Here is a 56175-nt window from a genome sequence, read left to right as displayed (position 1 = left end):
GTAGCGGCAAAGGCCGCAGAGGCAACGAAATGCTGAGCTTTGTCTTTCCCCGTCCAGCGATCATTGGCCATATGTGTGCAGCCACTAGTGAAAAACAGCACTGGAAGGAGGATAAGCAGACGGAGTGGGCGCATCATTTCATTACCTACAAAAAAGCCCAGCATTGCCGGGCTGAAGTTCATTATAACGGTGCTACAGTATACGGCTAATCAATCTATCAATACGGATACGGCGTAAGCGGCGGATCAGTTTGCGCACTTTCACCGGATATTGCTGGATGCTCTGCAGATCGAGATAATTATCGACCACTGTCGTATGAATACGGATCATCTCCAGCTCTTTGTGACGCTGTTCGCGCGTTTCCTGTTTAGGGTCGTGGATCAGGATCGCATTCTCTAAATCCAGTCGCCAGGCGCGCGGGTTAAGATTGTTACCGGTGATTAATTGCCACTCATCATCCACCCACATACCTTTCAGGTGATAACTGTTATCGCCGTCTTTCCACAGGCGCACGATAAGCTGGCCGGTATCGACATAACGCTGCAGGCGGCTCAGGAAACGGCGCAGGTTGATTTCGTACAGATAGGGTAATGCACCGATAATCTTGAACGGTTGATCTTCAGGAATGTAGAAATCATTAGCGGTTTTATCGCCCACGATAATTTCTACCTGCTTCCCTTGGCGCAGCAGATAAATGATATTGCGCACCAGCAGGGCTGGCAGGTTGAAGTAAGGCGTACACAGCGTCAGTTTCTGATCGGCGCTGGCCATCAGATGATGAATGGTTTTATTCAGGATGCTCTGTTTACCCAGCCCGACCAGCGGAGTTACCGCCAATTCATCATTGCCAGCATTACCGCGAAACTGATAACTGGCGCGACGCAGGGCAAAGCGGAACAGGCGGGTTTCGTTCTTGATTTCCGGGCTTTTTGGCCGATCGTCACGATCAAGGCGTTGCACGGCACCGGCGATCAGCAGGTGTTGCTTGATGTAATCGGTCAGAGTCTCAGCCAGTACCGCGTTAGTGATTAACTGGTAGCGATCGTAACGGTATTTCTCGTGCTGATGCAGATAGACATCATTAATACTGGCACCGCTGTAAATAACGGTATCGTCAATCACAAAGCCCTTTAAATGCAACACGCCCAAAGCTTCACGAGTATTAACCGGAACACCGTACACCGGAACCGAAATCTGTGGGTGCTGTGCTGCCATAGCACAATACCAATCCGCGTTGGTATTGGTTGCCGCCGCACCGATACGCCCGCGCTGAGCGCGATGCCAGTCGACCAGAACACAGATTTCCAGTTCTGGGCGCTGCTGCTTGGCCTGATAAAGTGCTTCAAGGATATCGCGGCCAGCATCGTCATGCTCCAGATAGAGCGCGACCAGATAGATACGCGTTGTAGCATTAGCGATCGATTCCAGCAGCGTGGTGCGGAAATCGGCAGGCGCATAAAGGGTACGGACATCAGCAACCGTCTGGGGGAGTTTGGGCAGTTGTGCAAGGTGTTGTTGATGTTTACTACGTTTAAATTTTGACAACATCACAGTGCGCTTCTTCTCTCATGTTTGGATGGCCGGAATGCCACTCGCATTAAAACCGTCATTCGAATAACCGGGGATAATACCACTACTTGCCCAATTGCGCGTATTTTTTGGTGTTAAGTGATGGATTCGTAGCGCATTGCGGCAGAGATCACGGCGTTACGGTGGTTTGTAGCGGCAGGGTTAAATTGACAATCCCTTCATCAATTTGGACGTCGATCGCAAAGCCAAGCTTTTGCGCCAGCGTCACCATACCCCGATTATTTGGCATCGTAATCCCGATCAGGCGAGTCAGACCACGTGCGCGGGCGTAGCCGATCAGTTTCACCATGAGCTGCCTGCCCAGGCCTAAGCCTTTCAGATCGGAGCGCACCAGCACGGCGAACTCGGCATCGGTATTATCCGGATCGGAAAGCGCCCGGGTGACGCCAATGATCTCTTCACCGTTACGCACGGCAACGAAAGCCATCTCTCGATCGTAGTCGATTTGCGTCATGTTGGCCAAATCGTCATGGCTAAACTCGTTGATCTCACTGAAATAGCGGTAGTAAAGATCTTCTTTGGTGACGTGATCGATAAAGTGCTTCAACGCCGGTTCGTCTTCCGGCAGGATCGGGCGGAACAGGCATTGCGAGCCGTCTTTTAAGGTAATAGTTTCTTCCAGTTCATGCGGATATGGGCGGATGGCCAGCCGTGTTTGCGGATCGCCGCTGAAAGGGGCGAGCTGCATGGATACATCCAATAGGGTAAATTCGCTGCCGGAAGCCAAGACCGGATGAATATCAAGACGTGAGATCTGCGGGCAATCCAGGATCAGGTTGGAAACCTGAACTAACAGGCGGCTTAACCCAGGAATATCGAGCGGGCGCAACGCACTGCGGCCACGGATTTTGCCCCCTTTCACCGCTTGCAATACCAGATAGCGCGCCAGTGCCATATTCAGCGGCGGCAGTGCGACTACCACCTGATTTTCCTGCCGCCATTCGACCCCGCCTTCACCCAGCATAATCAACGGGCCGAAGATGGCGTCTTGCTCCACGGCAATCCGCAGCTCCTGCGCCCCGGCACGGTTGGCCATACTTTGCACCAGCAATCCGTGAATGCGTGCCTGCGGATAAGTGCGTTTTACTCGATCGAGGATCGCTTCTGCCGCGCGCTGCACTTCGGTGGCGGTGCGCAGATAAAGCATCACGCCCTGTACTTCAGATTTGTGCGGAATATCAGGCGAACGCAGCTTCAGCGCCACCGGATAGCCAATCTGCTCGGCAATATGCACCGCTTCGGCGCTGTCTCCGGCAATCCAGGTAGGTAATGTACTGAGGCCGTAAGCTTGCAGGATCGGCTGTACTTCATGCGTGTCGAGCTGAGTCGCCCCCTCTGCCAGCGCCCGGTCGATCAAGCGGTGTGCATCGGCAGTATTGGCGGTGAGCCCGACGGGCAGCGCCGGGGTTTCTTTCAACTGTTTCTGGTTGCGGCGGTATTCCACCATATGCATAAAAGCGGTGACGGCGCCTTCTGGCGTGCGATAGGTGGGGATCCCGGCCTCGGTAAACTGACGGCGGGCTTCTTGTGAGGAATATTCCCCACACCAGTTGGTCATCAACGTGAGGCGTTTACCGCGCGGGTGCTGCCGTATGGCCTCGATCAGCCGTTCAGCGGTTTCAGTGCCCGGTGACGCGGCGCTAGGGGCATGAATCAGCAGCAGTGCATCGTAATCGTGGCTATCAAGCAGTGGTTGCAGTGCCGCCAGATAACGCTGTGGCGTGGCGTCATCACGCAAATCGATCGGGTTGCTGGCCTGGACAAATTCCGGCAGGGCTGCCTTGAGCTTTTCCTGCGTTTCTTCCGTCAGCACGGCCAGTTTGCCATTGCGCGCCAGCAGTTCATCCAGCGCCATGGCAGCGGGTGCCGCGCCATTGCTGATAATCATCAACCGCTCGCCGCGCAGTGGGTGCATATGGCTTAAGGTTTCTACGGCGGAAAACAGCTCGTGGGTATCCTGCACGCGCAGCAAACCGGCGCGCTGGATCGCGGCATCATAGGCGGCATCCAGCCCTTGCTGGCTGTTGAGCAGCAACTGCGCCTGTTGGCTGCGGCCACTTTTGATCACCAATATCGGTTTATTGCGTGAGGCACTGCGCGAGGCCGAAAGGAAACGCCGCGCATCGCTGATGTTTTCCAGGTACAACAGAATGGCGCTGGTTTTGCTGTCGCGCGCCAGGAAATCGAGCAGATCGTCAACGTCGATATCCAGGCTGTCGCCCAGCGCGATGAAATAGGAGAAGCCAACCTCACGCTGCTGTGCCCAGTCCAAAACGGTATTGGCCACGGCGGCCGACTGGGAAATGAACGCCAGTTTGCCTTTCTGAATGGGAACCGGTGAAAAGCTGGCATTGATGCCTTGCCATGGTGCCAGCAGGCCCAGGCTGTTTGGCCCGAGCAGCCGCATTGAATAACGCTGTGCAGTGGCTTTGAGTTCGGCAAATTGCTGATGCGGGGCGGAGAGCACGATCGCCGCTTTGCAACCGCGCTCGCCTAGCGCTTCAATCAGTTGCAGGTTACGTTGGGCGTTGACGCACAGCACGGCCAGATCGGGCGTCAGCGGCAGGCTGGTAACGTCTGGATAAGCCATAACACCGCACACGGCTTTGTAGCGTGGCGTCACCGGTAAAATCGGGCCAGTAAAACCACCGGCCAGCAGATTGCGCATCATCAGATAACCGGCGCGGTTGGGTTGTTGCGAAGCGCCGATAACGGCAATCGACTTAGGACGTAACAGTGCTTCTAACCCTCGCTGGCTCATATACGGCTCCTGATATCCCCTGGATCTTTGTGTGTATGTGACTTGTCGCTTGATGTTAGACGCTTTGTGGCCGGTTTGCTGTGACCGGTGCCTCTGGGCGGTGAGGTTTCCCCGCCAGATACTGCTCGCGGAAGTAATTGAAATGCTGAGCAAGGCCGATTGCGGCCTGCTCGTCCCCCGCCTGTTGCAATAACGCAGCGGCTACTTCGGCGGTGCAGTGCTGTTCGGTACGGCTGGCTTCACGCAGTTGATAACCGGAAGCGGCCAACACGTTCAGCGAAAAGACCGGAAACTGATTCAGATACGGGCTTTTGCGGAACATTTTGCGCGCTTCAGACCAGGTGCCATCAAGCATGATAAACAAAGGCGGCTTCCCGCCGCTGGGTAATTCACTGAATACCGGGCGATCGGGATCGGCATAGGAGGCCGGGAATACCACATAAGGTTGGCGAGTGGGATCGTTAATCGCCTCAATTAATCCTGGCTCGATTTCGGTACGCGACCAGAGAAATGCCTGAGTATCCGGCAGGATATCGGCGATCAGGCGGCCGGTATTGCTGGGCTTGAGCGGTTCGGCTCCGAACATGATCAGGCAGAAGCGACTGTTGGCCAACTGCGGTTTAATGGTGGCGCACAGGCAGTTTTGCTGTGGCAGCAGGCAATGTTGACAACGCACTGCGCGGCAGCCGCGAGCCAGAAACGGGCGGGTAGCATGGGCTAAACGGAATTGGCGTAGGCGAAGTACAGCGTTGTCGGTCATAACGATCCTGAGAAAAACCGCTATTGTAGCGCAGAAAAAAGCCCGGCGGGAGAACCCCTCGGGCTTTAACAGACGTGACAAACAAGGGGCGGCGCAGCCAGGTTTTTTGCGTTAAACTAAATCGTTGAGCCAGTTATCAAATGGCGTTTTCGGCATGGCACCGTTGAGCATATCGACCATTTTGCCTTCACGGAACATCATAATGGTAGGAATGCTGCGGATGTGGAAGCGGGCGCTCAGCTCGGGTTCAGCTTCGGTATTCACCTTCACGAAGCGCACCTTGCCAGCACGTTCTTCGGCCACATCTTCAAAGATAGGCGCGAAACTGCGGCAAGGGCCACACCACGGAGCCCAGAAATCGACCACCACCGGCAGATCATCCTGCAACAGATGGTCAAGCGTTGCGGCCGTGGCGTTAATCACTTCGCCGCTGAACAATTCATGGCCGCAGCGGCCACATTTAGCGCCATCGGCCAAGCGCTCTTCGGGGACGCGGTTGATGGCATTGCAGGCTGCACAAACTGTATTCATGGTTACCTCGGGTGCTGGCGCAGCAATATAGGCTGCGAATATGTATCCTCAATGTTACTTATTATCGGCAAAAGTGCCGCATTGAACAAAGTGATTTGTTCGATGAGTGTGATAGTTGCTGGCTTTTGCGCAAGTTGGTGGCTTAGCGTACCAACATCAGGTAATCTTCGCGCCCTGCGCGTTGGTGGAGAAGACAATGAACGATTCATTTAGTGGCAAGAACGGTAAGGTCAAAGTGATGTACGTCCGCAGTGACGATGACAGCGGCGACAACCGTAACAAGAATAAGCGTCCGGACGGCAAAGGCCGCCCGGCTGATAATGCACGCACAGGTGGCCGCACTGGCCAGGATAAGTCGCGTAGTCAAGACCGCCGTGGTGCTGATTCCCGCCGCAGTGAAAGCGATCGTCCTCGTCGCCCGGCGCGCACTGAAGATCGCGGTGGTTATGATTCGCCGTGGAAAACCGTGTCCCGAGGCCCGGAAGAAGAACCGGCGTTTGACCACGGTGGCATCAGCGGTAAAAGCTTTATCGATCCAGAGCAGTTGCGCCGCCAGCGTGCAGAAGAAACCCGCGTTTATGGTGAAAATGCCTGTCAGGCGCTGTTCGCCAGCCGCCCAGACGCTATCGTGCGTGCCTGGTTCGTGCAGTCCGTCACGCCGCGTTTTCGCGAAGCGCTGCGCTGGATGGCGGCTAACCGCAAGGCTTACCACGTGGTGGATGAAGAAGAACTGGCGAAAGCCTCCGGTACTGAACACCACGGCGGCGTGTGCTTCCTGATCAAAAAGCGTCAGGGTCTGGATGCGCAGACCTATCTGCAAAACGCCCCGGCAAAAGATTGTGTGCTGGCGCTGGAAGAAGTGGGCAACCCGCACAACCTGGGGGCGATCGTGCGATCGTGCGCGCACTTCGGTGTTAACGCGGTGCTGTTGCAGGATCCGGCTTTGCTGGAGTCGGGCGCAGCGGTGCGTACCGCAGAAGGCGGCGCGGAGCATATCAAAGCCATCAACGCCGATGATTTCCTGTCGGTATTGGATACCTTCCGCAAAGCGGGTTACACCATTGTAACCACCTCCAGCCATAAAGGGACCGCGTTGGCACAGGCCAAGCTGCCTGCCAAAATGGTGCTGGTATTGGGCCAGGAGCGTGATGGCTTGAGCGACAGCGCTTGGCAGCAGGGTGACATGAGCGTATCTATCGGTGGAACCGGCAAGGTGGAAAGCCTGAACGTTTCGGTAGCGACCGGTATTCTGCTGGCCGACTGGTGGCGTCAGAATCAGGCATAACGGATCCGCAGGATAAAAAAACGGGCACTCACCAGAGCGCCCGTTTTGCTTTTTGGCGATCAGTGAGCGCCGCCGCCACCGCCGCCGGAACTGAATGGCGGTTTGGCGAACCACACCAGTGCCAACAGGATCAGGAACACCCCGGCAGACAGCCAGAAAATCTCGTTGGCCGAGATAATCAGCCCCTGAGCGGTGATCTCATTGGCGATATACGCCGAAGCCTGCTGTTTGCTCATCCCGAGCTGTTCAAGTTTGGTATACATCTCTTGCGACTGTGGGTTGAACGGGGTCACAAACTCCGTCAGCTGCGCATGATGCATCGACTCACGCCGGGTCCACAAGGTAGTGGTGATCGAGGTACCGATAGAACCCGCCAGCGTACGGAGAAAGTTCGACAGGCTCGACGCGGCGGCAATGCGATCGGGCGGCAACCCTGACAGGGTAATGGTGGTCAGCGGCATAAAGAAGCAGGCGATGGCAAAGCCCTGCACAAACTGCGGCCAGGCCGAAGCGCCAAAATCCATCCCCGGTTCAAACGTATAGGCGCGCCAGTAGAAGCACACGGCATACATAATGAAGCTGAAGGTGACCAGGCGGCGCATATCCAGCCGGTTGCCGAATTTGCCGATGATGGGTGACAGCAGCACCGGGATCAGCCCCACCGGCGCGGACGCCAAGCCTGCCCAGGTGGCGGTATAGCCATACACCTCCTGTAGCAACTGCGGCAACAGCACAATCGCCCCGAAATACAGCATGTACGCCAGGCTGATACACAGGCAGCCGATGGTAAAGTTGCGCGATTTGAATAACGACAAATCCACCACCGGGTGATCGTCGGTCAACTCCCATACCACCAGGAACACCAGCGCCACCACGGCCACCACCGTCAGGACGATAATCTCCGTCGAGTTGAACCAGTCCAGCTCTTTGCCCTGATCGAGCATGATTTGCAGCGAACCGATACCCACCACCAGCAGAACCAGCCCAACGGTATCGATCGGTTTGATCTCGGTTCTGGTCTCCCGGCCTTTCAACGTCGACATTGCGGCCAGAATGACAAACAGCCCGATAGGGATATTGATAAAGAAGATCCAGCCCCAGTGATAGTTATCACTGATATACCCGCCCAGAATCGGCCCGAAAATCGGCGCAACGATCACGGTCATCGACCAGAGCGCCAGGGCCATTGCTCGCTTGGCGGGAGGGTAGTTGTTCAATAGCAAACTTTGCGACAGCGGGATCAGCGGCCCAGCCACTACCCCTTGGATCACGCGGAAGAAGATCAGCATGCCCAGGCTGTTGGAGATCCCACACAGCCAGGAGGCGAGAACGAACAGCGCCGTGGACCACAGGAACAGGCGCACTTCGCCGATACGCTTTGCCAACCAACCGGTGATCGGAATGGAGATGGCGTTCGCCACCCCAAACGAGGTGATCACCCAGGTGCCCTGCGAGGTGGAAGACCCGAGGTTACCGGCGATGGTTGGTATCGCAACGTTGGCAATGGTGGAATCCAGTACCTGCATAAAGGTCGCCATAGCCAGCGCGATCGTCATCCAGGCAAGCTGGGCACCTTCAAGCGGTTTTTGTGCCAAGGTAGCCTCCCGCGCGCTTAACCGGCGTTTGCATGGATCACATCGGCGATCATCTGATCAACGGGGGCCAGATCCAGCATCAGTGCGCTGGTTTCATAGCGCGGTTGTTCGCGCACCACGTTGGAGAGTATCTGGCCATCGCGATTGCTGGTGTCGATGGTGACCAAGGTCGAAAGGCCGATCCGCAGCGGATGTTCAGCAATCTGCTCGGGATCCAGCTCGATACGCACCGGTAAACGCTGTACGACTTTGATCCAGTTACCGGTGGCGTTTTGCGCTGGCAGTAGCGAGAAGGCGCTGCCGGTGCCCATATCAATACCCACCACTTTGCCCTTGAACACCACGTCACTGCCGTAAACGTCGCTGATCACGGTAGCCGGTTGGCCAATACGCATATTGGCGATCTGGGTTTCTTTAAAGTTGGCATCCACCCAGAGATGATCGGCCGGAACCACCGCCATCAGCGGCGTTCCTGGCGAGATCTGCGCGCCGACCTGCACGCTGCGGCGTGAGACAAAGCCGGTAATCGGGCTGATCACGCGGGTACGTTGCAGCGCCATCCAGGCATCACGCATCTGCGCGGCCGCTTGCAAAATGGCGGGCTGTTTTGCCAGCGGGGTATTCAGCACCATGGCCTGATTGGCGTTGTATTGCTGTACCGCCACTTCCAGCGTCGCTTTGGCGCTGTCTACCGCTTCGCGTGCGTGTTGCAATTCTTCGCGGCCAATCGCATCCACGCTGCCCAGTACCACACGGCGCTTGAGATCGTTTTCAGCCTTGCTCAGTTCAGATTTGCGCAGTGCAACATTGGCCTGATACTGTCTACTGTTGATCACCAATTGATGCGTTTGGCGCACGCTGTTGGCCAGCGCGGTTTTGGCGCGTTCAAACGCCTGTTCGGCATCGGTAGGGTCGAGCGTCAGCAGCACATCCCCTTTCCGCACGAAATCCGTGCTGTCGAACGTGACGCTGTTCACGCTACCGGACACCTGCGCCATGATTTGCACCTGATTACCGGCGACATAGGCGTTATCCGTTTCCTGATGATGACGCAGCACCAGGAACCAATACACTAAATAGGCCACCCCAATAACGATAAAAATAACCGTCAGCAGCAGCAGCCAAAATTTACGCTGCTTCTTTTTGCCCTTCGGTTGCTGCGAGGGTTGAATCTCCGCGCTTGCACTCATGGTGTTCTCCACGCTCTATATTTATAGGTATTTACTATGCTTTCGAATCCGTCGCCGCCGGGGCCTGATAACCACCCCCCAACGCTCGAACCAATCCTATCTTCGCCTGCATTAGGTTGCTGCTGGCACTCAGTTCCGCCTGTTGCTGCTGTAATAGCTGCGTCTGGCTGGTCAACAGTTCGTCGCGCCCGATAATCCCTGCCTGGTATCGGGCGTTAGCGGCTCGGTACACCTGTTGCATGGATTCGGCCGCCGCAGCCGCCTGTTGCAGTTGCTTGGCACGGCTTTGCTGAGCGGTAATGGCATCGGATGTTTCCTGTACCGCATTCAGGATAGTTTGGTTATAGGATTCCACCGCTTCATCATAGAGTGCAGATTCCTCACCCAGCTTGCTGCGCAACGCACCGGCGTGGAAGATCGGCAAAGAGATCGCTGGCATCACGCTCCAGGCCTGGCTCGCCGCTTCAAGCAGATTCGGGCTGGTACCACCGACATGGGTGGTATTCAAACCGGCAAAGGCTGAAATCGACAGGCTGGGGTAAAACTCTTTACGGGCTGCGCTGACGCGCTGATTGTATGACTCCACCAGTTGGCGCTGTGCCGCAATGTCTGGGCGTTTACCCAGTAAATCGGCGGTCAGTTCGCCTTGCGGGGCCAACAGGGCTTCAGCGGGTAGTGCAACCGGATGCAGAGACTGCATCGCGTTCGGGCCCTGGCCCGCTAATGCCGCCAGTTGGTGCTTAAGCTGTTCAATCTGTGACTGCAACTGGAGGATCTGCTGCTTGGCGCCGTCGGCCTGTGCCAGGGTCTGTTGCGGAATATCAACGCCGTAGATCCCGGCTTTGTACTGCTGTTGCCGCAGATCGGCCAGACGCTGATTGTTGTCCACTTCCTGTTGCAGCACTTTCTCCAGCGCATAATTGGCCTGCAACTGGTAATAAGCCGAGGCCACCGAGCTGGTCAACGTCAGTGCCGCCTGTGCCTGTTCGGCGCGTGCAGCATCGACTTGAGCTTTTGCCGCGCTCACCCGATCGCGATATTTGCCCCACCAGTCGAATTCGTAGGCCAGATTCAGGCCCAGTGAATTGCTGGTTTCATAAATCGGCGATGTCGGGTAACCGAAGCCCTGGTTGGTGTTTTGCGACACACGCAGGCGATCGCTGCTGGCGTTGAGATCCAGGTTCGGGCCGTTGGCGGCACTGGCTTCACCGACCACGCTCTGAGCCTCACGCACGCGGGCGGCCGCTTGTTTGAGCGACGGCGAGCTTTGCAGCGTTTGGGTCATCAGCGCATCAAGCTGTGGGTCATTCAGCGTGCGCCACCACTGTGGGCTAACCGCCAGTGAACTGACTTTAGTTTGTGCAAGTTGCAGGTGTTGCGGATCCATCAGTTTGGATTGTGGGGCGATATTATCGGTAGATGCACACCCCGCCAGCAGTAAAACAGCGCACAGCGGGGTGAATCTCCAGTTTAACGGGGATCGCATAAATAGATTACCTGAACAGAAATTAGGGTGATAACTGTTCTGAAACTTCCATCTGATCCAGGCGTGCCAAGAGTTTACGCGTCAGTTTTTCAAGCTGTTGCTGCTCTTCGTCATTCAGCGTGGACCAGAGGAAATGCAGACATTGGTGCTGCGGTGGCAGCAGTTGGCCGATAAACGCCTCTCCGGCAGGAGTCAGATGCAAATGCAGGCACCGGCGGTCATTGTCGCTTTCCCGGCGCTCAATCCAACCGCGTTTTTCCAGTTCATCAGCAATGCGGGTCGCATTCGTGCGTGAAGAACCCAAGGCTGAGCTTAGCTCAGAAGGCTGAATGCTGTGGCTTTCTTGCGCATCCAACGTAATGAGCGCCATAAACAAGGTTTCGTTGATTCCCTGTGCTTTCAGCATTTTATTGCGATTTTCCAGCAGCTTGCTTTGCATATGCATGCAAAGGCGAGTCAGCAGAATTTCCTGGTAAGGGAAGTTTGCCTGGCGCTTGGCGCGGAAATTAAGCATTTGTTCTATGGGCGTAAACGAACTTTCCATAATCTTTAGCCTCATTAATTTCGTTCGGTATAATAACGATAGTGATTAATAATGTAAATCTTCAACAAGGGGAATAATTTAGCAATTCGTGTCATTTGTAAGCCGTTTGTAAATGATTAACATCACAATCTGTATGGCTTTGTGAGTGAAGGCACACATCCAGCTTTCCCGTTGATTGAAATACATAAGATTTATTTACTGAATGCAGAAGAGTTCCGCGGCGTTCTGTATTGGCGGAGGGAGTAACAAGTGAACAGAAAGCTATGGCAACAGGGTTTTGCATGAGTATTCGGGTCACAGAATATCTATCCGTTATCCTTTAACCTGCGGTAGTGGGGCGCGTTTTAACCCCGTTTTACTGGGGAAGAAACTCCCTGAGATTGACTCAGCCACCACTGACCCGCATTTTGAAGACTATCGGGTATAGGGCACTAATAATACATCCCGATAACAATACCAGAGAGTTAGTGTGGTTTATACTCTCTGGTATTTAATAAATTACAAAAATAACTATATGTTTGCTAACTAAGAAATTACTGATCCCAGTGGATCATGGCGTTTCCCTCGCCACCAGGTCAGCAGGTTCAGCAGGCACAAAACCCCGCCAATGGCCGCGACGCCGTTCCAGCCCGCATGTTGATAAGCGGTGGCAGAAAGTACGGAACCCAGCGCCCCACCAATAAAATAACTGGTCATATAGCCTGCGGTCAGGCGGTTGCGGGCTTCTGGCATAATGCGGTAAATCACGCTCTGGTTAGTGACATGCACGCCCTGTACCGCCAGATCGAGCACCAGAATGCCGACAATCAAAGCCCACAGCGAGTGTTTCGCCAGTGCGATCGGGATCCAGGATAGCAGCAACAGTATCAGGCCAACGCTGGTGGTCAGCCCGGCTTTACCTTTATCCGCCAGGTGCCCGGCGCGTGATGCTGCCAGAGCGCCAGCAGCACCCACCAGGCCAAATAGCCCAATCACCCCTTCGGAATAATTAAACGGCGGGGCGGCCAACAGGAACGCCATTGAGGTCCACAAGATGCTGAAATTGGCGAATGACAGCGCGCCGATAATGGCGCGGGTGCGCAATAGCGGCGTGAAGCAGAACAGCGAGAAGATGGATTTCAGCAGCTGCGGGTAATTCAGGCCAGAATGCTGTTTATAGCGTGGCAAGGCGTGCCACAGGATCAGCGCCATCAGGATCATCAGCACGCTGGCAACCCAGTAAATGGTACGCCAGCCGCCGATGGCCGCCAGAGCCCCGGCAACGGTACGCGCCAGCAGGATCCCCAGCAGCAGACCACTCATAATAATGCCGACGGTTTTACCGCGTTTCTCCGGGCGGGCCAGCGTGGCGGCCAGCGGCACCAACAACTGAGCCACCACCGAGAACAACCCGGTGAGGGCGGTGCCCAGGATCATCATGGATAAGGTGCTGGAAGCGGCGGTGATTAACATGCCACCGGCGGCCAGCAGCGTCATAAATACGATCAACCCGCGGCGTTCAAACATATCGCCAAGCGGCACCAGAAACAGCAAGCCGACCGCATAGCCCAACTGTGCGGCAGTGACGATAAATCCGGCCTGATTGACCGACAGGTTAAAGTTTTGCGCAATGGTTTCCAGCAATGGCTGAGCATAGTAGTTACTGGCGACGGCCAGGCCGGTGGCCATGGCGATGATAAGGGTCAATGCCGGGCTCAGGCCCTGATTTTCGGTTTGCGAGTTCATCGGTGTTCAGTCAAAAGAATATTCAGTGGTGCAGAGTATCGGGCAAGGCAGGTTGTTAAAACAATGTTTAATTCTATCTGATTTGAAAGCTGCTGAACGGTTTTGGCGGTTTACCGAGAGGAATAAGGGCGCAGCGCTGCGCCCGTTCAATCATTACTGCTTTGCCGCTTCTGTGGCGGTTTTCACCCAGCCATCGAAGGTTGCCTGGTGGGCCTTGATCCAGCCATTAACGTGATTCTGAATGTCTGCTTGAGAGGCTTGGCCTTCATGCATCCGCAGGTTCTGCGCATTCACATCGGCAATCGGCAATTTCATGATGGAGAACAGCTTAGCGGCCGCCGGGTTGGCCTGCGCCCACGGCTTGTTGGCCGCAATCCGCATGGTATTGACCGGGAAGCCGTAGTTGGCACCGTTCGGCAGTTTGGTATCGATGTTTTTCTGCTCACCCGGCAGCGACGAGAAGGGGACTTGCAGCCAAACCACATCGCGGCCCGGCACCAGCACATCACTGACCCAGTAAGGCGTCCAGGCGTAGTACAGTATCGGTTTGCCTTCTTTGAAGCGGGTAATGGTATCGGCAATGATCGCGGCATAGTTGCCCTGATTATGTTCGACGGTATCACTCAGGCCGTAGGCTTTAATGTGATGGTTAATCATCGCCTCACAGCCCCAGCCTGGCGTACAGCCGGTCAGATCTGCCTTGCCATCACCGTTGGTATCAAACAGCTTGGCCATTTTCGGGTCTTTTAGCTGCTCGACGTTGGTGATGTGATACTGATCGGCGGTTTTCTTGTCGATCAGGTAACCCTGTGCCGCGCCGTTGACGTAAACCCCTTCACGATAGAACTTGTCATCGCCACCGGCGGAACGGTACTGATCGGCCTGAAGTGGATCCCAGTTCACGGCGATAAAAGTGGCATCGCCGGAAGCGATTGAGGTGTAGGCCACGTTGTAATCCACCTCGCGGGGCTCTTTCACGTCATAGCCGAGTTTTTCCAGCGCTTTGCTGACCAGCAACGTCTGGAAGGTTTCTTCAGAAATGGTGCTTTGTACCGGTTGTACTGTAATACCTTTTCCCGGCAAATCAGCAGCGGAGGCAACCTGTGAGCCAATCAGTGTGGTAAGGGCAATCGCCCAGATTCCTGTGGTGCGCATAGTTATTCCTCTATTTTGTGATAGCCCGCCGGGGCAAAGCACCACCGGCGGTAAAGACAGGCTACTGACAAAGCCCGTTATTAGGGAGAGCGTGCCGAAGGGGTCGTAGCGGCGTAAGCCGCCGGAGTGCCCCTCGGTGCGCTAGGCCCGGGTATCTCGGGCTAAAAGGTTACGTTGTCAGCAGCCTCGTTAGGCTTTTTTGATAAACGGACGCGTCATCAACCCGATGGGGCCGTGGGCGTACCAGCGGCCGAGCCCTTTGCTGCGGCGATCGCGGCCCAGCGATTGGGTAAGGCGATCGAGAATAATCGCCAGAATGACAATCCCGACCCCACCGACGGCGGCCAGCCCCATATCCAGGCGGCCAATCCCGCGCAGCACCATCTGGCCCAGACCACCGACGGCGATCATTGAGGCGATCACCACCATCGACAGCGCCAGCATCAGCGTCTGGTTAACGCCGGCCATAATGGTCGGCATGGCCAGCGGCAGTTGCACTTTAAACAGCAACTGACGCGGGCTGGCACCGAAAGATTCGGCGGCTTCGATCAGATCTTCCGGCACCTGATTGATGCCCAGAATGGTCAGGCGCACAATCGGCGGCAGCGCGAAGATAATGGTGACTACCACCCCCGGCACGTTACCGATACCGAACAGCATGACGATCGGCACCAGATAAACGAAGGCCGGTGTGGTTTGCATGGCATCGAGCAGCGGCCGTATCACTTTGGCGGCGCGCTTGCTGCGTGCCAGCCAAATGCCCAACGGTAGCCCGATAAGAATGCAGAAGAACAGCGCAGTGAGCACCAGCGCCAGCGTGACCATGGCCTGCGACCAGGCACCGATTGCGCCGATGGCCACCAGCGAAACCAGCGTTGCGGCACCCATACCCAGGCTGGTGATCTGCCAGGCGATCAGCGAGAACAGCACAATGGCGATCGGTGCTGGCATGCCCAACAGCAACTGCTGGAAACCGCTGAGGATGAAGTCTACCGGCACGCGAATGCCCTGAAACAGCGGGCGGAAATGCTGCACCACCCAGCCGATGCCTTCGGTGACCCAGGAGTCCAGCGGTATCCAGGTATTATGGAAAGGGTCGAGCAGGCTGAAACTCTCTGGCTGGGCCGGAGCGCTGTTCAGCCAGTCGGCTCCCTGTGCGGCCTGAGTGGTGGCATCGTGAGCAATGCCGTCTGCCGCGCCGGTTGACCAGGGATCGCTGCTGGTGGCTGCGCTGGTATCGTTAGCGGTTGTGGAAGCGGTCGCCCACGGATCCTGTTGATTACTCATTCGTTGGGCCCTCTTTGTCTAAAGCCTGCAACAGCATGGCCTTGGAAATAATTCCGATATAGTTGTTCTTTTCACCTACCACCGGCACGGCACAGGGTGCTTGCGCCACCAGCGAGATCAACTCACTCAGCGGCATATCCGCTGGCACGGGGAACGGGGTATCCAGCAGGGCATCGTCCAGCGTTTGCTTGGTCGCCAACGCCTGCTTGAGCGAATCTATCGACACCACACCGATAAATTTCTCAACGCGTTCAACCACATAACCATAATCCCGGTCTTCTTCGCGCAGCAGTTGCAGTGCCGAACGTGGGCCGAAACCGTGAGTTTTACGAATCAGGGTTACCGGGCGGCGCTGGGCAATATCTTTGGCACTGAAAACGTGGCTGACATCCACGCCGCGGAAGAAGGCACGAACGTAATCATTGGCCGGATTATTTAATATTTCGTCCGGTGTTCCCACCTGAATCACTTCGCCGCCTTGCATAATCGCAATGCGATCGCCAATACGCATGGCTTCATCCAGATCGTGGGAAATAAACACGATGGTGCGCTGATGTTTATCCTGTAATTTGACTAATTCATCCTGCATTTCAGCACGAATTAATGGATCGAGCGCAGAGAAGGCTTCATCCATTAACAATATATCCGGATTATTAGCCAACGCGCGGGCTAATCCTACCCGCTGGCGCATACCACCAGAAAGTTCATCGGGGTAAGCATGGGCATAATTCTCCAACCCAACCTGATGCAATGCATCCAACGCTTTTCCCTGACGTTCTTGTAACGGTATACCCGCTAATTCCATGCCGAAAGCGGTATTATTTAATACGCTCAGATGCGGCATTAAAGCGAATGATTGGAACACCATGCTGATCTTATTTCGCCGCACGGTACGTAACGCAGTATCGGATATTTGGGCGATATCTTCGCCGTCAATCAGTACCTGACCGCGCGTGGGTTCTATCAGACGATTGAGAAGGCGTACCAGGGTGGATTTACCGGAACCGGAAAGCCCCATGATGACAAATATCTCGCCTTCTTCAATGGCCAGAGAGGCGTTTTTTACGCCCAGTGATAATCCCGTTTTTTCCAGGATCTGATCTTTTGTCAGGCCACGTTTAAGCAGCTTAAATGCCCGCTCCGGGTTTTCACCAAATATCTTATATAAGTTCTTTACTTCGAGTTTAATTGCCATGCAAATATCTGCTTCCTATGGTGTATTATCAAACGATAAAAATGTCCTAATAGAAAATTAAAGTGCTATATACCCTAACATACTGACAATCTGAGACAACCCTTAATGTCGATATAATGGAATGTTCACGGCTTACAGCATGGGTTAATTGGGGCGTTTCAGGCTTATTGGTATGGCATTATTACCGCTCTTTTATATGGCTAATTAGTGACGCTAATGAGTGCAGAATGACCATAATATATACTGACGATATTGGCTTATATTACGGCGTTTTTTCAGCGACATATATCCGCTGTTTTTCAAGTTGTCACGTTGTTGCCAGCATGACGTAACCCATCCTTAGGCTGTCTCCTTCGAGTCACCACAGGTAGCTTCAAATTTGCTCTTAGCAGGTGTGTACTCCCCTGTTAGGAGGCATATCTGATCGTGACAAAATTCGGGGGGAAGTGAGTTGGTCGCCTGGCTGAAAATTGAAATTGAGAGGGCTATAAAAGTCGCTTGACCCATTAAATTAATGTGATTAAATTAACAACATTAATTTAAATGGCGAGTGATAAGCGCTAATCCTATACCCTGTTCAAGGAGGTTAACCGTGGCTCGTCCGCATAAGGCGCAGGCTCTGGACATTCCGCATCGTGCCATTGATGTCACTATTGAACTGCTTGCTGAGCAGGATGTTTCAACGATTACCCTCGCTGAGGTGGCAGCCAGGGTCGGGTGTCGCGCACCGGCACTTTATAACCATTTTCGTAATCGTAATGCCTTGCTGAGAGCAGTACACGACGAGGGTTTCTTACGGCTTTATGCGAGTAAGATGAATATGTTAGAGGGAATGAGTAGCGAGCCAATCGAGCGGCTGCATCGGGGTGGCTGCGCTTATTTGACATTTGCCTATAACAACCCGGCATTGTATCGCCTGATGTTTTTTCCCCCTCAAATAGATGAGATCGATACTCAACCTTTTGCCAGCGATCCCGCGCGTAAAGCCCTTGATTTTTTACGAACCAGCGTCTTGGAGTGCCAGCAGATTGGCTATTTATCAGGACAGGATCCTGACGAGGTTGCGTTCACTCTTTGGTCCACCGTCCACGGAGCCGCACTTTTGACAACCCAAGGGCGTTCACCGGTGACTGGACAGAATGCAAGGGAACTTGCCCTGGCTACCGTTAACACCATCATGGCCTTGATTGTGGAGGCCGCTCGGTTTAAGGAGTAAACAATTATGCGTAAAGGACGGTTAATTACAGCCGCCATTCTGCTGCCAATCATGGCATTAGGTGGTGTTATTGGTATCAGTTCGCTACTGACTGAACGTGAAATTGCGGTTTTCGCCGATCAGGTTCGCGACAGTGCTCGTGTTCATTCAGCCGCCATAGCCACTGATAGCACAGCACTTGCCGCATTGCCTGAGCCTGTACAGCGCTATTTTCAGTTTGTTTTTCGCGGTGCTCCCCAAAAATTCAGCTACGTTGAGCTGAAGATGGAAGGGGTGTTTAGGCGGCCTTTGCGGGAAAGCTTTGCGCCAATGACGGCCAGCCAAACGGCGGCCATTGCTTCACCTTCGTTACTCTTCGCTGGCACTACGCCGATTGTTCCCGGCGTCTGGGCGCGTGCTTACGATGCTTTTGCCGACGGCAAGATGACGATGAAAGCCAAGATTATGTCAACGCTCACGGTCGTTAATGAACGGGAGAATCCTGAGCTTAATCGAATCTCCCTACGGCGTTGGCTATTGGAAAGCCCAGTCTATCCAACAGCACTGTTACCCGGTGGACCGGTGCGCTGGGAGGCGATAGACGATCACCGGGCGCGAGCCATCGTCTCCACGCAGGGGATGAGCGCATCGTTGATTGCGACTTTCAGAAGCGATGGGAGCCTGGAACGTTTCGATGCAGAACAGGAGGGGGATCTGACAACCTCCTATCATGGCTCAGGGGAACAGGTGACCCGTAGCGATTATCGGCCAGTCAATGGCATGATGATCCCGTTTGGGTTTTCAATCGCTCGCGTTGCCAGCGGGAAGGTATATCCATTCTGGTCTGGCAGCATAGTGGGGATTACTTTTTATCCATAAGATGGCGTTCCTGTGAGGGCATGTCCTGTTGGTCATGAGGAGGACATACCCCGCAGCTTCTCGGGATCAGAGCGTAGGTTCTTCGCTGCCAGTAGGAATAACCACCAGTTCCACTTGCTGCTGCTGGAGTAACGATCCCAGTGCTGAAGGCGGTGGTGCGTCGCTAAAGAGCGCCGTGACCTGGCGGGTATTGCCAATTTCTACCGCCGCAGAGGCGTGGAATTTAGTGTGATCCGCCGCCAGCAGAATATGGCGTGAATGGGCCATCATCGCTTTCGCTACGCTGGACTCATTGACATCAAATTCCAGCAAATCACCATTCGCCTCGATCGCCCCCACGCTGGTGATCAGATAATCGGCGCGAAACCCTTCAACAAAAGTCACCGCGCTGGGGCCGATAATGCCGCCGTTATTTGGCCGCAACGTGCCGCCCGGCACCATCACTTCAAACTCACTATTTTTATACAGAATATGCGCCACCCGCAGGCTGTTGGTGATAATCCGCAGGTGGCTGTGGTTCATCAGCGCGCGGGCAATATGCTCAACCGTGGTGCCGATGGTGATAAACACCGTGGAGCGATCGGGAATGTAATCAGCGATCGCTTCCGCAATGGCAATTTTTTCTTCGGTGTAAGAGAGTTCGCGCTGCTCAAAAGCGGTGTTAACTACGCTGGAAGCGCGCCCGGCCCCACCGTGGTGGCGGGTAATCAACCCCTGTTCGCTCAGCTTGCGGATATCGCGCCGTACCGTCTGCGTTGACACCGCCAGCAACTGGGCCAGTTCGTCGATGTTCATATAGCCGCGCTTGGCGATCAACTGAATCAGCTGATCGTGGCGCGGGTTGCCGGTAAGTTCAGTCAGACTCATGTTCAGCTCTCTTCAATATTGTCATCTGTTGATCATTTTATACAAAACTGGCGAGGAAAGAGTCTGTTTGATCACAGTTGGGGATGCCTGCACGCCCGCCGGGGCGGGTACACTTCAGGGCCGCAACTGCATTGGCGTAGCGTACCGCCTGCGCGATATCCGGCTGTGAACCCAGCGCGACCGCCAGTGCGCCGTGGAAAACGTCGCCAGCGCCGGTAGTATCCACCACCTCAACCTTAAAGCCTGGCTGATGCTTTAGCTGGCCGTTTTCCAGCCAAAAACAGCCCTGTTTCCCTTGGGTGACATAAACCTGTCCGTTTTTGTCACTTTTGGCTAACCGTAGCCCTTTTTCAACCTCAGTTGCTCCGGTCATACGCACTAAACCCGGTTCGGAAAAGGCAGCATGATCGGCCAAGGCGACCAGCGGGCGGATGTCCTGCGGCGTCACATCGGCATCCAGCAGCGTAGTGACCCCGGCACGCCGTGCCTGCGTAAAGGCCGCCAGCGCCCCCTGATGCCAGCGTACATCCGCCAGCACCACGTCGTACTGGCTAAAGTCGATCTCGCTCAGCCAGCCAGCGTCCTCTGGCAGATCCGGGCTCGGGTGGTTGATGATGATCCGTTCACCCTGAGCATCCACCAGCACCGCCGACTGTGACGAGCGCGCCTGCGGGCAGCGGCGGGTGTAACCGGTATTCACGCCGAAGCTGGCTAACTCTGCCAGTAACACCTGCCCGGTGGCATCGTCGCCAACGCGGCCAATAAAATCGACCTTCGCACCCAGTCTGGCAGCGGCGACGGCGGCGGTTGCCGCTGGGCCACCGCCGATTTCACGGTAGTCGTTGGCGACATATTTCCCTCCCCCTTGCGGCAGCTTCTCCACGTAATACAAGCGGTCTTGCACCGTAATACCTACACAGGCAATGCGAGTCATGGTCTGGATCCTCTGTTGTTAGCAACACGGTTTTCGCCAAAAAGTGGCTACCGATCACGATGCCACCATTTTAATTCTCTCAAATGTTAAAAGAGTGACGCATGTCAATTTTTTGACTATAAATTACAAATACGATCAAAAACAGACAAAAACGGTCTGATTTGTGGCCGGTAAGTTGACACAAAGCGGACAACCGTAACGAACAGGAGAGAACCATGGCACAGATCGCATTTATCGGGCTAGGGCAAATGGGAGCACCGATGGCCAGCAACCTGATTAAACAGGGCCACAGGCTGAGCGTTTTTGATATCAGCCCGGCGGCGGTCAGCGCTTTGGTGGCGCAGGGGGCAACCAAGGCAGCCAGCCCGGCGCAGGCGGCGCTGGATGCCGAAGTGGTGATCACCATGCTGCCAAACGGCGATCTGGTGCGCGAGGTGCTGTTCGGTGCCGAAGGCGTATGCAGCACGCTGTCGCCTACTGCGCTGGTGATCGACATGTCCACCATTCATCCGCTGCAAACCGATCGACTGATTGCCGACATGCAGGCGCGTGGTTTCAGCCTGATGGATGCCCCGGTAGGGCGCACTTCCGATCACGCACAGGCGGGTACCTTGCTGATCCTGGCCGGTGGCACCGCCGAACAGGTACAACGTGCGACACCGGTGCTGATGGCGATGGGCTCCGAGCTGATCAACGCCGGTGGGCCGGGCATGGGCATCCGCGTGAAGCTGATCAACAACTACATGAGCATTGCGCTCAATGCGCTGTCGGCCGAAGCGGCGGTGCTATGCGAAGCCTTGGGGCTGTCGTTCGACGTGGCGCTGCAAGTGATGAGCGGCACCCCGGCAGGCAAGGGGCATTTCACCACCACCTGGCCGAACAAGGTGCTGAAGGGCGATCTCAGCCCGGCATTTATGATCGACTTAGCGCACAAAGATTTGGGGATTGCGCTGGATGTCGCCAACCAGTTGCACGTTGCTATGCCGTTGGGCGCGGCGGCGCGCGAAGTATACAGCCAGGCGCGCGCCAGCGGGCGCGGGCGTCAGGATTGGAGTGCCATTCTGGAGCAGGTTCGCGCGGCTTCCGGCTTGGCAGGCAAACATTAATTGATATCACAAGCGCCTGATATTCAGCGCGCACAGGGGAGAGAAAATGCCTTATTTATCCGGTTACACCATGGTTCAGCACGCGTGGAAAAACGGCTACGCCATCGGTGCCTTCAGTGCCCATAACGCTGAAACCATTCGCGCCATTTTACTGGCTGCCGAGCAGGAGCAAGCGCCGATCATGATTCAGGTGGGCCAGAAAGTGATCAGCGTGATGGGCCTGGAGCCGATGAAAGCGATGATCGATGCCTTTATGCAGGATATTACCGTGCCGGTGTGTATTCACCTGGATCACAGCCGCAGCTTTGCGCAAACCATGCAGGCGGTGCAGGCGGGGTTCCAGTCGGTGATGTTTGATGGCTCGCATCTGTCGTTCGACGAAAACGTGCGTATTACCCGCGCGGTGGCGGATGTGGCGCATGCGCTGAATATCGGGGTGGAAGGGGAGATCGGCAAGATCGGCGGCACTGAAGATGATATTTCGGTCGATGAAAAAGACGCTTTGATCACCACCAGCGACGAAGCGCTCAAGTTTTCTGAACTGACCACGGTGGACTATCTGGCGGTGTCGATCGGGACTGCCCACGGCCTGTACAAGCAGGAACCCAAGCTGGCGTTCGATCGCCTGCATGAGATCCGCGAGATTGTCCGCAAGCCCATTGTGCTGCACGGTGGCTCCGGTGTGCCGGATGAGCAGATCCGCAAGGCGGTGGCGCTTGGCGTGGCCAAGATCAACGTGGATACCGAACTGCGTCAGGCTTTCACTCAGGGCATGGCCGAAGTGCTGAATAACGATCCTGAAGAGTTTGTGCTGGCGGTTTCGCTCGGGCGCGGCCGTGATGTGATGCAGGAAAGAGTGGTCGAAAAAATCCGGCTATTCGGCAGCCACGGCAAAGCGGCACAGTTTTAAACCATTAGGGACAGACTATGACAACCATTCAACGCCAGCATTTTGGTGAACATCAAGGGCAGGCGGTTTCCCTGTTCACGCTGAGCAATGCTAACGGTATGCGGCTGTGTGTGACCGATTACGGCTGCATCATTACCCAACTGTGGGTGCCGGATCGGCACGGCCAGGCAGAAGACATCGTGATGGGCTTTGACGATCTGGCCTCTTACCAGGCCGGGCACCCGTTCTTTGGGGCGATTGCCGGGCGCTGTGCCAACCGCATCGCCGGTGGGCGCTTCAAGATTGACGGTCAGGAAACTGTGTTGGCCACCAACGAGCTAACCACCGGCCAACACCTGCACGGTGGTGCTCGCGGCTTTGACAAGTATGTCTGGCAGGCGCAGGAAGATGGCGACGGCATTATTTTTAGCCGAACCTCTGCCGACGGTGAGGAAGGTTATCCGGGCAACCTACAGGTGCGCCACCGCATCGGCCTGACCGAAGATAACGTGATGACGCTGAGCTTTGAGGCGCAAACGGATAAACCGACGCTGGTTAATCTGGTGAATCACAGCCATTACAACCTGCGCGGCCATACGCATCTGATCCACGATCAGCAACTCAAGATCGACGCGGATTTCATCACTCCGGTGGATGAAAGCACCATGCTGCCCACCGGCGAGATCCGCCGTGTGGCCGGTACGGAATTTGATTTCCGCAACGCCCGCCGCCTGGGGGATGCCATGCTGCACCGCCCGGCGCAGGACTTTGATATGAACTACGTGCTGAAACCCGGCGATGGCGCATTGCATCCGGCGGCCAGCCTGCTTTGCCCGCACAGCGGGCGCGTGATGGAAGTGCATACTTCGCTGCCCGGCGTGCAGTTCTATAACGCCTTCAAGCTGTCCAACAAAGTCTGGAACGGCAAGGCAGGGCATCGCTATCAGGCGTTTTCCGGCATCTGCCTGGAAACGCAGGCTTTCCCAGACAGCATCCACCACGCTCACTTCAGCAACGTGGTGCTACGCCCGGGCGAAAAATATAACAGCCGCACCGAGCACCGTTTCAGCACCCTGGCATAGCTCTTGATTAATTTCTCCGATTACTGGAAGCAACATAATGACAAATAAAGCAAAAGTCGGCGTGCTGGCGCTAGGCCGCAACACCTTTGACGTGCCGTACGCGCAGGAAATGCTGGCGCAGGCCTGGCAGGCGCTCAGCGGTATGGATATCGAACTGGTGGGGGAACCGATGCTGCAATTTGATGCTGCCTCGGCCCTGCAAGCGTTACCTGCGCTGAAACAGGCGGATCTCGATCTGCTGCTGATCCTGCAAGTGACCTTTACCGATGCCTCGTTGACCACCGAGGTAGCGCGTGATTTCCCGGTGCCAACGGCGCTGTGGTCATTCCCCGAGGCGCGTACCGGTGGCCGTTTACGCCTGAACTCGTTCTGCGGGGTGAATCTGGCCTGCCACGCGCTGAGCCGTGAAGCGATCAAGGTACAGACCCTGCACGGCCTGCCGAGCGATAGCCGCGTGATTAACGAATTACAGCAACTGGCGCAGGCGGCGGCGATCGTCAAGCGCTTCAAACAGGCCAAAGTGATGGTGATCGGCGAGCATCCACTGGGCTTTGACGCCTGTAACTACAACCAACAGCAGTTGAAGCAGCACTTTGGTGTGGAAGTGACGCGCCAGCCGGTGCTGGAGTTTATCGACGAAGTGAAAGCGCTGCCGGACAGCGTGGCCGATGCGCCTTATGCCCGCCGCGCCAAAGATTTCCCCAATCTGGCAGAAATGGATCAGTGCGCCACCCGCAAAACCCTCAAAGTCTATTCGGCGCTGCGTGAAAAGGCACAGCGCGAAGGCTACACCGGCATTGCCGTGCGCTGCTGGCCGGATTTCTTCACCGACTACGGCTGTGCCGCCTGCGGCGCGCTGGCGCTGATGAACGAAGACAAAGTGCCGTGCGGTTGCGAAGCCGACATGTTCGGTGTGCTGTCTTCGCTGATGGCGCAGTGGGCGTCCGGCAATGCGGCGTTCAATACCGATCTGGTGGATATCGATCCGCAGGACAACAGCGTGGTGTTCTGGCACTGCGGCCAGGCACCGATCGAAATGGCCGATCGCGATGGCCCGGTGCAGGCAACTATTCACTCCAACCGCAAGCTGCCGCTGCTGTCTGAATTTGCCCTCAAGCCGGGGCGCATCACGCTGTGCCGCATTACCCAGGGCGAAGGCAAGCTGCGCCTGATGCTGGCCGGTGGCGAGATGATCAAAGCCCCGCTGGCGTTTTCCGGCACTGCCGGTACTGCACGGCTGGATGTGGATGCCGACACCTATCGTCAGCGTTTGATCGCTGCCGGGATGGAGCATCACACCTCGCTGGTATACGGCGAACATCGCCCGCTGCTGCGCAAAGTGGCCGAACTGCTGGGGCTGGACGTGATTGAACTGACCTGAGTTTTAGGCAAATACCGTATTTAACCTTTTGGAGAACTGAACATGACTTCTCAGCAAGGCTTGGAACTGAAACAACACGCTGGTGGCTTCACCCTGACTTTTCAGCAGCGCGTGCTGCTGCGCCATACCCCGGATGCCCCCTGCCTGTGGATCGGGCGCGGCAAGGCAGACATCGATATGTTCCGCGGCAACTTCAGCATCAAAGACCAACTCAGCGAAAAACTGGCGCTGACCGATGTCAGCATCACCCCTCAGGGGCAGGGCTGGAACATCCGTTTCAGCCGTGGCGATGTGGCGCACAGCACGCTGCACATTACCACCGATGCGCAAGGGCGGCTGGAAATGCAGCTGCACAACAGCGACCAGACCAACAACCGCATGTGGCTGCGTCTGGCGGCTCAGCAGGCCGATCACGTTTACGGCTGCGGCGAGCAGTTTTCCTACTTTGATCTGCGCGGCAAGCCGTTCCCACTGTGGACCAGCGAGCAGGGCGTGGGCCGCAACAAGCAGAGCTACGTGACCTGGCAAGCGGACTGCAAAGAGAATGCCGGTGGCGACTATTACTGGACGTTCTTCCCACAGCCGACCTTTGTCAGCAGCCAGAAGTATTACTGCCATGTGGAAAACAGTTGCTACATGAACTTTGATTTTTCCGCCCCTGATTTCCACGAACTGGCGATCTGGCAGGATCAGGCAGTGCTGCGCTTTGACTGTGCCAACAGCTACATCGGTCTGCTGGAGAAACTCACCGCGCTGCTGGGCCGCCAGCCGGAGTTGCCGGACTGGGTGTACGACGGGGTGATCCTCGGTATTCAGGGCGGTACGGAAGTTTGCCAGCAGAAGCTGGATGTGATGCGTGAACACGGCGTCAAGGTCAGCGGCATTTGGGCGCAGGACTGGGAAGGCCGCCGCATCACCTCGTTCGGCAAACGCCTGATGTGGAACTGGCGCTGGGACAGCGAGCTGTATCCAGAACTGGATAAGCGTATTCCCCAGTGGAAAAAAGAGGGCGTGCGCTTCCTTGGTTACATCAACCCTTATGTGGCGATCGAGAAAGAGCTGTATGCCGAAGCCGCCGAGCAGGGCTATCTGACCAAGGATTACAGCGGTAACGACTATCAGGTGGAATTCGGTGAGTTCTATGCCGGGGTGGTGGATCTCACCAAGCCGGAGGCCTATGACTGGTTCAAAAACGTCATCAAAAAGAACCTGATTGAGTTTGGCCTCGACGGCTGGATGGCGGACTTTGGTGAATACCTGCCAACTGACACCGTAATGCACAATGGCGTAGATGCAGAAATCATGCATAACGCCTGGCCTGCGCTGTGGGCCAAGTGCAACTACGACGCGCTGGTGGAAAGCGGCAAGCTGGGGGAGATCCTGTTCTTTATGCGCGCAGGCTACACCGGCAGCCAGAAATATTCGGTGATGATGTGGGCGGGGGATCAGAACGTTGACTGGAGCCTGGACGACGGCTTGGCCTCGGTGATCCCGGCGGCGCTGTCGCTGGCCATGACCGGCCACGGCCTGCATCACAGCGATATCGGCGGTTACACCACCTTGTTCGAGATGAAGCGCAGCAAAGAACTGCTGATGCGCTGGTGTGAGTTCTGCGCCTTTACGCCGGTGATGCGCACCCACGAAGGCAACCGCCCGGACGATAACTGGCAGTTCGATCATGACGTAGAAACCATCCGCCAGTTTGCCCGTATGAGCCGGGTATTCAGCGCCATGAAGCCGTACATCAAGCAGGCGGTGGCGCTGAATGCGCAATCCGGCCTGCCGGTAATGCGCCCGCTGTTCCTGCATTACGAAGATGACGCGCACACTTACAGCCTGAAATACCAATACCTGTTTGGCCGTGACCTGCTGGTGGCACCGGTGCATGAAGAAGGGCGCAGCGATTGGACGCTCTATCTGCCGCAGGATAGCTGGATCAACCTGTGGACCGGTGAGCCGCACAGCGGCGGGTGCGAAGTGACGGTAGCCGCACCGATCGGCCAGCCGCCGGTGTTCTACCGCGCAGGCAGCGAGTGGGCCGATCTGTTTGCCTCATTACGCACGCTGTAATCATAAGAAACTGTCAGCCGCCATTGGCCCAACCGGCAATGGCGGTTACCTCGGGATGGGGTATTTTCCAAGGAGAATCACCATGAGTGAAGTGAACCAGGATCCGGTCAAACTGACGCTGCCATTGCGCGAGAAGTTTGCCTACGGCATGGGCGATGTCGGTTCTAACCTATTGTTGTGCGTGGGTACGCTGTACCTGCTGAAGTTTTATACCGATGTGTTGGGCATTCCGGCCGCGTGGGGCGGGCTGATCTTCCTGATCTCCCGCTTCTTTACCGCCTTTACCGATATCAGTACCGGTCTGATGCTGGATTCCCGGCGCAACATCGGCCCCAAAGGCAAGTTCCGGCCGTTTATTCTGTATGCCTCAATGCCGGTGGCGCTGCTGGTGGTGGCTAATTTTATCGGCGTTGGTATGTCGTTCGACGTGCTGGCGAAAACGGTGATTGCCACGCTGATCTTTATGGCGTTCGGGCTGTTCTTCAGCATGATGAACTGCTCTTACGGCGCGATGGTGCCCGCGATGACCAAAAACCCGCAGGAGCGTGCGCAACTGGCCGCCTGGCGGCAGGGCGGGGCGACAGTTGGCCTGCTGCTGTGCACCGTCGGGTTTGTGCCGATCCTGTCGCTGTTTGAAGGCCAGGCGCAGGTGGGTTACTTGGTGGCGGCGGCGATCTTCGCGTTTGCTGGCATGTTGTGCATGTGGTGGTGTTATTCCGGCGTTAAAGAGCGCTATGTCGAGCTGCCGAAACCGGGCGCGCCAAAGCCGGGCCTGCTGCAATCTTTTAGGGCGATCACCGGTAATAAACCGCTGTTTGTGCTGTGCGTTGCCAACCTGTGTACGCTGGCCGGGTTCAACATCAAGCTGGCGATCCAGATCTACTACACCCAATACGTGCTTAACGACATCACCCTGCTGTCTTACATGGGTTTCTTCAGCATGGGCTGTATTCTGCTCGGCGTGCTGCTGGTGCCGACGGTGGTGAAGCGCTTTGGCAAGAAAAACGTCTATCTGGGCGGCTTGTCGTTGTGGATCCTCGGCGATGCAATGAACTACCTGTGGGGCAACACTTCCACGCTGTTTGTACTGTTCTCCTGCCTGGCATTCTTTGGCACCGCCTTCGTTAACAGCCTGAACTGGGCGCTGGTGTCCGATACCGTGGAATACGGCGAATGGAAAACCGGCGTGCGTTCTGAAGGCACGGTTTATACCGGCTTTACCTTCTTCCGCAAGGTTTCCCAAGGGTTAGCCGGGTTCTTCCCCGGCGTGATGCTGGCCTATATCGGCTATGTGCCTAACGTGGAACAAGGGGCCAGCACGCTGGAAGGGCTGCGGCAACTGATCTTTATCTACCCCTGCGGGTTGGCAGTGCTGACGGCATTGACCATGGGGCTGTTCTACCACCTGACGGAGAAAAACTACCTCAAGATTGTGGATGAGCTGGAAACCCGAAAACGCAAGATGAGCCCGGCAGTGTAAACAGACATAACCTGATAACCCGTTTATGGCAGGCCATCGCAGCGATGGGTAAACGGGTTAAAAAATAATAAAAGCCTATTGAGATAGGCTACGAGGACCTGTGATATGGCCAACTCTCCACCCTACAACGATCCCGTCACGCTGCGGTTGCCGCTGCGTGAAAAGCTGGCCTACGGCATGGGGGACTTCGGTTCTAACCTGATGCTGTGTATTGGCACGCTGTATCTGCTGAAATTCTATACCGACATTCTGGGGTTGCCCGCGATCTACGGCGGGGTGATCTTCCTGATTGCCAAATTCTTTACCGCCTTCACCGATATGCTGACCGGCGTACTGTTGGATTCGCGGCGTAATATCGGGGCCAAAGGCAAGTTTCGGCCCTTTATCTTCTATGCCTCGCTGCCGGTGGCTTTGCTGGCGGTGGCCAACTTCCTCAATAGCGGTTTCAATCTGAATGCCAAAACCGTGCTGGCCACCGTGTTGTTTATGTTGTTCGGCCTGTTTTATAGCCTGATGAACTGCGCTTACGGGGCGATGGTGCCAGCAATCACCAAAAACCCGAATGAACGTGCGCAACTGGCCGCCTGGCGGCAGGGCGGGGCCACGCTCGGCCTGCTGCTGTGCACCGTCGGGTTTGTGCCGATCCAGGCGCTGTTTACCGCTCGCCCGGAGATTGGCTATCTGGCGGCGGCCACGGTGTTTGCCACCTGCGGTGTGTTTTGCATGTGGTGGTGCCATGCCGGGGTAAAGGAGCGCTATGTCGAGATTGTGCCGGAACACCATAAACCGGGGATCTTCAAATCCTTCTGCGGCATCTTCAACAACCCGCCGCTGCTGGTGCTGTGTATCGCCAACCTGTGTACGCTGGCGGCGTTTAACATCAAGCTGGCGATCCAGGTTTATTACACCCAATACGTGCTGCACGATATCCGTTTGCTGTCTTATATGGGTTTTTTCAGCATGGGCTGCATTCTGATTGGCGTGCTGATGGTGCCTGCGGCGGTGAAGCGCTTTGGCAAAAAGCGCGTCTACCTTGGCGGGTTGCTGCTGTGGTGCCTGGGCGACCTGCTTAACTACGGCTGGGGCGACAGCTCAGTCTCTTTTGTGGCGTTCTCCTGCATGGCCTTCTTTGGTACGGCGTTTGTGAACAGCCTCAATTGGGCGCTGGTGTCGGATACCGTCGATTATGGCGAATGGAAAACCGGCATCCGGGCGGAAGGTTCGGTCTACACCGGCTATACCTTTTCACGCAAGATTTCCGCCGCGCTGGCAGGACTGCTGCCGGGGATTATGCTGACGCAAATTGGCTACATCCCTAATATTGCGCAGTCGCCCGCGGTGTTGGAAGGCTTGCGTCAGTTGATCTTTATTTATCCCTGCCTATTGGCGATGGTGGCTGCAATTATGATGGGGGCTTTCTATAAATTAAATGAGCAACTGTTTATGCAGATAATAAATGAAATCAATATGCGCAAAGGCAACCACGGTAAGGAGATAACCTTTCAGCCAGTGGTTAACACGCAAGCCATCAAAGAAATTTAATTATTAAAAATAACACTCTGCCGCCATGCGCTATTGCATGGCGGCGGGTTGCCTACGCTCTTTTATCCAGACCATTTGGGGAATCAAGATGAATAAAGTTAAATTATTACTGTTGATTACGGCATTAATTACCTCGGCCAGCGCTCAGGCCGGGCGCGCTTATCTGGAAACTCGCGAAGCCTACAATACCGCCTCGGAATTGAATGAGGTGATCCTGCGCGCAGGGTATAACTTTGATGGCGGTGCCGGGGTAATGGCCACCAATGCCTATAACATCGGTAAGTTTGACCAGTTGAACCATAGCTATAACGAGCTGGAAGGCTGGTATCCGCTGTTCCGTCCAACGGAGCAATGGACCATTTCTTCCGGTGGGTTGGTTAATGCCAACAGTGCCGGTTCCGGCGGAGCGCTGTATCTGGATAACAACTATAAATTCCTGCCCATGTTTAACCTGACCGTGCGCTATCGTTATAACCGTAGCAACTATGACGCCATCGATTTTAACGGCCAACCGGCACGTAATGATACCCATGAGTTTGCCAGTTACTGGAATTTTAAACTCACTGATGCGCTTAATTATACCCTCGAACCGCATTACTTTATTCGGGTGAATGATTTCCACAGTAAAAATGGTAAAGGCCACCATTGGGAGATTACTAATAAGTTCAGCTATAAAATAGACACCCACTGGATGCCTTATTTGGAACTGCAATGGTTGGACCGCTGGCTGGATTATAATGCGGAGCAATACCGTATCCGCGTGGGGCTGCGTTATACCTTTTGAATAACAACGACAAAAAACCCGGCTTTGGTGGCCGGGTGAAAATAGACACACATCAATGTTAAACGGCACAACCTGATACCAAGGGGATATCGCCACGGCAGGATATCTCTGTAATATGACAGTTCAATGGCAATGGGTGCCTGTGCTCGACTAAACCTTACGGTACAACCGCCGTGGATGGCCGATATTGCCATATAGCATTTCGACGCGCACGAACTGGGTGGCAACGCAGTGCTCCAGGTAGCGGCGCGCGGTGGTTTTGCTGATGCCAATCTGCTCAACCAGGTCTTCTACCGCATGCGCGATATCCGGTTGGTTGATGAACAACGTTTTTACCAGTTCCAGCGTGTTGACCTCGATCCCTTTGGCATCGGTTTCTTTGTCAGCAAGAAGATTAGTATGCACCGAATCGATGTCGCCATCGTTTTCTGCTGCCAGAGCGGGCAGGGTGATGTGGCGATCATGACGGCGGGTATTACGGTGTTTGTGATAGCGCTACGCAACCTTAAGAGCAAAACTAAACGGCCCACGGTTTCCCGTGGGCCAGACGCACATCTATTTCATCTTTTTAGCTACAGGGGGTGTTTAACGCCGGGCGAGCAGGAGGCCGATGACGATGCCAACGGCGGCACCAATTCCGACACCCTGCCAGGGTTTGTCACGAACATAGCTATCGGCATGATCTGCCACGTCACGTGCATGTTGTGTCAGGCTGCTGGAATCGTTGAAACGTGCACGGGCATCGCGTAAAACGCCTTTTGCCTTGCGGTGCAACTCGCTCAGTTCCTCTTTGGTTTTGCTGGCGGAATCGCGTAATACCTCATCTAGCGTATCGGCCAGCAGAGCCAGATCCTGATCGATGTCTCGTTCTACTTTTTCAGCTCTCTTGAACATTCGACTCTCCGTTTCTGAACACATCCAGTAAGTGTAGACCATTTTTTAATCGATGTTGGCGAGTACGGGAAGAGGGCAGCCATTCAGGGTCATTGAACTGAATAACCAGGGGTCACCAGCTTTGTACATTTGGTTACTCGGCGAAACCAATCACTCACGGAAGTACTGAATTGATTGCTTTATTATCTGTTCAACGGCCCAACCGGGGCTTACCGAAAAAACACTCTCTGAGGATTTAAAGATGAAAAAAGTATTAGCGCTGATCGTTGCTGCCACTATGGGTCTGTCTTCAATTGCTTTCGCTGCTGATACTGCGGCACCGGCGGCTGCCCCAGCGGCGACTGATACCATGGCTGCTCCAGCAACGGGTGACAAGGCTCCTGCAAAAGCCACTCATCATAAGAAAGAGCACAAGAAAGCCACCACCAAAGCGCCAGAGCAGAAAGCTCAGGCCGCTAAAAAGCACCACAAAGCTACCGCTAAAAAAGCACCTGTAGAGCAGAAAGCTCAGGCAGCTAAAGCCAAGAAACACAGCAAAAAAGCGCCAGAGCAAAAAGCCCAGGCTGCTAAAAAACACCACAAAGCCAGCAAAAAAGCCGCTGCTCCAGCCGCTAAATAAGTGAAGATGGCAGGCCATTAAAGGTTCTGCGTCATCAGCTAAGTATCCAGACACCCGGTTCTCCGGGTGTCTTCTTTTGGGGTTATATCATCATGATTAACCGCTATCTGTTTGAAGTGATCTTCAGTGCCGTAACGCTGTGTGGTCTGGCAGCGGCCTGGGAACTGTTCCTGACCAGCTATCTTTGACCCTATTTTCCCTTCGTAAAACCCTATTCTGCAACGGGCGCGGGTAACCATGGCTGTGTAAAAGACAGTACTGCGTTAATGGTTTGTTGATGTACCCGCTTTCGCTGCTGTACGTCAGAAGCACAGATAAAGGCTTCTCCTTCCTGCGCCAATATCACCAAGGCTTCTGTATTGCATAGCGGCAAAAAGTCGAAGTGATTGGCACCCGCCAGTTTCAACGCAGTAATAGCCCGTTGACCGCCGTAGGCTGCCAGCGATTCACTCCCTAGGCCGCCATCGACCTCGCCTGGCATATAGTGTGGTGCGGCGACGATCAGTAGCGGTGCGCTTAACTGCCACAGGCTGGCGGGTTGTAAATAAGGCACCATGCCCGGATCGAGCGCGACCGCAAAGCGGATCCTGATATCGGTATAGCTGGCATCAAACGCGGTGGTGGAGACGTTATCCAGCGCTATCCCTTGGTAAAACAGACAGTTTGGTGAATTTGGCCAGCGCTGGCAGCCAGCGACAAAATCTTGCAAGACTACTCGGCCACCAATGGCTGCAATGGCGCTATAACCGCCTTTGGAGTGGCCCATTACGCCAATTGACTGAGTATTAATCCGCGGCCGCCAGGTTGCATCACTGAGCATGGCGTCGAGAAGTGCTGAAATATCTTGCGTTTGCTGCCAGAGCCGTATCGATTGTGCGGGGATGGAATTACCGCTGGTACTGCCCGGATGATTGGCGGCGACCACAATCACGCCCTGTTGCACCAGTGCCTGCGCCAGCCAGGCTTGGCTGCTATTGTTGCCGCCACTGCCGTGGCTCAGCACTACCAGTGGAAAATGCCCGCTTGCCGGTAACGCATCGGGTTGCGCTTTAATACCTGTAAAAACTGGCCTGTCGCCTACCGTTTGCAACGGGCCATTGGCCGCGGTGGGGTAATAGATACGGGTAACCAACTGACGATCGCCGTTATAAAACGTTTGTAAGCGGCTGGCGACCTGCCAGGGCGCTGCTGTTGCCACACTGCTAAACAGTAACCACAAGAACCACAGATTTTTCATTATTGTTCCTTAAACGAGGAAGGGAAACCAACAGTGGCAGCGGTTCCTGCCATCGGCGACCTCGATCGCGATCAAGGTCGCTAAATGATTGTTTTAGCTGACGATGGCTTCTACACTCATTGGCTTTCCGTAAGCCTGTAACGAGGGGACCCATGCCGCTTATTCCGCTGTCATTTCTGTTCAGCCTGTTGTGCGTGGTTTTGATCGTGCGCCTTGGCCAGCCGCAGCCGCAGCCGCAGCCGCGTCGTTGGCTGTTGCAACTGCTGTTGCTGATATGCGCTTGGCAAAGCCTGTTGGTGGGGATCCGTTTTGGCTATCAACAGCCGTGGGCCGCTGCGTTGCAACCGCTGGGTGCAGCGTTGATCCCGCCGCTGTGTTATCTGGTGTTGATGCTCTATGCGCGCGGACCGGTGGGATGGCGGGATGCTGGGCATCTGTTATTACCGCTGTTAACGCTGTTGGCCCAGTGGAAAGTATTGTTCGTGTTGGATGGGCTGATCGTTGTGGGTTATTTGGGCTACGGCGCTGCCATCCTGGGTTATCTGCGGCGCGGCGAAAATGGATTACAGCAGGTTTCGCTGGCAGGCAGTTGGCTCAGTTACCGGCTCTGGTGTGGGTTAGGTGGCTTGTTGATGATCAGCGGTTTTGCCGAACTGGCTATTACGCTGGATTACGCGTTGTTGGCGGGCCGTCATGCTGGCGCGTTGGCAGCTTTTGGCAATGTGCTGGTGGTGGTCGGCGTGGCGCTGGTGCTTGGTGGTGCTCGGGAGCAACCGGGATCGGAAGAGCCTCCTATGCAGACGGCGTTAACCCGCGCGGCCCCCGACGCCGAAGAGTGCGAACTCTGGTTTCAGCAGATTAACCGGCGGTTATTGCAGGACGATCTGTATCTGGAGCCGAATCTGAATCTGGCGCGTTTGGCACGCAAAGTAGGGCTACCGGCACGCAAGGTGTCACAAGCCATCAACCAGCAGACGGGGATGAATGTTTCGCAATACGTCAACCAACGGCGTATCCAGCAAGCGGCTGAATGGTTAATCGGCAGCGAGCGTTCGGTCACTGACATCATGCTGCAAGCCGGGTTCAGCACTAAATCCAACTTTAACCGCGAGTTTCTGCGGGTTTATGGCGTCAGCCTGAGCGAATGGCGTAAACGTAAAACGGCTTCTTAGCTTCCCGGTTGTTTTACCAGTGAGTCAGCACTTCGCGGTTATAGCGTTCGTTATAGGCGCGGCGGAACTGCGCCAGTTCGAACGCATCCAAATCCAGCTCAGCGAAATAGAACAGTGCTGCCTCGGTGTGCTCGGCATGCAGTTCCGGCGATAGCCCGGCGCGCAGCAGCATTTCGCGCCATAGGCCAATCTGTTCGTCGTCCGCCTGCTTGATAAACGTCAGGTAGATAAACAGCAGATAGGCGGCTTGATGCATCTCTTCGGTATAACCGTTGTTCAGCACGCGGATAAACGTCTGGCTGTTGCGGTTGCCCATTTCTTGCAGCATCGATTCAATCAGCATCGGCTTTACTTTGAGTTGCTGTACCAGCGAATCTATCGCCTTGCGGGTGTCGGAAGTCAGAATGCGGTAACCAATAATAAATACTGCAATCAGGGCGGCGATGATGATCCACGTCATTGATGATGTTTTACCGTTTTGGAGCGCCAGCAGTTGGCAGGAGGCGCTGCAAACAGCGCCTGAAATTATCCGTGTTGCTCGCCGCTGAAATTGCCGCTGGCGTGTTGCTGATTATGGGCATAGCGGTTGAAGGTAGCGGCGTCTTTTGCCAGGGCATCCAGATGCGCCCCCAGCATTTTGATCTGTTTGATCAGCGCATGCTGCTCTGGCACCGAACTGGCGGTGTTCAGCTTGTGCAGCAGTTGCTCGTTTTGCATCCGCAGTGCAATTTCACGCTGTTGGGCTTCTTCCAACTGCTGTTGCAAAGCCTGATAGCTTTGCTGCCATTCGCGGTGTTGTTTTTCAAAGCTGGCCTGCAACTCATTCATTGCATTCTGAAACTGGCTGTCCAGTTCGCGCATTGTCATGGTTTTTTCCCTTTGCGGCACTCGATGATGGCTTGCAGTATATACCCAAACTCCTTGGAGTTGCAGGTCAGCGGTGTGTGATTCCCCAAACGCAGCCGTTAAGCACTGTCTCCGGCAGCATCGCTGATCAACTGGTTGAGAAAGCGTTGCAGCACACCGGAGGGAATGTCGTTTTTGCGCCAGAACACGCCGACGCTGCCTTTCTGCTCGATACGCGGCAGCGGCAGAATGGTGAGCTGGCCCTGGGCGGCATAGCGTTCTGCCAGCCGCCACGACAGGATGGAGATCATCTCGCTGCCCTGAATCATCCCCAAGGTAACGCTCATCGATGCCGACTCAATGTGATCGCTGGGCAGCATCACGCCCTGATCCACCAGCGCATTATCAATACTGACGCGGATCGGCGTGCCGCTTGGCCAGACGATCCAGCGGTAGGCCACCAGTTCATCCCAGGCAATGCTGCTGCGCGCCGCCAAAGGGTGCTGGGTACGGGCGACGAAGCACACCGGTTCGGTATACAGCACGCGATAGTTGAGTGGCAGTTGCAACGCGTGGCCGCCAATGCGGCCAACCACCACGTCAATCTTGCCTGACAAGAGATGTTGCAGTAGCGGCGTCATCACGTTTTCGACAATTTGCAGATGCACGTTAGGGTAATCATCAACCACCGCCAGGATCGCCTGCGTGACGCAGTCGGTCGCTACCGGCGAGCAGCCGATCAGCAGGCTGCCTTGGCCGCCCTGCTTGAAGCGGGCAATATCTTCACGCGAGCGATCGAGATCGTTAAGGATCCGGCGCGCATGTTCCAGCAGCAGTTTCCCGCCTTCCGACGGCCGCAGCCCTTTGCTGTGGCGTTCGAACAGCACAATCCCCACCTCTTCTTCCAGCGCTGACAGCCATTTCGACAGCGCAGGCTGGGTGATATTCATCATTTTTGCCACCTGCGTCAGGTTGCCCTGCTCGCCAAGGCACATCAATAAGCGCAGATGATGGATTTTAAGTCGCTGAGTCCAGTCTGCCATTTGTCATAACCTCCAGGTTATCGCCAGGGCGGAAATGCCATTATCTTTTCACATTGCGCTCGCACATAGTATTAACAACTTAGCAACACCCATCACAAAAACAACAAAAGACCCTACACCCAAAGAGGCAATCGGCCATGAAGCACTCTCGTCGGCTTAATATCCAGGATGTTATTGATGCAGCACCGGTTTCGGCGTTCCAGTGGCGTGTGCTGGCATGCTGTTTTCTGGTGGTCACTATCGATGGTTTTGATACTGCGGCCATCGGTTTTATCGCCCCGGCGATACGCCTGCAATGGCAGCTTGATACTGTCCATCTGGCCCCGCTGTTCGGTGCCGGGCTGTTTGGCCTGACGCTGGGGGCGCTGCTGTTTGGGCCGCTGGCGGATCGTTTTGGCCGCAAGCAGATCATGCAGTTCTGTGTGGCGTTCTTCGGCCTGATGAGCCTGCTTTCCGCTTTCTCGCCGGATATGAATACCCTGACGCTGTTGCGTTTCCTGACCGGTTTGGGGTTGGGCGGGGCGATGCCGAATGCCATCACGCTGACTTCGGAGTTTTTGCCCAAGCGGCGGCGCGCGGGGTTGGTGACGCTGATGTTCTGCGGCTTCACCCTCGGTTCCGCATTGGGCGGGTTGGTGAGTGCGCAACTGGTACCGCTGATCGGCTGGGAAGGCATTCTGATCATTGGCGGTGTACTGCCACTGGCACTGCTGTTGGTGCTGATTTTTGTGCTGCCAGAGTCGCCTCGCTACCGCGTGTTGCGTAACAGCCAGCCAGAAAAGGTGGCGGCGGTATTGCACAACATTACCGGGCAGGACTACCGCGATGTGGAGTTTTATCTGCCGGAACAACCGACGGCGAAAAGCTCGGTGGCGGCGCTGTTCCAGCGCGGCGTGCTACCGGTGACCTTGCTGCTGTGGTGCGTGTTCTTTATGAGCCTGATGATCGTTTACCTGCTCTCCAGTTGGCTGCCAACGTTGCTCAATAACAGCGGTATCGATTTACAGCATGCCTCATGGGTCACCGCCATGTTCCAGGTGGGCGGTACGCTGGGGGCGATCGTCATCGGTCAGTTGATGGATCGCCGCAACCCCTATCTGGTCTTGGCGGCCAGCTATGGCATCGGCGCGCTGTTTATCGTGTTGATCAGCATTTCGGAAGGTTCGCTGTGGGGCATGGCCTTTGCGGTACTGGGCACCGGCATCGGCATCAGTGGTTCACAGGTGGGGTTGAATGCGCTTTCGGCTTCGCTGTATCCCACGCTGTGCCGCGCCACCGGCGTGAGCTGGGCCAATGCCGTCGGCCGCTGCGGCGCGATTTTCGGCTCGCTTAGCGGTGGGGTGATGCTGTCGTTCAATCTGTCGTTTTCCACTATTTTCATGTTTATCGCCATCCCGGCGCTGCTGGCCGCTATCGCCCTGGGCGTGCTGTTCAACCAGGTGCGCGGCGTGCGCAAAATTGCCAAAGCACAAATCGCCCGCGGATAACTAAAAGGAGCATACGATGTCTGAATTAACACCAGCAATAAAACAGCAAAGAGCGGGTTTTTATCAGGAAATCAATGCAATGAACCTCACGCCGCTGTGGGAGTCGCTGCACAATCTGGTGACAACGTTACCTAATGCCGGATGCGTGGCCGCGCTGTGGAAATATGCACAAGTTCGGCCATTCCTGATGCGCAGCGGCGAACTGATTGGTGCCAAAGAGGCGATACGCCGGGTGTTGGTGCTGGAAAACCCGGCGCTGCGCGGCAAGTCTTCGATCACTCAGTCGCTGTATGCGGGCCTGCAATTGATCATGCCGGGGGAAGTGGCCCCCAGCCACCGCCACACGCAATCGGCGCTGCGCTTTATCGTCGAAGGGGAAGGGGCGTTTACTGCCGTCGACGGCGAACGTACCACCATGCATCCGGGGGATTTTATCCTCACGCCGCAGTGGCAATGGCACGATCACGGTAACCCTGGTGAGCAGCCGGTGGTGTGGCTGGATGGCTTGGATCTGCCGCTGGTCAATTATCTTGGCTGTGCTTTTGCCGAGAACTACCCGCAGGAACAACAGCCGGTGACGCGCCCGGAAAACGACTTCCAACCGCGCTACGCCGCCAATCTGTTGCCGGTGCGCTATCAGGCAGGCAATTCGTCACCAATCTTCAACTACCGCTATGACCGCAGCCGCGAAGCGCTGGAACAACTGCTGCGTAATGGCCCGTTGGACGAGTGCGAAGGCATCAAGCTGCGCTACGTCAACCCGGCCAACGGCGGTGCGCCAATGCCGACCATGGCCGCCTTCCTGCAACTGCTGCCGAAAGGCTTTAGCAGCCAGAAGATCCGCACCACCGACAGCACCATTTATCACGTGGTGGAAGGGGAAGGCAGCGTCACTATTGGCGATCAGTCATTCAGTTATACCGCCAAAGATATTTTCGTCGTGCCTTCCTGGCAACCGCTCAGCTTTGTTACGCACAGCGAAAGCGTGCTGTTCAGCTTTTCCGATCGGCCAGTGCAGCAAGCGCTGGGCCTGCTGCGTGAAGCGCGCGGCTGATTGACGCCACATCACATCATTAAAGGAGAGTCATTATGAGTCAGTACCTGTTTACTCCACCGGCGGTGACCGCCGTTCCCGTTGTTGGCAGCAGCAGTTTGTTCCCGGTGCATCGGGTGTATTGCGTTGGCCGTAACTATGCCGCCCATGCGCGCGAAATGGGCTTCGATCCCGATCGCGAACCGCCATTCTTCTTCTGCAAACCGGCGGATGCGGTGGTGCCGGTGGCCGCCGGTGAAAGCCTGACGCTGGCCTACCCGGCGCAAACCGATGACTATCACTACGAAATCGAACTGGTGGTGGCGATCGGCAAACGCGGCAGCGATATTCCGGTCGCACAGGCGTTGGATTATGTCTATGGCTATGCCACCGGCTTGGATATGACGCGCCGCGATCGCCAGATGGAAATGCGTAAAATGGGGCGGCCGTGGGAGATTGGTAAAGCGTTCGATCGCTCGGCACCGATCGCCCAAATCCACCCGGCAGGCAGCGTGAAGAATATCGAGCAAGCCGCGATCTGGCTGACGGTGAATAACGAAGATCATCAGCGCAGCAGCATCAGTAACTTGATCTGGTCGGTGGCGGAAACCATCAGCTATCTCTCCGGCTTCTTTGAGCTGCAACCAGGGGATCTGATCTATACCGGTACGCCGGAAGGCGTGGGCCCGGTAGTGCGTGGCGATCGTATCGATGGTGCCGTTGAAGGGCTGACGCTGCTACGGGTTAACATCGCCTGATAAGAGGTCAACCATGAAGCTCTACAGTTTTTTTAACAGCTCAGCCTCTTATCGGGTGCGGATCGCGTTGGCATTGAAAGGCATTGATTATCAAAGTGAAGGAGTCAATATCCGCGCAGGCGAGCAGTTGCGTGCCGCCTACCGGCAGTTGAACCCGATCGGCCTGGTGCCTGCATTGGTCGACGATCGCGGGCAGGCGTTGGGCCAGTCACTGGCGATTATCGACTATCTGGATCGCCGCTATCCGCAGGTGCCGCTATTACCGCAGGATGAACGGCAGCGTGCGGCGGTGCTGGAGATTGCCTTGGCGATTGCCTGCGATATTCACCCGGTCAACAACATGCGCGTGCTGCGTTATCTGACCGATACCTTGGGTATTTCAGAAGCGCAGAGAAAAGCCTGGTATGCCCACTGGATCGCCGAGGGGTTGGCGGCGGTAGAGAACCTGCTGGTGCGGGCGGATTCCGGGGATTACTGCGTGGGCTATGCGCCGACGCTGGCAGACTGTTGCCTGATCCCGCAGTGGGCCAATGCGCTACGGATGGGGTGCGATCTTGCGGCTTATCCGCGTTGCGCCAGGGTTTATCTGGCCTGTAGTGCGCTGCCCGCGTTTATCGCTGCCGCACCGGAACAACAGGCGGATGTGATCCCGGTTTAAAAAAAGAAAAACACAGAGCAACACATTGGGGGAATAACGATGAGCAAACAGGCAACGGCAATTGTGGTGGGTGGCGGTATCGGCGGTGCGGCGACCGCGCTGTCTCTGGCTAAGCGTGGTATCAAGGTGCTGCTGCTGGAACGCGCCCATGAGATCGGTGAGATTGGCGCGGGCATCCAGCTTGGCCCAAACGCTTTTTCGGCTTTGGATAGCTTGGGCGTTGGCCAGGTGGCACGTGAACGCGCGGTATTTACCGACCATATCTCGATGATGGATGCGGTAGATGGCAATGAAGTGGTGCGTATCGAAACCGGCCAGGCATTCCGCGAACATTTTGGCGGCCCTTATGCGGTGATCCACCGCGTCGATATTCACGACACCGTGTGGCAGGCGGCGCTGAAGAACCCGCTGGTGAGCTATAAAACCTCGACGCAGGTGGTAGATATCCGCGTCAATCCGCAGGGTGTAGAAGTGTTCGACAGCCAAGGGAACCGCTATGAGGCCGATGTTTTACTGGGTTGCGACGGCGGGAAATCGGTAGTGCGCGCCTCACTGCTGAACGACAGCCCGCGCGTGACCGGCCATGTGGTTTACCGCGCGGTGATTGAATGTGCGGATATGCCAGAAGATCTGCGCATTAACGCGCCAGTGCTGTGGGCCGGGCCGCATTGCCACTTGGTGCACTATCCGCTGCGCGGCGGTGCTCAATATAATCTGGTGGTCACCTTCCATAGCCGACAAGCGGAAGAGTGGGGCGTTACCGACGGCAGTAAAGAAGAAGTGCTCTCTTATTTTGAAGGGATCCACCCACGCCCACGGCAGATGCTGGACAAACCCACCTCCTGGCGCCGCTGGGCGACTGCCGATCGTGAGCCATCGAGCCAATGGGGAAACGATCGTGTGACGCTGGTCGGCGATGCGGCACACCCGGTGGCGCAGTATATGGCGCAAGGAGCCTGCATGGCGTTGGAGGATGCGGTGACGCTGGGTGAGGCGATCGCCCATTGCAATGGGGATTTTGCCGCAGCCTTTGCGCTGTATGAGTCGGTGCGTATTCCGCGTACGGCGCGTATCGTCTGGTCTACCCGTGAAATGGGGAGGCTGTATCATGCCAAAGGCGTTGAGCGTTCGGTGCGTAACCTGCTGTGGCAAGGCAAATCGCAGCAGGAATTCTATCGGTCGTTGGAATGGCTATATGGCTGGAAAGAGCAGAACTGCCTGAAACCGCGTTAGATATGGCAGCCAACGGCGCGGTTAAACGCCGTTGGCTATAAAAATTACTGTTTAAGCCATTTGTGATCGAGTGAAAAACGGCCCGCGCCGGTGATCGACAACAGCAGCAACCCGGCGATAATACTGATGTTTTTAAAGAAGCCAATCTCATTAACCAGCATTTCTGCACCGCTCATCCGCCAGAATGGATGGCCGATCAGAGCCGTACCCAGCACGTATACCGCATAAATAACGGCCAGCGGCCGGGTAAATGCGCCCAATACAATGGCGACGCCGAAAATAAACTCAACCATCACGGAAACGATCGCAGCCACATAGGGCAGCGGTGTGCCGTAACCCTCCATTGCCGTTACCGTGGCACCAAAGTTGGTCAGCTTCATCCAACCGAAAATAATAAACAACATCATCAGCAAGATTCTGGACAGCAGAATCGTGCCATCTTTCAAACTTTCGCTCATCGTAAACCCCTTAGCCACTGCGGAATAATGTGGTTGTACCTAGTAAAGACTAGAACAAGTTCACACTTTTTCTAGTGTGGGCAGAGAGATACGGCAGGTCAGCCTGCTAAATGCACGCAGAGTTTCTAGCTGTGAGATTGTGAGCACGTTTCTTGCCTGCTGTTATGCCAATTTCGCCATCTCTATTAAAGAAATCCCTCAAGCATCTAACCCCCCTTCAATACCATAGTGATGATTCTGTTTAACAAAAAATAAACAAAAAACATACAGATAAGCGTTACGTACTTCGCTAATCGGCGGCTTTTCACTTCCGTTAAACAGAGTCTGTTAGCCGCAACGTTGTTCACAAGAACCTGCAACTGGGAGCATCAATATGGAACTGAAGCATTTCACTCAGGTAGCCGAATCCATCGCCGATCGGAGCCGTCAGTTACTTAAACAGGAACGCCAGCGTTACCTCTACGGCGGCCGGGAATTTGATACTAAGGACGATCTCAGCCCGGTCACCCTCATTGACCAGCAAGTCGAGCAACTGATCCGCGAGCAGTTAAACCTGGCATTTCCCACCCATGGCATTTTGGGGGAAGAGTTCGGTGCCGAAGTTCAGAACGAAGAGTGGGTGTGGGTGATCGATCCCATCGACGGCACTAAACAGTTTATCGCGGGCGTTCCGGTTTACGGGACGTTGCTGGCGCTGTGCCATCACGGCCGCCCGGTGGTCGGGATCATTGATATTCCCGCTTTAGATGAGCGCTGGGTCGGCATTGCCGGGCAACCCAGCACGCTGAATGGCCAGCCGATCAGCACGCGGCCCTGCCAGCATCTGGCCGGTGCCCTGATGTCCACCAGCAATACCGAGTTTGTGCTGCCTGAACATCGGGCGGGCTACAACCATCTGCTCAAAGCCAGCAAGTGGCGGATCTATGGCGCGGCTTGCTATGCCTATGGTTGCCTGGCAGCAGGCCGTATCGATCTCAGCGTCGACAGCGGCGGCATGCGTGAGGTCGATTACTGCGCCATGGTGCCGATCATCGAAGGCGCAGGCGGCAAGATCACCGACTGGTACGGCGAGCCGCTCACCATGTATTCCCAATCCACCGTTGTTGCCGCGGGCGACCCGCAACTGCATGCGCAGGTGCTGGTGGCGCTCTCCCACCACAGTAATTCACAGCCTAACCTTCTCGCATGACAGGTGAATATGATGATCAAATGGATGAAATCAGCACCGGTGCAACCCGTTACCGCAGATGCCGAGCAGGTTAACCGTACCTATCGTTACTGGCGTATTCATATCATGCTCGGTATGTATGTTGGCTATGCGGTGTACTACTTCACCCGCAAAAGCTTTAACTACGTGATGCCGGAAATGCTGAAAGACTTGGGATTAACCGTGGCGGATGTCGGCCTGATGGGAACTCTGTTCTACTTTATGTACGGCGCTTCGCGTTTTATTTCTGGCGTTTTGAGCGATGCCGCCAACCCGCGCTATTTTATGGGCATCGGGCTGATCCTGACGGGGGTGATTAATATTCTGTTCGGTTTCAGTTCGTCGCTGTTTGCCCTGACGGCGTTCTGGATCGCCAACGCTTTTTTCCAAGGGTGGGGCTGGGCTCCTTGTTCCAAACTGCTCACTACCTGGTATTCGCGCAATGAACGGGGATTTTGGTGGGCCATCTGCAACACATCGCACAACGTCGGTGGGGCGGTTATTCCGCTGCTGGCGGGGGTACTGGCGGTGAATTACGGCTGGCGCTACGGGATGATCGTGCCAGGACTCATCGCGATTGTCAGCGGTTGCTTCCTTTGCTTTCGCCTGCGCGATCGTCCGGTGGCCATGGGCCTGCCGACCGTGGGGCAATGGCGGGTAGATCCGCAAGAGCTGGAACAGGAACAGACCAGCGCCAAACTGCCGCTGATGGAGATCCTAAAACGCTATATCTTCAGCAATAAATACATCTGGCTGCTGGCGGTCTCCTATGTATTTGTTTACGTGGTGCGCATCGGGATTAACGATTGGGGCAACCTGTACCTGATACAGAATCATGGCTATTCGCTGGTGAAAGCCAACTCTTCTCTGACCATGCTGGAAATTGGTGGCTTTATCGGCACCATCGTGGCCGGTTGGGGGTCGGATAAGCTGTTTGCCGGTAACCGGGTGCCGATGAATATCATTTTTATGATCGGCATTTTTGTCAGCGTGCTGTTGATCTGGCTGTTACGTATCGATAGCTATCTGTTTAAAGCCACCTGTTTCTTCTTTATCGGCTTTTTTATCTTTGGCCCGCAGATGCTGATCGGCATCGCAGCGGCTGAGTCTGCGCATAAAGATTCTGCCGGGGCTGCGACCGGGTTTGTCGGCATCTTTGGTTACTTGGGGGCTGGGCTGTCTGGCTGGCCGCTGGCTAAAGTGCTCGAAACCTGGAGCTGGGATGGCTTCTTCGTGGTGTTGTCGGTAACGACCTTGGCTTCAGCGCTTCTGCTATTGCCGCTGGTGGTAAAACCACGACGGGCAGAACCGATAACGGCCAGTTAAGCGCTTGTGTGGAAAATCGCTCCTCGCGGTAAGGGGGAGCGATCGCGCACGCAGTTTGCTAACGGTGGTGATAACGCGAAGGTAAAAATTTTATCAGTGCCCTTTATTACAAATCACTTCTGCTCGCTCCTCTTCCTTCACTTATTATCCAAACTGCCAAATTGTGCGTTACTCATGCTGTCGGCAAGGTGTCAGGTTACTGTCGGGTTGCTGGCCTGTTGCTGCGTGCTGCTTCACGGCATAGTGTGCGAAGTTTCCACTCGCCTATAAAGGATGATGTCCATGAGTCAGAATTGCATTAAACAACTGCGGCTTTCCAGAGCCTGGTCACAGGAACAGCTTGCGGAGCTTTCGTCCCTCAGCGTGCGCACCATACAGCGTATCGAGAATGGCGAGCAGGCCAGCCTTGAGACACTCAGCGCTATTGCTGCCGTCTTTAACATCAGCGTGACAGAGATTTCCGGCAGCGGAGAGCAGCCTTATATCGAGCAGCGTGATAGTGCGCTGGATAAGCAGATTGAAAGCGCCAAGGCCAGGGTTGCCGCAGAGAGCGACTTTTACCGCAGCCTGCTGGTTTATGTGGTGGTTAACGTGTTTCTGTACGCCATTAACCGTTTTATCACCCCGGCCAGTGTCTGGTTTATCTGGCCGTTAGCCATTTGGGGAACGTTCATCGTGCTCAAAGGTGCAAAAGTCTTTTTCTTGCAAGACTGGCTGACCCGCTGGCAGCAGGAACGCTTGCAGAAAATATTGCGTAAGTAGGTCGTTACAGTCAAAAGTGTTAAATCGTTACGATATTATAAGTTAAATCAGATCATTCATTACTGACCCACATACCCCGCTGCAACATGGATTTTGCCGCGGGTTTTTTGCGTTATTTGCAACGGGGCAGTAAAACGGTAAGCCTGCGGATATTGGCGCAGGCTTACCGTTAAAAAGCGTGGCTACGCTGGTTTAATCTTGTTAACCAGCCAAATACCACCGCACACCAGCAGTAATGCCAGGACGTTGCGCCATTCCATAATGCTTTCATTGAGGAAGATGGCAGAAAGTACGGCACCAGACACCGGGATTAGGAAGTTAAAAGGGGCGACCATTCCCACGCGGTTGTATTTTAACAATAAACTCCATAGGGCAAACGCCACCGATGATAGTAAAACCAGATAGCCCAACAGCAGCAGCGCCTGCCAACCAAACTGCGTCAATTCACCGCCGAACAGATAGCCGCCCAGCGTAAGCACCAGGCCGCCGATGGCAAGCTGATAGCCCGTCATCACCGTGCTGTCGATATGTTGGGAGATGCGTTTACCATAAATCGTTGCGGCCGAGAGGATAAAGGCGGCCAGCACCACCGACCCTTCGCCCATCAGCGTGAAGGTGAAATTGGTCAGGTCGGGGCTAAAATTGACCACCATCACGCCAGCAAAACCCAGCACGCAGCCAATAATTTTATTGAAGCTTAACCGATCGTTTTGATAGAGGTAATGCGCCAGCAGCACGCTAAAGAAGGTGCTGGTTGCATTCATGATGGAGCCTGCGACGCCGGTGGTATACGCCAAGCCGATATAGAAGAATACATACTGTAGCGACGTTTGGGTTAAGCCCAAAATAGTCATCTGCTTATAATGCAGTGGTTTCATATTGGTGATTGATTTGCCACTGGCAACGGCAAACATCAGCAGCACAAGCCCTGCCAGCAAAAAGCGGTAACCGGCAAACACCATTTTGCTGGGGATATCATCTGGCGAGATATTAAACAGTTCATAACCGTTTTTGATCGCCGGGTAGGCACTCCCCCAGAGGAGGCAACAGAAGGTGGCACCGAAGAAGACAAATTTTTTGTTGGTGAAAAGAAGCGGACTGCGTTCCACAAAACATCCCTTTTAAAAGAAAAATGAAATACCGTTTCGTTATAGCGAGATCTGCCCGAAAAGTCCTGTTTAACTTCACTGTTTGTTATTTTTGGTGCCATAAACCCTAAATTTGCACGAAACAGGTTTTTTCCCTGTGGGGTTGGTGTTTTGAACCGATGTGTGATGCTTAGTGATGCTACGGGTTGTTAGCTGACTGATGCAGCCAACAACTCTGTACCTTGAGGGGGATAAATGTCCTTTAGAGCGAATGCGGCTTAATGACATTCGCCAATCCGTTTCCCATACCAATGCATATCAATAAAATATGGGCCTGCGTTGACATGGGTGCCGTCCATGCGTCCTTTGAGATCGTAGCTAGTGCGGGTGTACACACCACTGAGTTTGCCTTTGGATTTCCCCTCTTCGTTAACGCATGCAAGCCCAATCTCCAGTTTATTTCCTGATGCGTTGTCCCACGAAGTGATCTCACAGTCGGAATCTTTAAAGCTCGACGCCATTGCTGCGCGCAAATCTTTAGCTTGCTCTGCTGACACGCACTCTTCATCTTCTCCATCATCCTCAGGTGAATTGGGTAGGGCTTGTCCGTTGATCATTATGGTACCGCCGTCGCGCCACAAGCCCGGTTCAATGGACAGCGTCTCTGCTGTAGCGATAAAGTGGGTAAGGCCTAAAGAAAGTGCAACGGCAGCCATTATCATTTTTTTCATTTCTTGCTCCTTGTATAAACACCTATAACTAAAAAGGAGTATTTTACGGGCAACTTTGAGGTAAGAGAAGCGATGGGAGTCCCGATTATGACGTTTGATGAAAAGAAAGAACGAGCATTAGCACTGATGGAAGAGAGAAAGATGCGGCGGAGTAGCTGCGCACCACTGCTCACGCGCTTGTTGTGGAAATGGGGGATCAACGTTCCACCGCCACCCTTTGCACCGTTCTGGCTGAATGTGCTTTGCTTCGGAGGATGGTTTGGTTCTCTGTGGGGTGCATTTATGTGGTTTTCCGCCTGGAAAAGTGAAGGTTATAGCCTATTGATGGTGTTGCGGACGAGCTGTACAGCCATGCTGTTTTTTGGGATATGCATGGCTTTGCATTACTACTGGTTAAGGAAAGTGAAAAAATTACCTGATTGGGATAGTTTGGGGTAACTTGGCTGGATAAATGGCAGAAAAGTTATTTATAGAGAACCGACCAACATGTTGGATTATTACAGACACAAAAAAGCCCGCAACGTGAATTGCGGGCTTTTTCGTTATTGTCACCGGGTCTATCTGGTATCACCGGTAACCTATTTGGGGTGGGGGAATCTGAATAAATGGACAGGCTCGGATTGGTTTTTTGTATTTATTGGTAAAAATCGAATTCAGATTTGTTGTGTGTACTTAAACGTGTACCAATTATGAAAAGTGATATCTTTCTGTGAATGATTTTTAAGCAAATATTTCAATGAATAACGAGTAGGGAAAACTACCGTGAGCAAACTGGAAGAGTGGTCTCATCTATGCCTAATCACATCTTTTAATTAGCAAAACTCCCGGATTGAAAAATAACCTTTTGTCGGTAACCCGTTTCTTTTATCACTCTGTATGTATCGCCCGATCTGCTTTCAACAATGCCACCGGCGGTCATTGATATGTTGCTTTCTTCGTAGGCAAATTGACAGCTAGCATGGTCGAAGAAGCTCCGCAGGTAAGGTTTTACCTGCTCAAAAACTTCTTGGTGAGGGCAACTTACATAAAAGGTGACAATGTCTAGTTGGTCGGTTATCCCTCGATACAGGTCAGCGATGAAGTATGTCTCTGTAAACCTGGATGATGTGAATACCAGAATATCTCCAGTCCCTACCGCAATTTCGTCAAAATAGTAATCGCATAGACCACAAAGATTAAGATTGATGTGCATGGCCTCCAGCGCTGCTTTTAAATCTGCATTGGGGAGGAAAGGGCCATACTCGTCAGGGCAACATGTCCAGTCAGTCATAGAGACACAGACAGTAAAAACTTTGCTTGGTATTTGTGCTGTCATCATCAATCCTTGGGGAGGGTCATTAGTAGTAAGTTACGGTAAACTCGCAAGCTGAATGGTCACCTGATGTTGCTGACGTGGATTTAGCTCGCCGAAGCGCAGCATATTTTCCAGTTGTTCTATAAACAGCGGGAAAGCCTGATCCAGTTTCTGTAATTGCTCCGGGCTGAAGCTCCCCGTCAACCCAGCCCTGTCAGCCAGGTAATGCAGTCGGTTAAAGGTTTGGTTTGTCTTGCCATTGCCGGGTTTCCATAGTTTTAGGCACCTCAAAAACAATAATGCTTTACGAGGTGCCTAACAAGGTGCCTAAAAGGTTCGGATTTAATTAGTTGGCTTCAGACTTCGAGGGACAAATTGAAGGTACAAAAAAGCCCGCAGGGCTTGCGCCATGTGGGCTTCTAGGACTTCGTTGGATGGCTCTGGTACGCTGGGGAAAGTTGAATCCTTGTTTTATCTCATTGATATTAAATGATATATAAAGATTCAACTTTTATTGTATAACTAAACGTATAACTATAGCGTGATGTCACTTGATTTTTAGCCTGAAAAACAACCAAAAAGCATAGGTGAAGTGGCTAAATTGAGTAACCAATAGGATATAGAATGCTAAAAGATGCGAGATCTTTCAATAGGGCGTTAGCCAGTGGCAAGTACAACGAGTCAGTCCTGCATTCAAAGCTGATAAAGCCATATTTTAGGTAAAAATCTCTGGCATGTTGATCCTTCGCATCCACATATGCATGGCACAGATACCGGTAGTGAAATGCGCGGTCAACCAGAAGCAATCCGCCTAGCTCTTTGCCAATGTATTCTAAGAGGCCCAGTAGCGCGGGAGGTACAGAAGGGTAACGGGGCAATTTTTGGTGACTGTGTCAGATAATAGGCTGATATCGATAGCACTGGGTGACAAAGTGTAGAAAACCTCGACAGATATGGTCACCTGTAGCTACGACGTAACTCTTGGTAAATTGCCATACTATGCAAAGAGTATAGCTGATTCAATTGTACTTGAGTCGCCTGAAAATTGAGCATAAAAGGGCATGCCGCTAATACAGACATGCCTATTTATGAGGAGTTATTTTAGCCATCCATTTACGGTTACTCCACTCGGTGGAGTTAGGCCTTTTGTTCGAAAATCAACACTTATAGTACTTTCATCATCATCTAAGTAAGATCGTGGGTTTTCTGCTACTCTTTCGCCGTATTTTATTAAAAGAAGGCCTCTTATAAATTCAGACTTAAGGTTTTCTGACTTTTTAGATTCTATTTTTTTCTCAGATGCAAAGTAAGCCTCATCTTTATTGTTTTTCAAAAAATTTGAATCTCTAATGTTTTTCCCACCATTACTTAAAATAACTAATTCCTCAGAAGTGATAACTAGAAAATCTTTTTTTATTTTTAGTGGTCTTCTGAAGAATATTTTCCCTATGGATATATTTTCTGTAACTGCCACTTTTCTTTCTGTTCTTGGTAGTGTTAAATAAGAGGTCTCTATGAATTCACTGTCGATGCAATCGATATTTTTAATTTTATCGAATGGCACTGCTAAAATACCTATTATACCGACCATCCCATATGTGTCATTTCTTACATTATAACTTGCTACAATCGTAGTGTTTATTGTTTCGTATCTTATTCTCAAGCTTGATATTTCTTTGTCTATTTTACGTTTATCAGTATATTTTATTTCTGGTATGAAGTATTTTCTATTTGAAACATCATCTTTTTCAATATCCTCTTCATTTTCAACTTCCTCATCATAGTCTGGACGTTTGGGTGTTGATACACAGAGTTCCAATAAACCGATCGAAGCATAATGCAGCAGATCATTTACTTCACATTTTAGCTTTTTTGCTGCTAAATCTAATGGGTAGTAGTGTCTTTCAGGTAGAGCCATAATATCCCCGCAATAATCTCTCTAAAAAGTTGACTGCTAGTTTACACCAAGAACAGTTTAACTTTATTGAGATGGTGATCGCATTTTTCACTTTTCCTCTCAGATGTCGATTGGATTATACTCAATTTAAGAGAGTCCATTTTTGTTTTGCTGTATTTTCGCTGTGAAGAATGTTTAACCAAAATTCAAGTAACACCAACAGTGTACAGTGCTTTATTTTCTCGGCTAAAAATATTTCTGTTTATTAGTATTTAACTCTATATTAATGGGCCTGCGCGGTATGTGGTTAAGGCTGCGTTACAATCAGCTTTCACCGGTGAGGGGCGTCTGATTGCACCGCTTGCATTTAAGGTCGCGGGTGATACGCAGATCGTTGTTGATGCGCTGACAGCCGACAGTCTAACCGCTGATTGCCAAGGGAATGTGGTGACACTCACGCCTTAACGTTGACTATTTATCAATGAGGTTTAGGCAAAGATTGGGTCGAGATAGCGCTTTTAAGCCAGTTAGACGCGTTAAACCTGCCAACGTATGCAACTGGCAACGCAATGCAGATCAACACTACTCGGTTGCGTGTGTGCTGCGCATGGTGATAGGTTGGCTATGGTTAAAAGTGATTGGTTGAAATGTCTGAGTAATGCAGTATGCACCTAATCTTACTTATTAGCGTTATTAAAAATAAAACCACAAGCTAATTCATTGTATAAATTAATATTAAATACTTGTATCATTTACCTTGTAAAGTACTTGGGATTTTATATTTCACCTCTGATGGCCACAAATAAAATACTTTATATGTTATAGGCATCATTATAACAAAAAGAATAGCATAAGAGAATATACTGGGTTGGATTTTATATTTATCTATTAGGTTTGGAAGAAAGTCATAATAGAAGTTAATTAATCCGAAGGCTGTAGCGCATGTCATTAAAAAAATGCTTGCTATATCGCATATTTTTCCCTGTGTTCTTAATGTGCTCAACCTTCTATATCCCCCTTGATAATCTATTACATCTGCATCTTTTAACTCTCCTTTAAATTGTATGCCATTTTCTGTTGATGTATGGAAGATCCTTATTATAGCCCCATCCATAACATTTAAATGGTCAAAGTTAACTATTGCAATATTCATGTCATTTGTTACATGGACGTTGACATCACTACTTATTTTTGTCGATTTACCAACCTCAATGCTCAGTATTTTTTCCGTTTTTTTCACATGAAGTTGAAGCGAATTTTTTTGAGGTATGTTCTTCTCATCTAAAGTAGTATTACCCTGATTCCATATATAAACATCAGATATTGTCAATCTCTTTACAGTGTTACCAGAGAAATTAATATTTAACTCCCCATTGAAATTATCATACATATCATCATTGATAACTGTTCTACTATCAACTTTATAGCATAGAATACTTGTTTTTTTGCTTTTTTTATAATAATAAAAAGCGGTTATTAGAGAAGTCGTCGTTAATATTTCTCCTACATCTATTATACTCATCTGCATATACCTTGTAAAAAGCACTTCTGTTTATATTAAAAAATAATAATGTTAGTACTGCCCATCAATGATGACTAATAGATAAGAGTGCCATAACAGTTATAAAAATCAAGATATAGTGTTAAAAATAATGAATTTCGATTTTTTATTTTTCCAAATGTGCTTGAAACTCTTGGCTAACCCATAAGTTGGACAGTTCACACTAAGTGGCTAACGAGGTCTGATTTCAGATAGGTTAAACCAACCAACGTATGCAACTGACAACGCAATGCAGATCAGCACTCAACACAGCTCGACTCGACTTCGTATGTGCTGCGTATGGTTATAGGTAAAAGTGATTGCTGAATGCCAGAGTGGCGAACTACAAGCTATACCACTCAAGCATTCACTTTTCAAACGGGTCGCTTACTTCTTTGATTGCAGTTGCACTTTGCAAGGGAGTTCACTGGGTGCCGGTTTTTTACCATCCAATATCGTGGTAATGACAGCCCGGCATTCCCCCGGTGAGTTTGATTGAACGTAGATGGTATTACCTATTGGCGGTGCTTCCTCTGCCTTTTCTTTGGGCAAGTACAACCAGAACAGCACAACAATGATAATCGTGATGATGGCTGCAATTATGGCTTTTACTTTTATTGGGATCATCGTGTGTCACCTTAATTAGCTTTAGAGAGGTTATAAAGTACACCGGTATAAAATGCAGCACAGACAGCATGATATAATACCCGCGCTGGATTATCCCAACAGGGGATAAAATGCGCGTCTGGAATATCTCTCGTTAAATGATAGTTTGGATGTACCAGAATGAAATTGATGGCTTTTGATTCGCTGGCAATATCAATCAACCATTCACTTTCTTGGCTGTCTATGATGAAAACATTTAAATCTACATAATGACCATGCGATTCATATTCTTCTATGGAAGATATTTTATTATAGAAAACGTCACGTTCGAAACCGGGTAACTGGCTTTCATCTATCATTTCCGGGTTACAAGTAAATATATTCACTTCAAGCTTGAATGTGGGCATTTCGAGTAATGGAGGCACTGAAAAATTCAAATAGCAAACATTACCTTCTACATAATAGGCTTTCATATGATGGTTCTCAATATTTATAGAGGGGGAGTAAAATGAAATGCAGGTGGGTATAAATGAACTAACGGCCATCCAATGGACAGCCGCTTATGCGTTATAAACCGAATACGTTAATATAAAACTGACCGTTATTGTCATCGGTCTTTTGAATACGGTAGGTAATGGGTATTGAATTGGCCTTCTCTGCATTGGCAAACTTTAAATCGGCAGCACACTGGTACACATCAAGCTTGCTTTGATGCTCCACCGTTCTGACATTCTCTACCGAGATAGTCACGCCATCCAGCTTGTAATACGTCTTTGCCGCTTCCTTGGTGGCAATATCAACCACCAGATTTTTAGCCTCATCACTGTTGCACTTTGGTGTACCTGAATCACAGCCAGACAGGCCAATCATGGCAATACATGAGAAGAGTAGTTTTAGTCTCATTGGAACGCTCACAGGAAGAATGATGCCACACCTAACAAAGAAAGCAGGCAATCAAGACCGGTAACCAGCAGTGCCAACACTTTCCACAGTTTATTGGCTGTTGTTCTCATAATGCAAAGGAACATCAGGCCACTCCAAACCAACATGCCAATATCAATCCTCAATATTGTTCCTGTTGACTCAGAGAAATACTCCATCACTGACAGCACTACTGCGGGAATAAGCCACCACAGCCAGAACGTTACGGTTAATCCATAGCCGCCACTCAGTAATTTATCCTTTACCGCATTCAAATTATTGCTTTCAGTCTCTTTAGACTGACTTTCATTTGTGGGTGACATTATTGCCTATCCTTATTTAAGGAAATGTTATCTTGTCTGATTCGCTCAACCAGATTAGCCGCTCGATTATAACCAATCCTGAAATGATGCTGGACGGCTTTAATATCGTTCTTTAACTCATGGTTGATAAGCAGGTTAAGCGCTTGGTCATAAAGCGGGTCTTTATTTAACTCAGTTGGCATGATGCCTCTTATAAATAAAATGTGGGCCTGTACGTAATGAATTACAAACAGTCATTCAAAAAATCAGCTTATTGATAGACGCCAGACAGCGAGTTACCGGCATTCATGCCACAATAACTATTGCATTCCTCGGTAGCTTTCACATTAACGCGCGATTGGCCCCATGTGAGGGTAATCAAACATTGGGTGTTGTCTCGCCATTGCAAGGTTGTGTGTTGCGTTGTATCGGCAATAGCATTGGCAACGCCTTCCACTTCACAGACATGTGCCTCTACATTGGTATTGATAGAGAATCTCGCTTGCTGGTCATTCCCCGGTACTGCCGATAACCGTATTTCTCCATCGGATTTCTGATAAACAAAGGTGTTCCCGTCCATTTTGGCGGCTATGGCTGTGTGACACAGCGTAAACAAAACCGCCGTTACCATGCTTTTCATCGCAGTTCCTTGTCAGTTAATACGGATGTTTTTAACAAATTTCCCCAGTGTCAGCGGCCTGCGTTTTTCCACATAAAAGTAAGCTACGTTGAACGCTGATTTCTTATAGTTGCCTTTCCCCAGTGAAGGCCAATCGCGGAAAGCCTCTATTTGGGCTTCTGAATAGGGTGTGGTTGAGAAGTCGAACAAGACCAGCAAGGCTTTACCGTCATATTTCATCAGCTTCTTCATTTCCGTGCTGTTGACGGTCGCGGAGACGGTGGATTTCGCGGCGGTGGGCTTGCGTACTGCAAACTCAACCGCCGCGTCATCAATCACAAAATCAATGTAGCCATTCCCCGTTACCGTTCCCGGCAGCTTCCCCTGCACTTCGGGCGATACCGCATCAGCAAAGTACCCTAATAGGTAGCAACGCACCAAAGGGAGTAGTTCTCTTTCACACTGTTCATTCAACCGCAGTGTTTTCACAAACTCAGGTCGGTACAGTGATTGGAAGAAGTATTCAAAGCTTTCTGTTACGGATGTGATGGTGGTCGCCATTGTTACCTCTTTTTGTCATGAATAGAGGGGGCTTTGTTGAGGTAACGGCTCGGCCACAACTGTTCTGGCGTCATACCCAATACCCCGGCTATCAGGCGTTCTGCCTTGGGATAGTGCTGACTAAACGCATTATTGAGAGTGCGTGGGGCCAATCCCTGTTCGCGTGATAACTGCGCCAGACTCACTCCCCGCTTGTGTAGGGCCGCCACAATGTCAGCCCGGTGCCAATCTTCCAGTCTTCCCTTAGGGGGCTTTTTTTGCGATGCTACGTGGTTATTCATGATGTTAACTCCTCTGTATCAGTACAACACCATTAAATGCGAACAAAGTGAACTATTCAAGTTCTCTTTTTGGGTTATTTTGCCGTTTCTTGTTAACGCATTGATATCTGGAATAAAGTTTATGAACGACAGTTTGACGCAAGAAACTAGCCTGCTGGATGATGAACAATGGCTCTCGGCACAAGCGTTTGTGGGTAAGCCGGGAATGCCGGGTACGGCAAAAGGCTGCCGTTTACGCCTGGAAAAGCTGGCGGCTATGCATCCTGACATCAAAAGGAAGAGAACGGGA

The 56175-nt window shown here is 53.0% G+C and carries 57 protein-coding genes and 2 pseudogenes (2 of these 59 running past the window's edge); 23 read left to right on the top strand and 36 right to left on the bottom strand.

Annotation, left to right across the window (positions count from 1 at the left end):
• The 5 genes from ACX9GT_RS19465 to trxC form a co-directional block, all read right to left on the bottom strand.
• A protein-coding gene (locus tag ACX9GT_RS19465; RefSeq protein WP_473191642.1) for a YfiM family lipoprotein crosses the window boundary here: on the bottom strand, nt 1–134 show its start. 199 nt of this gene lie to the left of the window's left edge; 134 of the gene's 333 nt are visible here — the first part of the coding sequence; its start codon is at nt 132–134; its stop codon lies beyond the left edge, outside the window.
• 58 nt (nt 135–192) lie between these two features.
• Nucleotides 193–1548: a CDP-diacylglycerol--serine O-phosphatidyltransferase gene (pssA, locus tag ACX9GT_RS19460; protein ID WP_473188299.1), complete on the bottom strand. Its 1356-nt coding sequence runs from the start codon at nt 1546–1548 to the stop codon at nt 193–195.
• 151 nt (nt 1549–1699) lie between these two features.
• Entirely contained in the window at nt 1700–4351 is a 2652-nt protein-coding gene (locus ACX9GT_RS19455; protein ID WP_473188298.1) for a bifunctional acetate--CoA ligase family protein/GNAT family N-acetyltransferase, read from the bottom strand.
• Between the two features lie 55 nt (nt 4352–4406).
• Complete coding sequence (locus ACX9GT_RS19450) at nt 4407–5111, bottom strand: tRNA-uridine aminocarboxypropyltransferase (RefSeq protein WP_473188297.1); 705 nt, start codon at nt 5109–5111, stop codon at nt 4407–4409.
• A gap of 111 nt (nt 5112–5222) precedes the next feature.
• Entirely contained in the window at nt 5223–5642 is a 420-nt protein-coding gene (gene trxC / locus ACX9GT_RS19445) for a thioredoxin TrxC (protein WP_473188296.1), read from the bottom strand.
• Between the two features lie 196 nt (nt 5643–5838).
• On the opposite strand from trxC, the gene ACX9GT_RS19440 reads away from it, so the two are divergent.
• A complete protein-coding gene (locus ACX9GT_RS19440; protein ID WP_473188295.1) occupies nt 5839–6927 on the top strand; it encodes a tRNA/rRNA methyltransferase in 1089 nt (362 codons plus the stop codon).
• Between the two features lie 59 nt (nt 6928–6986).
• Here ACX9GT_RS19440 and emrB read toward each other — a convergent pair whose 3' ends face one another.
• The 8 genes from emrB to proV form a co-directional block, all read right to left on the bottom strand.
• Complete coding sequence (emrB, locus tag ACX9GT_RS19435) at nt 6987–8483, bottom strand: multidrug efflux MFS transporter permease subunit EmrB (RefSeq protein ID WP_473191641.1); 1497 nt, start codon at nt 8481–8483, stop codon at nt 6987–6989.
• 56 nt (nt 8484–8539) lie between these two features.
• A complete protein-coding gene (emrA, locus tag ACX9GT_RS19430; RefSeq protein ID WP_473188294.1) occupies nt 8540–9712 on the bottom strand; it encodes a multidrug efflux MFS transporter periplasmic adaptor subunit EmrA in 1173 nt (390 codons plus the stop codon).
• A gap of 34 nt (nt 9713–9746) precedes the next feature.
• The gene (locus ACX9GT_RS19425; protein WP_473188293.1) at nt 9747–11198 is read right to left on the bottom strand and encodes an efflux transporter outer membrane subunit; all 1452 of its coding nucleotides are present in this window, start codon (nt 11196–11198) and stop codon (nt 9747–9749) included.
• A 22-nt stretch (nt 11199–11220) separates the two neighbouring features.
• Nucleotides 11221–11742, bottom strand: coding sequence for a transcriptional repressor MprA (mprA, locus tag ACX9GT_RS19420; RefSeq protein WP_473188292.1), 522 nt, complete (start codon nt 11740–11742; stop codon nt 11221–11223).
• 525 nt (nt 11743–12267) lie between these two features.
• Nucleotides 12268–13467 carry an MFS transporter gene (locus ACX9GT_RS19415; RefSeq protein WP_473188291.1) on the bottom strand — a complete coding sequence of 400 codons (1200 nt, stop codon included), beginning with the start codon at nt 13465–13467 and terminating at the stop codon, nt 12268–12270.
• 153 nt (nt 13468–13620) lie between these two features.
• The gene (proX, locus tag ACX9GT_RS19410; RefSeq protein WP_473188290.1) at nt 13621–14622 is read right to left on the bottom strand and encodes a glycine betaine/L-proline ABC transporter substrate-binding protein ProX; all 1002 of its coding nucleotides are present in this window, start codon (nt 14620–14622) and stop codon (nt 13621–13623) included.
• A 189-nt stretch (nt 14623–14811) separates the two neighbouring features.
• Nucleotides 14812–15909 (bottom strand): glycine betaine/L-proline ABC transporter permease ProW, encoded by a 1098-nt coding sequence (proW, locus tag ACX9GT_RS19405; protein ID WP_473188289.1) that lies wholly within the window; start codon nt 15907–15909, stop codon nt 14812–14814.
• Entirely contained in the window at nt 15902–17104 is a 1203-nt protein-coding gene (gene proV / locus ACX9GT_RS19400) for a glycine betaine/L-proline ABC transporter ATP-binding protein ProV (protein ID WP_473188288.1), read from the bottom strand. Before proV ends, proW begins: the two co-directional genes overlap by 8 nt.
• A gap of 592 nt (nt 17105–17696) precedes the next feature.
• Here proV and ACX9GT_RS19395 point away from each other — a divergent pair.
• Complete coding sequence (locus tag ACX9GT_RS19395) at nt 17697–18320, top strand: TetR/AcrR family transcriptional regulator (protein WP_473188287.1); 624 nt, start codon at nt 17697–17699, stop codon at nt 18318–18320.
• A gap of 6 nt (nt 18321–18326) precedes the next feature.
• On the top strand, nt 18327–19178 hold the full coding sequence (locus tag ACX9GT_RS19390; protein ID WP_473188286.1) for a DUF6920 family protein: 852 nt from the start codon (nt 18327–18329) through the stop codon (nt 19176–19178).
• Between the two features lie 66 nt (nt 19179–19244).
• Here ACX9GT_RS19390 and ACX9GT_RS19385 read toward each other — a convergent pair whose 3' ends face one another.
• Together ACX9GT_RS19385 and ACX9GT_RS19380 are read right to left on the bottom strand one after the other, a co-directional pair.
• Nucleotides 19245–20045: a DeoR/GlpR family DNA-binding transcription regulator gene (locus ACX9GT_RS19385; protein ID WP_473188285.1), complete on the bottom strand. Its 801-nt coding sequence runs from the start codon at nt 20043–20045 to the stop codon at nt 19245–19247.
• Between the two features lie 37 nt (nt 20046–20082).
• Nucleotides 20083–20979 carry a sugar kinase gene (locus ACX9GT_RS19380; RefSeq protein WP_473188284.1) on the bottom strand — a complete coding sequence of 299 codons (897 nt, stop codon included), beginning with the start codon at nt 20977–20979 and terminating at the stop codon, nt 20083–20085.
• A 215-nt stretch (nt 20980–21194) separates the two neighbouring features.
• On the opposite strand from ACX9GT_RS19380, the gene yihU reads away from it, so the two are divergent.
• From yihU to ompL, 8 genes are all read left to right on the top strand, one after another.
• The gene (gene yihU, locus ACX9GT_RS19375) at nt 21195–22085 is read left to right on the top strand and encodes a sulfolactaldehyde 3-reductase (protein WP_473188283.1); all 891 of its coding nucleotides are present in this window, start codon (nt 21195–21197) and stop codon (nt 22083–22085) included.
• Nucleotides 22086–22131: 46 nt separating this feature from the next.
• Complete coding sequence (locus tag ACX9GT_RS19370) at nt 22132–22995, top strand: class II fructose-bisphosphate aldolase (protein WP_473188282.1); 864 nt, start codon at nt 22132–22134, stop codon at nt 22993–22995.
• A 17-nt stretch (nt 22996–23012) separates the two neighbouring features.
• Nucleotides 23013–24056 carry an aldose epimerase family protein gene (locus ACX9GT_RS19365; protein WP_473188281.1) on the top strand — a complete coding sequence of 348 codons (1044 nt, stop codon included), beginning with the start codon at nt 23013–23015 and terminating at the stop codon, nt 24054–24056.
• Between the two features lie 37 nt (nt 24057–24093).
• Nucleotides 24094–25437 carry an L-fucose/L-arabinose isomerase family protein gene (locus ACX9GT_RS19360; protein ID WP_473188280.1) on the top strand — a complete coding sequence of 448 codons (1344 nt, stop codon included), beginning with the start codon at nt 24094–24096 and terminating at the stop codon, nt 25435–25437.
• 42 nt (nt 25438–25479) lie between these two features.
• On the top strand, nt 25480–27507 hold the full coding sequence (locus ACX9GT_RS19355; RefSeq protein ID WP_473188279.1) for an alpha-glucosidase: 2028 nt from the start codon (nt 25480–25482) through the stop codon (nt 27505–27507).
• 82 nt (nt 27508–27589) lie between these two features.
• Nucleotides 27590–28987: an MFS transporter gene (locus ACX9GT_RS19350; RefSeq protein ID WP_473188278.1), complete on the top strand. Its 1398-nt coding sequence runs from the start codon at nt 27590–27592 to the stop codon at nt 28985–28987.
• Between the two features lie 105 nt (nt 28988–29092).
• A complete protein-coding gene (locus tag ACX9GT_RS19345) occupies nt 29093–30529 on the top strand; it encodes an MFS transporter (RefSeq protein WP_473188277.1) in 1437 nt (478 codons plus the stop codon).
• Between the two features lie 88 nt (nt 30530–30617).
• The gene (gene ompL, locus ACX9GT_RS19340; RefSeq protein WP_473188276.1) at nt 30618–31313 is read left to right on the top strand and encodes a porin OmpL; all 696 of its coding nucleotides are present in this window, start codon (nt 30618–30620) and stop codon (nt 31311–31313) included.
• Nucleotides 31314–31463: 150 nt separating this feature from the next.
• Here ompL and ACX9GT_RS19335 read toward each other — a convergent pair.
• Nucleotides 31464–31691, bottom strand: a pseudogene (locus ACX9GT_RS19335) (response regulator); the annotation flags it as partial.
• A 207-nt stretch (nt 31692–31898) separates the two neighbouring features.
• Nucleotides 31899–32207, bottom strand: coding sequence for an ElaB/YgaM/YqjD family protein (locus ACX9GT_RS19330; RefSeq protein ID WP_473188275.1), 309 nt, complete (start codon nt 32205–32207; stop codon nt 31899–31901).
• 241 nt (nt 32208–32448) lie between these two features.
• Here ACX9GT_RS19330 and asr point away from each other — a divergent pair, with 241 nt between their 5' ends.
• Nucleotides 32449–32826: an acid resistance repetitive basic protein Asr gene (gene asr, locus ACX9GT_RS19325; protein WP_473188274.1), complete on the top strand. Its 378-nt coding sequence runs from the start codon at nt 32449–32451 to the stop codon at nt 32824–32826.
• A 211-nt stretch (nt 32827–33037) separates the two neighbouring features.
• On the opposite strand, the gene ACX9GT_RS19320 is transcribed toward asr, so the two are convergent.
• Nucleotides 33038–34063 carry an alpha/beta hydrolase family protein gene (locus ACX9GT_RS19320; RefSeq protein WP_473188273.1) on the bottom strand — a complete coding sequence of 342 codons (1026 nt, stop codon included), beginning with the start codon at nt 34061–34063 and terminating at the stop codon, nt 33038–33040.
• A gap of 152 nt (nt 34064–34215) precedes the next feature.
• Here ACX9GT_RS19320 and ACX9GT_RS19315 point away from each other — a divergent pair, with 152 nt between their 5' ends.
• Nucleotides 34216–35235 (top strand): helix-turn-helix domain-containing protein, encoded by a 1020-nt coding sequence (locus ACX9GT_RS19315; protein ID WP_473188272.1) that lies wholly within the window; start codon nt 34216–34218, stop codon nt 35233–35235.
• A gap of 13 nt (nt 35236–35248) precedes the next feature.
• Here ACX9GT_RS19315 and ACX9GT_RS19310 read toward each other — a convergent pair whose 3' ends face one another.
• The 3 genes from ACX9GT_RS19310 to ACX9GT_RS19300 form a co-directional block, all read right to left on the bottom strand.
• Nucleotides 35249–35695, bottom strand: a complete 447-nt coding sequence (locus ACX9GT_RS19310) for a DUF1198 family protein (protein WP_459401628.1) — start codon at nt 35693–35695, stop codon at nt 35249–35251.
• A gap of 65 nt (nt 35696–35760) precedes the next feature.
• Nucleotides 35761–36102 carry an MbeD/MobD family mobilization/exclusion family protein gene (locus ACX9GT_RS19305; RefSeq protein ID WP_473188271.1) on the bottom strand — a complete coding sequence of 114 codons (342 nt, stop codon included), beginning with the start codon at nt 36100–36102 and terminating at the stop codon, nt 35761–35763.
• A 98-nt stretch (nt 36103–36200) separates the two neighbouring features.
• Nucleotides 36201–37124, bottom strand: a complete 924-nt coding sequence (locus ACX9GT_RS19300) for a LysR family transcriptional regulator (RefSeq protein ID WP_473188270.1) — start codon at nt 37122–37124, stop codon at nt 36201–36203.
• A 137-nt stretch (nt 37125–37261) separates the two neighbouring features.
• Between ACX9GT_RS19300 and ACX9GT_RS19295 the strand changes: the two genes are divergently transcribed.
• The 5 genes from ACX9GT_RS19295 to ACX9GT_RS19275 are packed head-to-tail and all read left to right on the top strand — an operon-like array spanning nt 37262 to nt 42293.
• On the top strand, nt 37262–38611 hold the full coding sequence (locus ACX9GT_RS19295; RefSeq protein WP_473188269.1) for an MFS transporter: 1350 nt from the start codon (nt 37262–37264) through the stop codon (nt 38609–38611).
• A 16-nt stretch (nt 38612–38627) separates the two neighbouring features.
• Entirely contained in the window at nt 38628–39665 is a 1038-nt protein-coding gene (gene gtdA / locus ACX9GT_RS19290) for a gentisate 1,2-dioxygenase (protein ID WP_473188268.1), read from the top strand.
• A 35-nt stretch (nt 39666–39700) separates the two neighbouring features.
• Nucleotides 39701–40402, top strand: a complete 702-nt coding sequence (locus tag ACX9GT_RS19285) for a fumarylacetoacetate hydrolase family protein (protein WP_473188267.1) — start codon at nt 39701–39703, stop codon at nt 40400–40402.
• A 13-nt stretch (nt 40403–40415) separates the two neighbouring features.
• The gene (gene maiA / locus ACX9GT_RS19280) at nt 40416–41060 is read left to right on the top strand and encodes a maleylacetoacetate isomerase (protein WP_473188266.1); all 645 of its coding nucleotides are present in this window, start codon (nt 40416–40418) and stop codon (nt 41058–41060) included.
• A 39-nt stretch (nt 41061–41099) separates the two neighbouring features.
• Complete coding sequence (locus ACX9GT_RS19275; protein WP_473188265.1) at nt 41100–42293, top strand: 3-hydroxybenzoate 6-monooxygenase; 1194 nt, start codon at nt 41100–41102, stop codon at nt 42291–42293.
• 44 nt (nt 42294–42337) lie between these two features.
• Here the strand turns inward: ACX9GT_RS19275 and ACX9GT_RS19270 are convergent, their stop codons facing one another.
• Nucleotides 42338–42751, bottom strand: a complete 414-nt coding sequence (locus ACX9GT_RS19270; protein WP_473188264.1) for a DoxX family protein — start codon at nt 42749–42751, stop codon at nt 42338–42340.
• Nucleotides 42752–43124: 373 nt separating this feature from the next.
• Here ACX9GT_RS19270 and ACX9GT_RS19265 point away from each other — a divergent pair, with 373 nt between their 5' ends.
• From ACX9GT_RS19265 to ACX9GT_RS19255, 3 genes are all read left to right on the top strand, one after another.
• The gene (locus ACX9GT_RS19265; RefSeq protein WP_473188263.1) at nt 43125–43940 is read left to right on the top strand and encodes an inositol monophosphatase family protein; all 816 of its coding nucleotides are present in this window, start codon (nt 43125–43127) and stop codon (nt 43938–43940) included.
• 12 nt (nt 43941–43952) lie between these two features.
• A complete protein-coding gene (gene uhpC / locus ACX9GT_RS19260; RefSeq protein ID WP_473191640.1) occupies nt 43953–45284 on the top strand; it encodes an MFS transporter family glucose-6-phosphate receptor UhpC in 1332 nt (443 codons plus the stop codon).
• A 282-nt stretch (nt 45285–45566) separates the two neighbouring features.
• A complete protein-coding gene (locus tag ACX9GT_RS19255; protein ID WP_473188262.1) occupies nt 45567–46046 on the top strand; it encodes a 2TM domain-containing protein in 480 nt (159 codons plus the stop codon).
• 182 nt (nt 46047–46228) lie between these two features.
• Here the strand turns inward: ACX9GT_RS19255 and ACX9GT_RS19250 are convergent, their stop codons facing one another.
• Together ACX9GT_RS19250 and ACX9GT_RS19245 are read right to left on the bottom strand one after the other, a co-directional pair.
• A complete protein-coding gene (locus ACX9GT_RS19250; RefSeq protein WP_473188261.1) occupies nt 46229–47155 on the bottom strand; it encodes a DMT family transporter in 927 nt (308 codons plus the stop codon).
• Nucleotides 47156–47412: 257 nt separating this feature from the next.
• Nucleotides 47413–47865: a DUF3617 domain-containing protein gene (locus ACX9GT_RS19245; RefSeq protein WP_473188260.1), complete on the bottom strand. Its 453-nt coding sequence runs from the start codon at nt 47863–47865 to the stop codon at nt 47413–47415.
• 87 nt (nt 47866–47952) lie between these two features.
• Between ACX9GT_RS19245 and ACX9GT_RS19240 the strand changes: the two genes are divergently transcribed.
• Nucleotides 47953–48303 carry a DUF6404 family protein gene (locus ACX9GT_RS19240; RefSeq protein ID WP_473188259.1) on the top strand — a complete coding sequence of 117 codons (351 nt, stop codon included), beginning with the start codon at nt 47953–47955 and terminating at the stop codon, nt 48301–48303.
• A 370-nt stretch (nt 48304–48673) separates the two neighbouring features.
• Here ACX9GT_RS19240 and ACX9GT_RS19235 read toward each other — a convergent pair whose 3' ends face one another.
• From ACX9GT_RS19235 to ACX9GT_RS19180, 12 genes and pseudogenes are all read right to left on the bottom strand, one after another.
• On the bottom strand, nt 48674–49183 hold the full coding sequence (locus ACX9GT_RS19235; protein WP_473188258.1) for a hypothetical protein: 510 nt from the start codon (nt 49181–49183) through the stop codon (nt 48674–48676).
• 36 nt (nt 49184–49219) lie between these two features.
• Nucleotides 49220–49405 (bottom strand): annotated as a pseudogene (locus ACX9GT_RS19230) (type IV toxin-antitoxin system YeeU family antitoxin); the annotation flags it as partial.
• 850 nt (nt 49406–50255) lie between these two features.
• The gene (locus ACX9GT_RS19225) at nt 50256–51077 is read right to left on the bottom strand and encodes a hypothetical protein (protein ID WP_473188257.1); all 822 of its coding nucleotides are present in this window, start codon (nt 51075–51077) and stop codon (nt 50256–50258) included.
• A gap of 727 nt (nt 51078–51804) precedes the next feature.
• Nucleotides 51805–52578 carry a hypothetical protein gene (locus ACX9GT_RS19220; protein ID WP_473188256.1) on the bottom strand — a complete coding sequence of 258 codons (774 nt, stop codon included), beginning with the start codon at nt 52576–52578 and terminating at the stop codon, nt 51805–51807.
• A 405-nt stretch (nt 52579–52983) separates the two neighbouring features.
• Entirely contained in the window at nt 52984–53223 is a 240-nt protein-coding gene (locus ACX9GT_RS19215) for a hypothetical protein (RefSeq protein WP_473188255.1), read from the bottom strand.
• Between the two features lie 11 nt (nt 53224–53234).
• Complete coding sequence (locus ACX9GT_RS19210; protein ID WP_473188254.1) at nt 53235–53675, bottom strand: hypothetical protein; 441 nt, start codon at nt 53673–53675, stop codon at nt 53235–53237.
• 94 nt (nt 53676–53769) lie between these two features.
• Complete coding sequence (locus ACX9GT_RS19205) at nt 53770–54072, bottom strand: hypothetical protein (protein ID WP_473188253.1); 303 nt, start codon at nt 54070–54072, stop codon at nt 53770–53772.
• Between the two features lie 41 nt (nt 54073–54113).
• Complete coding sequence (locus ACX9GT_RS19200; RefSeq protein WP_473188252.1) at nt 54114–54446, bottom strand: hypothetical protein; 333 nt, start codon at nt 54444–54446, stop codon at nt 54114–54116.
• On the bottom strand, nt 54446–54628 hold the full coding sequence (locus ACX9GT_RS19195; RefSeq protein WP_473188251.1) for a DNA translocase FtsK: 183 nt from the start codon (nt 54626–54628) through the stop codon (nt 54446–54448). Before ACX9GT_RS19195 ends, ACX9GT_RS19200 begins: the two co-directional genes overlap by 1 nt.
• Nucleotides 54629–54696: 68 nt before the next feature.
• Nucleotides 54697–55065 carry a hypothetical protein gene (locus tag ACX9GT_RS19190; RefSeq protein WP_473188250.1) on the bottom strand — a complete coding sequence of 123 codons (369 nt, stop codon included), beginning with the start codon at nt 55063–55065 and terminating at the stop codon, nt 54697–54699.
• A gap of 12 nt (nt 55066–55077) precedes the next feature.
• On the bottom strand, nt 55078–55605 hold the full coding sequence (locus ACX9GT_RS19185) for a hypothetical protein (protein WP_473188249.1): 528 nt from the start codon (nt 55603–55605) through the stop codon (nt 55078–55080).
• Between the two features lie 2 nt (nt 55606–55607).
• Nucleotides 55608–55886 carry a helix-turn-helix domain-containing protein gene (locus ACX9GT_RS19180; RefSeq protein ID WP_473188248.1) on the bottom strand — a complete coding sequence of 93 codons (279 nt, stop codon included), beginning with the start codon at nt 55884–55886 and terminating at the stop codon, nt 55608–55610.
• A gap of 121 nt (nt 55887–56007) precedes the next feature.
• On the opposite strand from ACX9GT_RS19180, the gene ACX9GT_RS19175 reads away from it, so the two are divergent.
• Nucleotides 56008–56175: the 5' portion of a hypothetical protein gene (locus tag ACX9GT_RS19175; RefSeq protein ID WP_473188247.1), read on the top strand. 318 nt of this gene lie beyond the right edge of the window; 168 of the gene's 486 nt are visible here — the first part of the coding sequence; its start codon is at nt 56008–56010; its stop codon lies off the right edge, out of view.

This window comes from Serratia sp. YWN4, from assembly GCF_055790845.1.
This window is presented reverse-complemented; position numbering and strand designations above follow the sequence as displayed.

Bases quoted from the DNA above. Each gene is read 5' to 3' on its own strand.
- ACX9GT_RS19370 (WP_473188282.1), top strand. From the start codon at position 22,132: ATGCCTTATTTATCCGGTTACACCATGGTTCAGCACGCGTGGAAAAAC.
- ACX9GT_RS19425 (WP_473188293.1), bottom strand. From the start codon at position 11,198: ATGCGATCCCCGTTAAACTGGAGATTCACCCCGCTGTGCGCTGTTTTA.
- ACX9GT_RS19305 (WP_473188271.1), bottom strand. From the start codon at position 36,102: ATGACAATGCGCGAACTGGACAGCCAGTTTCAGAATGCAATGAATGAG.
- ACX9GT_RS19365 (WP_473188281.1), top strand. From the start codon at position 23,013: ATGACAACCATTCAACGCCAGCATTTTGGTGAACATCAAGGGCAGGCG.
- emrB (WP_473191641.1), bottom strand. From the start codon at position 8,483: ATGACGATCGCGCTGGCTATGGCGACCTTTATGCAGGTACTGGATTCC.
- ACX9GT_RS19450 (WP_473188297.1), bottom strand. From the start codon at position 5,111: ATGACCGACAACGCTGTACTTCGCCTACGCCAATTCCGTTTAGCCCAT.
- ACX9GT_RS19415 (WP_473188291.1), bottom strand. From the start codon at position 13,467: ATGAACTCGCAAACCGAAAATCAGGGCCTGAGCCCGGCATTGACCCTT.
- ACX9GT_RS19215 (WP_473188255.1), bottom strand. From the start codon at position 53,223: ATGATCCCAATAAAAGTAAAAGCCATAATTGCAGCCATCATCACGATT.
- ACX9GT_RS19315 (WP_473188272.1), top strand. From the start codon at position 34,216: ATGCCGCTTATTCCGCTGTCATTTCTGTTCAGCCTGTTGTGCGTGGTT.
- ACX9GT_RS19345 (WP_473188277.1), top strand. From the start codon at position 29,093: ATGGCCAACTCTCCACCCTACAACGATCCCGTCACGCTGCGGTTGCCG.
- ACX9GT_RS19350 (WP_473188278.1), top strand. From the start codon at position 27,590: ATGAGTGAAGTGAACCAGGATCCGGTCAAACTGACGCTGCCATTGCGC.
- pssA (WP_473188299.1), bottom strand. From the start codon at position 1,548: ATGTTGTCAAAATTTAAACGTAGTAAACATCAACAACACCTTGCACAA.
- ACX9GT_RS19210 (WP_473188254.1), bottom strand. From the start codon at position 53,675: ATGAAAGCCTATTATGTAGAAGGTAATGTTTGCTATTTGAATTTTTCA.
- ACX9GT_RS19320 (WP_473188273.1), bottom strand. From the start codon at position 34,063: ATGAAAAATCTGTGGTTCTTGTGGTTACTGTTTAGCAGTGTGGCAACA.
- ACX9GT_RS19245 (WP_473188260.1), bottom strand. From the start codon at position 47,865: ATGAAAAAAATGATAATGGCTGCCGTTGCACTTTCTTTAGGCCTTACC.
- mprA (WP_473188292.1), bottom strand. From the start codon at position 11,742: ATGGAAAGTTCGTTTACGCCCATAGAACAAATGCTTAATTTCCGCGCC.
- proW (WP_473188289.1), bottom strand. From the start codon at position 15,909: ATGAGTAATCAACAGGATCCGTGGGCGACCGCTTCCACAACCGCTAAC.
- ACX9GT_RS19255 (WP_473188262.1), top strand. From the start codon at position 45,567: ATGAGTCAGAATTGCATTAAACAACTGCGGCTTTCCAGAGCCTGGTCA.
- ACX9GT_RS19330 (WP_473188275.1), bottom strand. From the start codon at position 32,207: ATGTTCAAGAGAGCTGAAAAAGTAGAACGAGACATCGATCAGGATCTG.
- ACX9GT_RS19195 (WP_473188251.1), bottom strand. From the start codon at position 54,628: ATGCCAACTGAGTTAAATAAAGACCCGCTTTATGACCAAGCGCTTAAC.
- yihU (WP_473188283.1), top strand. From the start codon at position 21,195: ATGGCACAGATCGCATTTATCGGGCTAGGGCAAATGGGAGCACCGATG.
- ACX9GT_RS19380 (WP_473188284.1), bottom strand. From the start codon at position 20,979: ATGACTCGCATTGCCTGTGTAGGTATTACGGTGCAAGACCGCTTGTAT.
- ACX9GT_RS19310 (WP_459401628.1), bottom strand. From the start codon at position 35,695: ATGACGTGGATCATCATCGCCGCCCTGATTGCAGTATTTATTATTGGT.
- ACX9GT_RS19270 (WP_473188264.1), bottom strand. From the start codon at position 42,751: ATGAGCGAAAGTTTGAAAGATGGCACGATTCTGCTGTCCAGAATCTTG.
- ACX9GT_RS19185 (WP_473188249.1), bottom strand. From the start codon at position 55,605: ATGGCGACCACCATCACATCCGTAACAGAAAGCTTTGAATACTTCTTC.
- ACX9GT_RS19235 (WP_473188258.1), bottom strand. From the start codon at position 49,183: ATGATGACAGCACAAATACCAAGCAAAGTTTTTACTGTCTGTGTCTCT.
- ACX9GT_RS19390 (WP_473188286.1), top strand. From the start codon at position 18,327: ATGCGTAAAGGACGGTTAATTACAGCCGCCATTCTGCTGCCAATCATG.
- ACX9GT_RS19440 (WP_473188295.1), top strand. From the start codon at position 5,839: ATGAACGATTCATTTAGTGGCAAGAACGGTAAGGTCAAAGTGATGTAC.
- ACX9GT_RS19205 (WP_473188253.1), bottom strand. From the start codon at position 54,072: ATGATTGGCCTGTCTGGCTGTGATTCAGGTACACCAAAGTGCAACAGT.
- maiA (WP_473188266.1), top strand. From the start codon at position 40,416: ATGAAGCTCTACAGTTTTTTTAACAGCTCAGCCTCTTATCGGGTGCGG.
- ACX9GT_RS19300 (WP_473188270.1), bottom strand. From the start codon at position 37,124: ATGGCAGACTGGACTCAGCGACTTAAAATCCATCATCTGCGCTTATTG.
- ACX9GT_RS19360 (WP_473188280.1), top strand. From the start codon at position 24,094: ATGACAAATAAAGCAAAAGTCGGCGTGCTGGCGCTAGGCCGCAACACC.
- ompL (WP_473188276.1), top strand. From the start codon at position 30,618: ATGAATAAAGTTAAATTATTACTGTTGATTACGGCATTAATTACCTCG.
- ACX9GT_RS19200 (WP_473188252.1), bottom strand. From the start codon at position 54,446: ATGTCACCCACAAATGAAAGTCAGTCTAAAGAGACTGAAAGCAATAAT.
- gtdA (WP_473188268.1), top strand. From the start codon at position 38,628: ATGTCTGAATTAACACCAGCAATAAAACAGCAAAGAGCGGGTTTTTAT.
- ACX9GT_RS19180 (WP_473188248.1), bottom strand. From the start codon at position 55,886: ATGAATAACCACGTAGCATCGCAAAAAAAGCCCCCTAAGGGAAGACTG.
- ACX9GT_RS19190 (WP_473188250.1), bottom strand. From the start codon at position 55,065: ATGAAAAGCATGGTAACGGCGGTTTTGTTTACGCTGTGTCACACAGCC.
- proV (WP_473188288.1), bottom strand. From the start codon at position 17,104: ATGGCAATTAAACTCGAAGTAAAGAACTTATATAAGATATTTGGTGAA.
- trxC (WP_473188296.1), bottom strand. From the start codon at position 5,642: ATGAATACAGTTTGTGCAGCCTGCAATGCCATCAACCGCGTCCCCGAA.
- ACX9GT_RS19225 (WP_473188257.1), bottom strand. From the start codon at position 51,077: ATGGCTCTACCTGAAAGACACTACTACCCATTAGATTTAGCAGCAAAA.
- ACX9GT_RS19295 (WP_473188269.1), top strand. From the start codon at position 37,262: ATGAAGCACTCTCGTCGGCTTAATATCCAGGATGTTATTGATGCAGCA.
- ACX9GT_RS19275 (WP_473188265.1), top strand. From the start codon at position 41,100: ATGAGCAAACAGGCAACGGCAATTGTGGTGGGTGGCGGTATCGGCGGT.
- proX (WP_473188290.1), bottom strand. From the start codon at position 14,622: ATGCGCACCACAGGAATCTGGGCGATTGCCCTTACCACACTGATTGGC.
- ACX9GT_RS19355 (WP_473188279.1), top strand. From the start codon at position 25,480: ATGACTTCTCAGCAAGGCTTGGAACTGAAACAACACGCTGGTGGCTTC.
- ACX9GT_RS19220 (WP_473188256.1), bottom strand. From the start codon at position 52,578: ATGAGTATAATAGATGTAGGAGAAATATTAACGACGACTTCTCTAATA.
- ACX9GT_RS19265 (WP_473188263.1), top strand. From the start codon at position 43,125: ATGGAACTGAAGCATTTCACTCAGGTAGCCGAATCCATCGCCGATCGG.
- emrA (WP_473188294.1), bottom strand. From the start codon at position 9,712: ATGAGTGCAAGCGCGGAGATTCAACCCTCGCAGCAACCGAAGGGCAAA.
- uhpC (WP_473191640.1), top strand. From the start codon at position 43,953: ATGATCAAATGGATGAAATCAGCACCGGTGCAACCCGTTACCGCAGAT.
- ACX9GT_RS19385 (WP_473188285.1), bottom strand. From the start codon at position 20,045: ATGAGTCTGACTGAACTTACCGGCAACCCGCGCCACGATCAGCTGATT.
- ACX9GT_RS19240 (WP_473188259.1), top strand. From the start codon at position 47,953: ATGACGTTTGATGAAAAGAAAGAACGAGCATTAGCACTGATGGAAGAG.
- asr (WP_473188274.1), top strand. From the start codon at position 32,449: ATGAAAAAAGTATTAGCGCTGATCGTTGCTGCCACTATGGGTCTGTCT.
- ACX9GT_RS19455 (WP_473188298.1), bottom strand. From the start codon at position 4,351: ATGAGCCAGCGAGGGTTAGAAGCACTGTTACGTCCTAAGTCGATTGCC.
- ACX9GT_RS19285 (WP_473188267.1), top strand. From the start codon at position 39,701: ATGAGTCAGTACCTGTTTACTCCACCGGCGGTGACCGCCGTTCCCGTT.